The 56532-nt window shown below is 37.9% G+C and carries 67 protein-coding genes, 1 tRNA gene and 1 pseudogene (2 of these 69 cut by a window edge); 10 read left to right on the top strand and 59 right to left on the bottom strand.

Annotated elements, in window-relative coordinates; translation table 11 throughout:
• The 26 genes and pseudogenes from MHI40_RS21940 to MHI40_RS21815 form a co-directional block, all read right to left on the bottom strand.
• A protein-coding gene (locus MHI40_RS21940; RefSeq protein ID WP_340765553.1) for a hypothetical protein crosses the window boundary here: on the bottom strand, positions 1-435 show its 5' portion. 21 nt of this gene lie to the left of the window's left edge; only the first 435 of its 456 coding nucleotides appear in the window; it begins with the start codon at positions 433-435; the stop codon falls past the left edge of the window.
• Positions 436-463: 28 nt separating this feature from the next.
• Positions 464-928 carry a hypothetical protein gene (locus MHI40_RS21935; RefSeq protein ID WP_340765552.1) on the bottom strand — a complete coding sequence of 155 codons (465 nt, stop codon included), beginning with the start codon at positions 926-928 and terminating at the stop codon, positions 464-466.
• 129 nt (positions 929-1057) lie between these two features.
• The gene (locus MHI40_RS21930) at positions 1058-1375 is read right to left on the bottom strand and encodes a hypothetical protein (protein WP_340765550.1); all 318 of its coding nucleotides are present in this window, start codon (positions 1373-1375) and stop codon (positions 1058-1060) included.
• Between the two features lie 181 nt (positions 1376-1556).
• Positions 1557-2159: a hypothetical protein gene (locus MHI40_RS21925; protein ID WP_340765547.1), complete on the bottom strand. Its 603-nt coding sequence runs from the start codon at positions 2157-2159 to the stop codon at positions 1557-1559.
• A gap of 17 nt (positions 2160-2176) precedes the next feature.
• The gene (locus MHI40_RS21920; RefSeq protein ID WP_340765545.1) at positions 2177-2362 is read right to left on the bottom strand and encodes a hypothetical protein; all 186 of its coding nucleotides are present in this window, start codon (positions 2360-2362) and stop codon (positions 2177-2179) included.
• Positions 2363-2684: 322 nt separating this feature from the next.
• Entirely contained in the window at positions 2685-2813 is a 129-nt protein-coding gene (locus tag MHI40_RS21915; protein ID WP_340765543.1) for a hypothetical protein, read from the bottom strand.
• 57 nt (positions 2814-2870) lie between these two features.
• Positions 2871-3071, bottom strand: coding sequence for a hypothetical protein (locus tag MHI40_RS21910; RefSeq protein ID WP_340765541.1), 201 nt, complete (start codon positions 3069-3071; stop codon positions 2871-2873).
• Between the two features lie 61 nt (positions 3072-3132).
• Complete coding sequence (locus tag MHI40_RS21905) at positions 3133-3357, bottom strand: hypothetical protein (protein WP_340765539.1); 225 nt, start codon at positions 3355-3357, stop codon at positions 3133-3135.
• Between the two features lie 105 nt (positions 3358-3462).
• Positions 3463-4173 carry a VWA domain-containing protein gene (locus tag MHI40_RS21900; protein WP_340765537.1) on the bottom strand — a complete coding sequence of 237 codons (711 nt, stop codon included), beginning with the start codon at positions 4171-4173 and terminating at the stop codon, positions 3463-3465.
• A 134-nt stretch (positions 4174-4307) separates the two neighbouring features.
• Positions 4308-4595 carry a hypothetical protein gene (locus MHI40_RS21895; protein ID WP_340765534.1) on the bottom strand — a complete coding sequence of 96 codons (288 nt, stop codon included), beginning with the start codon at positions 4593-4595 and terminating at the stop codon, positions 4308-4310.
• Positions 4596-4597: 2 nt separating this feature from the next.
• Positions 4598-4996, bottom strand: a complete 399-nt coding sequence (locus tag MHI40_RS21890; RefSeq protein WP_340765532.1) for a hypothetical protein — start codon at positions 4994-4996, stop codon at positions 4598-4600.
• A 56-nt stretch (positions 4997-5052) separates the two neighbouring features.
• Entirely contained in the window at positions 5053-5310 is a 258-nt protein-coding gene (locus MHI40_RS21885) for a hypothetical protein (RefSeq protein ID WP_340765531.1), read from the bottom strand.
• Between the two features lie 15 nt (positions 5311-5325).
• Positions 5326-5607 carry a hypothetical protein gene (locus MHI40_RS21880; RefSeq protein WP_340765529.1) on the bottom strand — a complete coding sequence of 94 codons (282 nt, stop codon included), beginning with the start codon at positions 5605-5607 and terminating at the stop codon, positions 5326-5328.
• A gap of 216 nt (positions 5608-5823) precedes the next feature.
• Positions 5824-6390, bottom strand: coding sequence for an HD domain-containing protein (locus MHI40_RS21875; protein ID WP_340765526.1), 567 nt, complete (start codon positions 6388-6390; stop codon positions 5824-5826).
• Positions 6391-6434: 44 nt separating this feature from the next.
• Positions 6435-6734, bottom strand: coding sequence for a hypothetical protein (locus tag MHI40_RS21870; protein WP_340765524.1), 300 nt, complete (start codon positions 6732-6734; stop codon positions 6435-6437).
• A gap of 219 nt (positions 6735-6953) precedes the next feature.
• On the bottom strand, positions 6954-7277 hold the full coding sequence (locus MHI40_RS21865; protein WP_340765522.1) for a DUF7447 family protein: 324 nt from the start codon (positions 7275-7277) through the stop codon (positions 6954-6956).
• A 121-nt stretch (positions 7278-7398) separates the two neighbouring features.
• The gene (locus tag MHI40_RS21860) at positions 7399-7743 is read right to left on the bottom strand and encodes a hypothetical protein (RefSeq protein ID WP_340765520.1); all 345 of its coding nucleotides are present in this window, start codon (positions 7741-7743) and stop codon (positions 7399-7401) included.
• Between the two features lie 31 nt (positions 7744-7774).
• Complete coding sequence (locus tag MHI40_RS21855) at positions 7775-8206, bottom strand: hypothetical protein (RefSeq protein WP_340765518.1); 432 nt, start codon at positions 8204-8206, stop codon at positions 7775-7777.
• A gap of 25 nt (positions 8207-8231) precedes the next feature.
• Entirely contained in the window at positions 8232-8591 is a 360-nt protein-coding gene (locus MHI40_RS21850) for a hypothetical protein (RefSeq protein ID WP_340765517.1), read from the bottom strand.
• A 50-nt stretch (positions 8592-8641) separates the two neighbouring features.
• Positions 8642-9196: a guanylate kinase gene (locus MHI40_RS21845; protein WP_340765514.1), complete on the bottom strand. Its 555-nt coding sequence runs from the start codon at positions 9194-9196 to the stop codon at positions 8642-8644.
• 24 nt (positions 9197-9220) lie between these two features.
• Positions 9221-9352, bottom strand: a complete 132-nt coding sequence (locus MHI40_RS21840; protein ID WP_340765513.1) for a hypothetical protein — start codon at positions 9350-9352, stop codon at positions 9221-9223.
• Between the two features lie 104 nt (positions 9353-9456).
• Positions 9457-9810, bottom strand: a complete 354-nt coding sequence (locus MHI40_RS21835) for a hypothetical protein (RefSeq protein WP_340765511.1) — start codon at positions 9808-9810, stop codon at positions 9457-9459.
• 45 nt (positions 9811-9855) lie between these two features.
• The gene (locus MHI40_RS21830) at positions 9856-10155 is read right to left on the bottom strand and encodes a hypothetical protein (RefSeq protein ID WP_340765510.1); all 300 of its coding nucleotides are present in this window, start codon (positions 10153-10155) and stop codon (positions 9856-9858) included.
• Positions 10156-10370: 215 nt separating this feature from the next.
• A pseudogene (locus tag MHI40_RS21825) lies at positions 10371-10535 on the bottom strand (DNA-directed RNA polymerase subunit alpha C-terminal domain-containing protein); the annotation flags it as partial.
• Between the two features lie 74 nt (positions 10536-10609).
• Entirely contained in the window at positions 10610-10912 is a 303-nt protein-coding gene (locus tag MHI40_RS21820; RefSeq protein WP_340765509.1) for a hypothetical protein, read from the bottom strand.
• A gap of 178 nt (positions 10913-11090) precedes the next feature.
• Positions 11091-11173: transfer RNA gene (locus MHI40_RS21815), tRNA-Leu, on the bottom strand.
• Between the two features lie 1087 nt (positions 11174-12260).
• Here MHI40_RS21815 and MHI40_RS21810 point away from each other — a divergent pair.
• From MHI40_RS21810 to MHI40_RS21800, 3 genes are all read left to right on the top strand, one after another.
• The gene (locus MHI40_RS21810; RefSeq protein WP_340765508.1) at positions 12261-12482 is read left to right on the top strand and encodes a hypothetical protein; all 222 of its coding nucleotides are present in this window, start codon (positions 12261-12263) and stop codon (positions 12480-12482) included.
• A 76-nt stretch (positions 12483-12558) separates the two neighbouring features.
• The gene (locus MHI40_RS21805; protein WP_340765506.1) at positions 12559-12765 is read left to right on the top strand and encodes a hypothetical protein; all 207 of its coding nucleotides are present in this window, start codon (positions 12559-12561) and stop codon (positions 12763-12765) included.
• A gap of 226 nt (positions 12766-12991) precedes the next feature.
• A complete protein-coding gene (locus MHI40_RS21800) occupies positions 12992-15733 on the top strand; it encodes a hypothetical protein (RefSeq protein ID WP_340765503.1) in 2742 nt (913 codons plus the stop codon).
• A 71-nt stretch (positions 15734-15804) separates the two neighbouring features.
• On the opposite strand, the gene MHI40_RS21795 is transcribed toward MHI40_RS21800, so the two are convergent.
• From MHI40_RS21795 to MHI40_RS21760, 8 genes are all read right to left on the bottom strand, one after another.
• Positions 15805-16185: a hypothetical protein gene (locus MHI40_RS21795; protein WP_340765501.1), complete on the bottom strand. Its 381-nt coding sequence runs from the start codon at positions 16183-16185 to the stop codon at positions 15805-15807.
• Positions 16185-16532, bottom strand: coding sequence for a hypothetical protein (locus MHI40_RS21790; protein ID WP_340765499.1), 348 nt, complete (start codon positions 16530-16532; stop codon positions 16185-16187). Before MHI40_RS21790 ends, MHI40_RS21795 begins: the two co-directional genes overlap by 1 nt.
• Before the next feature lie 111 nt (positions 16533-16643).
• Positions 16644-17135, bottom strand: coding sequence for a hypothetical protein (locus MHI40_RS21785; protein WP_340765497.1), 492 nt, complete (start codon positions 17133-17135; stop codon positions 16644-16646).
• A gap of 96 nt (positions 17136-17231) precedes the next feature.
• A complete protein-coding gene (locus MHI40_RS21780) occupies positions 17232-17486 on the bottom strand; it encodes a hypothetical protein (protein ID WP_340765495.1) in 255 nt (84 codons plus the stop codon).
• Between the two features lie 18 nt (positions 17487-17504).
• Positions 17505-17915 (bottom strand): hypothetical protein, encoded by a 411-nt coding sequence (locus MHI40_RS21775; RefSeq protein WP_340765494.1) that lies wholly within the window; start codon positions 17913-17915, stop codon positions 17505-17507.
• Positions 17916-17917: 2 nt separating this feature from the next.
• A complete protein-coding gene (locus tag MHI40_RS21770; protein WP_340765493.1) occupies positions 17918-18175 on the bottom strand; it encodes a DUF7446 family protein in 258 nt (85 codons plus the stop codon).
• Positions 18176-18177: 2 nt separating this feature from the next.
• Positions 18178-18450, bottom strand: coding sequence for a DUF6440 family protein (locus tag MHI40_RS21765; RefSeq protein WP_340765491.1), 273 nt, complete (start codon positions 18448-18450; stop codon positions 18178-18180).
• A gap of 4 nt (positions 18451-18454) precedes the next feature.
• Positions 18455-18733, bottom strand: coding sequence for a DUF6440 family protein (locus MHI40_RS21760; protein ID WP_340765489.1), 279 nt, complete (start codon positions 18731-18733; stop codon positions 18455-18457).
• Between the two features lie 231 nt (positions 18734-18964).
• Between MHI40_RS21760 and MHI40_RS21755 the strand changes: the two genes are divergently transcribed.
• Together MHI40_RS21755 and MHI40_RS21750 are read left to right on the top strand one after the other, a co-directional pair.
• A complete protein-coding gene (locus tag MHI40_RS21755) occupies positions 18965-19534 on the top strand; it encodes a hypothetical protein (protein WP_340765487.1) in 570 nt (189 codons plus the stop codon).
• Between the two features lie 17 nt (positions 19535-19551).
• A complete protein-coding gene (locus MHI40_RS21750; RefSeq protein ID WP_340765485.1) occupies positions 19552-19791 on the top strand; it encodes a hypothetical protein in 240 nt (79 codons plus the stop codon).
• A 252-nt stretch (positions 19792-20043) separates the two neighbouring features.
• Here the strand turns inward: MHI40_RS21750 and MHI40_RS21745 are convergent, their stop codons facing one another.
• Positions 20044-22005 carry a M28 family metallopeptidase gene (locus tag MHI40_RS21745; RefSeq protein WP_340765482.1) on the bottom strand — a complete coding sequence of 654 codons (1962 nt, stop codon included), beginning with the start codon at positions 22003-22005 and terminating at the stop codon, positions 20044-20046.
• A 129-nt stretch (positions 22006-22134) separates the two neighbouring features.
• On the opposite strand from MHI40_RS21745, the gene MHI40_RS21740 reads away from it, so the two are divergent.
• On the top strand, positions 22135-22500 hold the full coding sequence (locus MHI40_RS21740; protein WP_340765481.1) for a hypothetical protein: 366 nt from the start codon (positions 22135-22137) through the stop codon (positions 22498-22500).
• A 293-nt stretch (positions 22501-22793) separates the two neighbouring features.
• Here MHI40_RS21740 and MHI40_RS21735 read toward each other — a convergent pair whose 3' ends face one another.
• The 8 genes from MHI40_RS21735 to MHI40_RS21700 form a co-directional block, all read right to left on the bottom strand.
• A complete protein-coding gene (locus MHI40_RS21735; RefSeq protein WP_340765480.1) occupies positions 22794-23528 on the bottom strand; it encodes a serine/threonine protein kinase in 735 nt (244 codons plus the stop codon).
• Positions 23529-23579: 51 nt separating this feature from the next.
• Positions 23580-24503 carry a hypothetical protein gene (locus MHI40_RS21730; protein WP_340765478.1) on the bottom strand — a complete coding sequence of 308 codons (924 nt, stop codon included), beginning with the start codon at positions 24501-24503 and terminating at the stop codon, positions 23580-23582.
• A gap of 331 nt (positions 24504-24834) precedes the next feature.
• Positions 24835-25809 carry a DHH family phosphoesterase gene (locus MHI40_RS21725; RefSeq protein WP_340765476.1) on the bottom strand — a complete coding sequence of 325 codons (975 nt, stop codon included), beginning with the start codon at positions 25807-25809 and terminating at the stop codon, positions 24835-24837.
• Positions 25809-26558: a metallophosphoesterase family protein gene (locus MHI40_RS21720; RefSeq protein WP_340765474.1), complete on the bottom strand. Its 750-nt coding sequence runs from the start codon at positions 26556-26558 to the stop codon at positions 25809-25811. The genes MHI40_RS21725 and MHI40_RS21720 overlap by 1 nt, the downstream gene beginning before the upstream one ends.
• Before the next feature lie 127 nt (positions 26559-26685).
• A complete protein-coding gene (locus MHI40_RS21715; RefSeq protein WP_340765472.1) occupies positions 26686-28287 on the bottom strand; it encodes an ATP-binding protein in 1602 nt (533 codons plus the stop codon).
• A gap of 157 nt (positions 28288-28444) precedes the next feature.
• Entirely contained in the window at positions 28445-31747 is a 3303-nt protein-coding gene (locus MHI40_RS21710; protein WP_340765471.1) for a leucine-rich repeat protein, read from the bottom strand.
• Between the two features lie 142 nt (positions 31748-31889).
• A complete protein-coding gene (gene recD2 / locus MHI40_RS21705) occupies positions 31890-34331 on the bottom strand; it encodes an SF1B family DNA helicase RecD2 (RefSeq protein WP_340765470.1) in 2442 nt (813 codons plus the stop codon).
• Positions 34332-34359: 28 nt separating this feature from the next.
• On the bottom strand, positions 34360-35271 hold the full coding sequence (locus MHI40_RS21700; protein WP_340765467.1) for a hypothetical protein: 912 nt from the start codon (positions 35269-35271) through the stop codon (positions 34360-34362).
• Positions 35272-35425: 154 nt separating this feature from the next.
• On the opposite strand from MHI40_RS21700, the gene MHI40_RS21695 reads away from it, so the two are divergent.
• Entirely contained in the window at positions 35426-36043 is a 618-nt protein-coding gene (locus MHI40_RS21695) for a hypothetical protein (RefSeq protein WP_340765466.1), read from the top strand.
• A gap of 69 nt (positions 36044-36112) precedes the next feature.
• Here MHI40_RS21695 and MHI40_RS21690 read toward each other — a convergent pair whose 3' ends face one another.
• Both MHI40_RS21690 and MHI40_RS21685 read right to left on the bottom strand, forming a co-directional pair.
• Complete coding sequence (locus MHI40_RS21690; protein ID WP_340765464.1) at positions 36113-37372, bottom strand: hypothetical protein; 1260 nt, start codon at positions 37370-37372, stop codon at positions 36113-36115.
• 430 nt (positions 37373-37802) lie between these two features.
• Positions 37803-37961, bottom strand: a complete 159-nt coding sequence (locus MHI40_RS21685; RefSeq protein WP_340765462.1) for a hypothetical protein — start codon at positions 37959-37961, stop codon at positions 37803-37805.
• Positions 37962-38067: 106 nt separating this feature from the next.
• On the opposite strand from MHI40_RS21685, the gene MHI40_RS21680 reads away from it, so the two are divergent.
• Entirely contained in the window at positions 38068-38919 is an 852-nt protein-coding gene (locus MHI40_RS21680; protein ID WP_340765461.1) for a helix-turn-helix transcriptional regulator, read from the top strand.
• A gap of 691 nt (positions 38920-39610) precedes the next feature.
• Positions 39611-40654, top strand: coding sequence for a hypothetical protein (locus tag MHI40_RS21675; protein ID WP_340765459.1), 1044 nt, complete (start codon positions 39611-39613; stop codon positions 40652-40654).
• Between the two features lie 270 nt (positions 40655-40924).
• Here the strand turns inward: MHI40_RS21675 and MHI40_RS21670 are convergent, their stop codons facing one another.
• Positions 40925-41506, bottom strand: a complete 582-nt coding sequence (locus MHI40_RS21670; RefSeq protein ID WP_340765457.1) for a hypothetical protein — start codon at positions 41504-41506, stop codon at positions 40925-40927.
• 136 nt (positions 41507-41642) lie between these two features.
• On the opposite strand from MHI40_RS21670, the gene MHI40_RS21665 reads away from it, so the two are divergent.
• A complete protein-coding gene (locus MHI40_RS21665; RefSeq protein WP_340765455.1) occupies positions 41643-42086 on the top strand; it encodes a hypothetical protein in 444 nt (147 codons plus the stop codon).
• Between the two features lie 42 nt (positions 42087-42128).
• Here MHI40_RS21665 and MHI40_RS21660 read toward each other — a convergent pair whose 3' ends face one another.
• The 13 genes from MHI40_RS21660 to MHI40_RS21600 form a co-directional block, all read right to left on the bottom strand.
• The gene (locus MHI40_RS21660) at positions 42129-42581 is read right to left on the bottom strand and encodes a hypothetical protein (protein ID WP_340765453.1); all 453 of its coding nucleotides are present in this window, start codon (positions 42579-42581) and stop codon (positions 42129-42131) included.
• Positions 42582-42647: 66 nt separating this feature from the next.
• Positions 42648-45521 carry a M23 family metallopeptidase gene (locus MHI40_RS21655; protein WP_340765451.1) on the bottom strand — a complete coding sequence of 958 codons (2874 nt, stop codon included), beginning with the start codon at positions 45519-45521 and terminating at the stop codon, positions 42648-42650.
• 73 nt (positions 45522-45594) lie between these two features.
• A complete protein-coding gene (locus MHI40_RS21650) occupies positions 45595-48360 on the bottom strand; it encodes a hypothetical protein (protein WP_340765449.1) in 2766 nt (921 codons plus the stop codon).
• Between the two features lie 21 nt (positions 48361-48381).
• Complete coding sequence (locus MHI40_RS21645) at positions 48382-50280, bottom strand: VirB4 family type IV secretion system protein (RefSeq protein WP_340765448.1); 1899 nt, start codon at positions 50278-50280, stop codon at positions 48382-48384.
• Positions 50273-51280, bottom strand: a complete 1008-nt coding sequence (locus tag MHI40_RS21640) for a hypothetical protein (RefSeq protein ID WP_340765445.1) — start codon at positions 51278-51280, stop codon at positions 50273-50275. Before MHI40_RS21640 ends, MHI40_RS21645 begins: the two co-directional genes overlap by 8 nt.
• On the bottom strand, positions 51281-51586 hold the full coding sequence (locus tag MHI40_RS21635) for a PrgI family mobile element protein (RefSeq protein ID WP_340765443.1): 306 nt from the start codon (positions 51584-51586) through the stop codon (positions 51281-51283).
• Positions 51587-51737: 151 nt separating this feature from the next.
• Entirely contained in the window at positions 51738-52154 is a 417-nt protein-coding gene (locus MHI40_RS21630) for a hypothetical protein (protein ID WP_340765441.1), read from the bottom strand.
• A gap of 143 nt (positions 52155-52297) precedes the next feature.
• Positions 52298-53248, bottom strand: coding sequence for a C40 family peptidase (locus tag MHI40_RS21625; RefSeq protein ID WP_340765440.1), 951 nt, complete (start codon positions 53246-53248; stop codon positions 52298-52300).
• A gap of 101 nt (positions 53249-53349) precedes the next feature.
• Positions 53350-54486 carry an ATP-dependent Clp protease ATP-binding subunit ClpX gene (clpX, locus tag MHI40_RS21620; protein WP_340765438.1) on the bottom strand — a complete coding sequence of 379 codons (1137 nt, stop codon included), beginning with the start codon at positions 54484-54486 and terminating at the stop codon, positions 53350-53352.
• A 14-nt stretch (positions 54487-54500) separates the two neighbouring features.
• Positions 54501-55097 (bottom strand): sigma-70 family RNA polymerase sigma factor, encoded by a 597-nt coding sequence (locus tag MHI40_RS21615; protein ID WP_340765436.1) that lies wholly within the window; start codon positions 55095-55097, stop codon positions 54501-54503.
• Between the two features lie 29 nt (positions 55098-55126).
• Positions 55127-55372 (bottom strand): hypothetical protein, encoded by a 246-nt coding sequence (locus MHI40_RS21610; RefSeq protein ID WP_340765434.1) that lies wholly within the window; start codon positions 55370-55372, stop codon positions 55127-55129.
• A 128-nt stretch (positions 55373-55500) separates the two neighbouring features.
• Positions 55501-55965, bottom strand: a complete 465-nt coding sequence (locus MHI40_RS21605) for an A24 family peptidase (protein WP_340765432.1) — start codon at positions 55963-55965, stop codon at positions 55501-55503.
• 14 nt (positions 55966-55979) lie between these two features.
• On the bottom strand, positions 55980-56532 hold the 3' portion of the coding sequence (locus MHI40_RS21600) for a hypothetical protein (RefSeq protein WP_340765430.1). Its footprint extends 56 nt past the window's final position; the window shows 553 of its 609 coding nt (coding positions 57-609); the start codon falls outside the window, past its right edge — the gene reads right to left on this strand; the stop codon is at positions 55980-55982.

The following is a 56532-nucleotide window of genomic DNA, read 5'->3' as shown; positions in this document are numbered from 1 at the left end:
TTTTGTTATAGCAATAGCTTCTTTTTCATTTTCATATGTTCTTTCCTGAACTATTTCATTTAAGTTATCCAAACTATGAAACATTTTATTTTGAAAACGAGCTTTCGCTTCCACCGTTAAGTTTTTTTTAGCAAACTGACTTAGGTTGACAACGCTCCCCCGGAAGGCATAGCAAGTGTCTAGTTCTTTCTGAACGAAAGAAAAATCCTCTTTTTGAAGAACGCCATTTTTCACTCCTATAACTATCAAACTTTGAAAATTCTCTAATTGAATGTCTAGGAAAGAACTCGCATAGTTAACATACTTAATCCACTCTGGACATATTTTCGCAATGGCTCTGGTGTTTCTATCCCTAAAATGTGTCAAGATTGCGAAAATCAAAATTAAAAGAAGTACAAATATAATAATTTCGATGATATTTGGCAAATCATTCATTGGTGCAGCCTCCCTATAACAATAGCAATTATATTAATTTCTCATATCGTTTTTTGTTATTTTTCTGATCGTTGATGCTGTATTTAATAATTCCATCTTCATCCCTCAGTTTCTTATCTACATTTAGATAGCCATAGTACACTAAAAATCCTAATGCACGACCACTTGTATTTGGGAAATTCTCTTTTAACTTCGCCATCAAATCCTCTTTATTAAGTTGTCCATGGTCGCCAAGCATTTTTAGAATAAAATCTTCTTCTTCGATTTGATTGTTTTCCATTCTGCTCCAAACAATATACGCTTTAGAAGTGAATGCTTTATTTCCGCATTTTTCACAGTATGGAATCCCAAAACCGAGTCCTCCTACATTGTACTTTTTGGTCTTATTGAACTCATTGCCACAACTGCAGACATAAATTTTTGGTTGCCTTTTGGTTAACTTTTTATGCTTTGTAAATATTTCTGGGAATTCTTGTTGAATCATTTCTAACATATAAACTCCTCCTCATTTAATTAAAATCGATGTGTACTATTGTTCCAATCATATCACTAAACAACACTACAGTCAACGGAATTATAGTTTTGTTGACTAATTTAATTTAATGCACAAAAAAATGACAGCCTAAGCTATCATCTCCACCACTTGAAACTGCAAATCGAACAGCATTTTAACTGCTTCTGTTGTCGCCTCTTCATCCATCGTGATATTTAGTTCTTCCAACTTTTGTATATCCCCATCATCTAGATCTCCATAAGCATCTGAATGAACACAAACGAAATATTCTTCCACATCATCCTCATTTTCCTCAACGTGTTCTTGCATATCAGGAAAGAATCCTATTTTCTCCATAATCATATGCTCAATTTTCTCTCTTACATCAGCTTGATGTGCTGTCATGACTACCTTTTTATTTTGAATTAGCGTTACATATTTCTCCACCGTAACTCCTCCTTTTGAAAATGCAGCAGTATTGCCGCTCCACATTTAATTGTTCCATATATTCTATGCAGATAAGTTGCAAACAATAAGAAAAGACACCCCTAAGGATGTCTAGTTTGCGGTGTTTCTTTTTCTAGTTGTTCTGGATCGTCGATGTAAAATCCCCACGGCGACTAAGCTTTCATTTCTTTGGATAAAAATGCCGAACAACAAATTTATCTATTTGAATTTGCATTTTTGTTGAAACAAGCCAATCCGATAGAATTCTCGCAAAGATAAAGTGTAGGAGTGGGACTATTAAGGCCTGTATGATGTGTATGAACGTGTATATTGCGATAAAAGAAAAACCGTAAATGAGTGCATTGTCTAGTCTATTCGGGTCATCATCCATGACATTTAGTAAGCTTGTAGCAAAAGAATGCAGCGACTCAAAAGGCAACAAAACAACGGAAATCGTATATCCCAAAAATACTTGAAGGAATATGAATGGATAAGCAAAGAGATTCAAATCATATGCAGGATGTTTAGATATATAGTGTCCTGCGTTTATTAAAAACCACGATAGAATAACGACAAGGACTAAATGTATCATCCATACCGATGTCCAGTAGTGCAAAAACCAATCAGATAAATAAGAAAAGATCAATGCAGGAATAGCAAGGGAACTTGGTATAAGAAACATGTATTTAAGATACAATACAAAAATACCACCGTCATAATCTTCTGGTTTAAAAGTTTTTCCCATCATATATCCTTCCGAAAATGACTTGTTGCTGAAATGCATATGGTTACAACTCCTATTTAGATTATTTTTACCAATCCAATGATTTCTATCGACCTCATATCTAAAAATTTAACCGATTTGATTTTTGTTAACTTTCCGACTGTATCACCCTCCAACTGGATTTCCATCCCTTGAGTAACGTCAAATGGAATGCTTCTAATCATTCGAAAAACTTTAGACTTACTAATTACTTTTTCAGTCATAACTCCACCCCTAAATACATTTGTTGGTTAACCGGAAACAAAAATACAAAAAAAAGCCGACTAAGTTTAAATACTCCATTAAAGAACCTCCATACCTATAACCTTGAATATGATAGGAACAATTATTAATACGAAAAGTATAAACATAGCGTTTTTTATAATCATTTTCTTTTTCCCTTCTGATACTGGCACATTATGAATATACATATTAATTGCAGTGACTAAAAGCATAATGAATATAATATATCCAAAAAGTATTTTTAAAGTCATGTAATCTATCCCTCAGTTTCTTCATTGCAGCACATTATGGTCGATCTGTGAATTAATCTTGTTTTATGTCTTCAACAAATTTGTCGCTTTTAGTTTGCTTTAAATCAGATTCAAATTGTTCTTTTGAAACATTGTCATAGTAACTATCAATTTCCTTTGATAGTTGATTTTCGTCCCACATTTTCTTTCCTCCTTCACTATATGTGTCTACTGCGACAGAATACGGTCGAACTACACATCAACTTTTTTGTAAATAAAAATCTTTTAAATGTTTAAACTGTTCAACAAGTTCTTTTATTTGAGGATTGTAAATACGTGTTGGTGTCTCATAATATTCACCCATATACAAGCCGAAAACTTCTTCACTATTCGAATGTAGTACTTCTTCGAGTTCTTGATTGCTGATTAAATCTTCTTTTGCTATATAATTATTAGCCATATTTACTCCTCCTTGTGATACAGTTTGTGTCTACTGAAACTTCGTAGAATTGTACTTAGTGTTAGTCAGCTAATGCTTTTCGTGCTATTTCTCCACCATCTTCTGCTAAACGAGTATTGGGATGTTCTTTCTTTGCATAAAGATACTTGGTGCCATCCGCATAAAAATGCAATGCTTTTTCATATCGTTTGACCTTTTCTTCCAATTCTTTTAAGTGTGAATTATTTTGATTTTGCATACCTGAAAGAATCATATTTTCGTATTCCTGTTTAATTGGTTTATCCATAATTTTCTCCTTTCAAAGGTCGTAAAGTTTGTCTCTCCAATTTTTTTTGGATTATATAAGTAATCCTAAAAAAGACGCCCGTCTGGACGTCTTTAAGTTTCTCAGTTAAGAGAGCAACCCTTTAGCCTTTATTTCTTGTAGCCAAGAAGGAAATTCCGTCAATAGCTTTTCATATAACTCTTCATCCGTTGTTTTTTTCAAGTTGGAAACTTTGAAGAAATCGGCGTTATCTACATATCGTCCTTCAAGATCATCCAACTTCTGCAAGAATTTTAATGGTTCATTTCCAATTCCAACGAATTGCCAAAAGATTGGCTGATTTGCACTTTCTCGGATTAGACGTTCTGTCTCTTTTTCGTCAGAATTGTCTCCGTCTGTAATAAAGAACACGAACGTCGGATGAGTTGGTTTGACAGCCTCTGTACTTTTCTTACCAAACAGACTGCCGAGTCTTCCTTTTTTCTCTGTACCGCTATACTTCGCAATGATTTCCTTCATGACAGGGGCATAATTCGTCCCGCCGTCGGCTGACATCTTCTTGTCTCTTACGAAGTTCGCATGATTCTCTTCTGTTGCTACCCCGATATACTTCGACCCTTGATTAAACTGGAAAACATCGATTTCTTTGTTAGCATCCATATTCATCCCGATACCCAGTAATCGCTCTACCAAATTTTGCACGGTCCCATCACTGTATAGACGATACATGGAACCAGAACGATCAATTGCGACTACGATCTCTGCTTTTACCTCTACCAGCTTCTTCTTTTCCAGTACGATTTTCGCTTTTTTTGTTAAGTCGATTAGATTCCCCATGTTTGACCACTCCCTATTCCCTCAATTTTTATAGTTGCGTTGATTTGTTTATCTTTCTTTATTATACACACACTATATACTATTGTCAACAGTATTCGTATAATGTATACTACAGACAAGAAATATGATTTTACTTATTCAGTACTTTTAGGTTCTTCTGTTAGGTACTTGTCAGGGATTCTTACGATCGGAATAAGAGCTAGTTGTTTAAAAAACAAACAAATCAATGCGAGTACTAAAGGCATTAAATCTATGATTATCAACAATATGTGCCAAACTCGTATATTTTTCTCTTCGTTTCCGAAATACGATTCTTTTATTCCCAGATAACCGAACATACAAACTCGTATGAGCGAGTAAAAGAAATAGACTAAAATGAAACTAAATACTAAATACGAATTGTCGCTTAACCATTCTTCCATATTCAGAATCTCTCCTTTTCTCTACTCTGAGTTTGATACACAACAGCATATAACCCATTTTTCAGGGGATGATTAGGCAATATGATTTTTGTCCAAAAGCCTTCTCTGATAATTCTCTTTGCGTTTCCTCTCTCATTAAACGGACTCTCAACTTTGGAGTTTACCAGGAAAAAAGTATGTCGTATCTCACTTGCACAATGAATAGCATCACTCATTTCTTCACTTTCTTCAAATCGTTCATCGCCCATTATCCCTCGAAAGACATCCTCCGTATCTGTTTTAGCTTTGAACCCATTTCCTAAAATAACTGTTATCTTGTCTTCTTGGTCTATAAAAGAAAGGACTTCCTCTTTAGTTAGTTTTAGGGTATTGTCATCATCAAAATTGAGTATATTATTCATGGATATATCCCCCATTATTTATAGTTTTTTAATCGAGTTAATAGAGTTAGCATTTATCACGGCAATTCAACATTGCAAATAGGAACTCCATTTTCTAATCTAGGCGTTATAGATACGGCAAGACCGTTCACAGTCCTTCCATAAGATTCTATATATTCACAGCCAGTTTCTGTATCAACAACGATGCTATAGTTGGAATTTCCGCCCTCTATAAAACTAATTTCATCCGCCTTAGTCTTTGGTGTAGCTGTGCTACAGGATACCAACAGAACAACTACAAGGAACACGAAAACTATACTACCTATCTTTTTCATTTAAGCACCCCTTTCTTATTCTTCTGATTCAAAGTCGAATCTTTCTTTCAACTTTAGGATTTCTTGTTCATGAAATTCTAATTGTTTTTTTGCATTATCTTTTTCCTCTTCTACTATATGTTCGTAGCAACTTTCACAGTAGATATTGTCATCGTATATGGCCCAAGAACTTCTAACTTCGTGACCGCAACCATCCATTTCGCAATGTTGATTTTGAAAATGTCTCTTATAGAATTTCAATTGTTCTTCGACGCTGAATCGCTCTACATTTTGTCTACGTATGTTCTTTATGCTCACTTAAAACCCGCTCCCCCCAAATCTTGATCAACAGTATCCATACTTTCATGTGCTTTCACCATTTATTTTTTTGCTAACAGAAGGTATTTTGTCCATACTGAATAACAAAAAGGCGTGCTTATCATGAACAGTGCATTGGCTGTCCTGCCCATAATTATCTGCTACACATTAATTATCTATCTTGTTTTTATAAAACAATGGCACGATTAATTATTTCTAGCTTTTCATTCGTTCCATATTGAAAAATAATTCAACAGCTGCTTCGTATTCATGAAAAAAGGAAGGTATTTCTTCTGGGAAAAGATTTACCTTCCCACTTTTTGCTACTCCAGCAAAGTACCAGTACTGTTGTTTCTTCCCTCTTTTGAAACATTTCCAAATTTCATCTCCTAGTTTCTCATAATTACGCATAAGTTCTAAAAGATTAGCGTATTTATCAGCTACAACAAGAGCTTTCTTATTTAATATCGCCCCTTTAAGCTGTTTAATGGTGTGTTCCTTTCGTTCTTCCCAAGTACCTTCTTTATCTTCGGTATTGAAGGCAACTAACTCGGCAATAACGTTACCAAATTCTCTTCGAATATCTTCTATTTTAATATCTGTATCTTCTACAATGTCATGAAGAAAACCAGAAACGACAACTTCTGCAGAAAAGCCTGCGTCTTGAAGGATTTTTGCAACATGTAATGGATGTACTATATAAGGAGCACCGGAAGTTTTTCTCGTTTGCCCATCATGTGCTTTAAAAGCAAATTCTTTTCCTTTTTGAATTAGTTCATTCATGATTTTCCTCCCTCTATTATTTCCATATTAATAATGCCCACTAATTAATCAGCGAGATACTCTTCTAGTTCTTCTTTTCCAATAAACCCTATCCGGTAATAAAGCATTGCCGTTTCCTTACACATTCGTTGAGGATTATCCCTGTTCATCAGAGTGGTTTTTCCATAATCGAACTGAGATTTGTGCATCAAGATAAAAGGCATTTTTCTACTTTTCATTAAGCTTTCTTCTGTTAATACTTCCTCATTATTTAATTCTGTTTTGCTAAAATCGGCATGCAGTTTGTATATCTTGTGATCATCTAATGTAATGAGTATTTTGTGCGTCTCAAATGGCATTTTCATGTTTCTATCTCCCTTAATATTTCTCAATTTACTTTGGATTTCTCTTTTAATGGTGAATCCGACCATGATTTCTTAAAATACCTCGCTCTAAGTACAAGAAGAACTCAACTTAAATCTTATCGATAAAAGAAACTTTACGAAACTATTTATATACTGTAGTATACATAAATATTTTAATGTAGTCAACATTGAAATAAAAAGACGTCCATCTGGACGTCTCTAGGCAGGCATGCTATCTTTTGTAATCGAATCCCTTATAACCATTTCTTTTCGTGCTCTTTTTGCATCACTTAGATAATGATACTGTTGAAAATTTCCAAGGGTCACTACTTCGCTAGTTGAGGTATCAAACCATCTTAATGTATATTTTCTAGTCTCATTATTAAAATTTGACCACTCTGAAGTAATAAAAATGTTTTTTGCATTCGGAGGAGCCTCAATTCTCGTGCCAAAAAAGTTAATTGCTCCTTTATCAAACCAACTTTGACCAGTTTCCTTGTTCTTTCTTTTCATTTCACTAATAGATAGTTTCAAGTCATTCACTTTCTCATTCTCCTTTTTGTATTTTATTGATATTCTATCGTATGCATTTTTAACTATCCTTATCATCAAGTAAGACGTGCATGACGCAAAAAAAAGACGCCCTATAGGACGTCTCTAAGACTTAAATTTGTTCAATATAGAGAAGAATTACTTCTTTCCACTCTATTTTTTCCATACGATTACTCAACATCAGTTCAAAATTTACTTCTTTCACTCCCGGTGCCTTACCAAATTCCTCATAATCCTGCTCTAGCAATTCGGACATGTATTCCTCAAGTTCCTCTTCATCTTTACTTCTAATGTAAATTCTTTCATCGGTCGAATAGTATTGTTCCAATGATACCTTTCCCAATTTTCCTTGATAAGAAGAATAATCTTCCCCAATTACATCCTCATATACCATCGGAATGACTTCCATTTGCGGATTTTCTTGCATGAGTCTAAAGAGCTCTTTTTGATTGTCCATATACAACTCTCCTTTTATATTATTCACCTATTTATTGCACGTATACAAGTATCTCTATATCTGTATCCTTGAAAATATCAAGGATTAGTTCTCTGGATACATCCCAATCTAAACGTTCTGAACCAGCACCAATCTGCGGCATAGCAATTTTTTGCAAACCCTTTTCGATGGCTATGTCTCTCATATGAGCAAGAGCATCGTTAAGCGTTGTATAAGTCGGCTTTGACCAGGAAAGCTTTTTGGTGATCAGATTCATCACCCTTCCCGACTGTACGCATGTACCCACTCGAAACGGCTTAATCCTAGCCTTTTCTGTTAAGTGAAACAGGTTAAAGTGTTTTTTTAACGCTTTCTCATTACCTTCTTCCATCCTCGCGTCCCCACTTATAGAATGAACGACTGTATAATCATCCTTAATCTCCATCAAATCTTGGATACCTGCTGTAATCTCTTCATATTTCATCTTCTATACCCCCTAATTATTCTTATTAAATATATGCACCTATATGATGTCCCGACAGTATTCCTCTCTCCTGTAAAAAGCCCATCCACTCTTCCACCTTTTCATTAATAGCTAATGCAATAGAATGAGTTGAATCTCTTTCTAGTATGCTTTGATAGTCATAAGGCTGCAGGAAATTCTCGTCTAAGACTTCAATTGCTAAATCTTTTGGGTTCTTTTTTGGGATAGTTACATTGAGAGTCACATTTTTATGAACTCCTCTGCAAAAATACCATGTCGGGTTCTGGTAATCAGTGAATCCTGCTGCTCTCATTTCTTTTTCTGGCAACAGGTGTGCCTGTATTGCTAAGTTGGTCCCGTTTTTACGCGTCTGTATCTTCTCCATCGAAAACACACTCCTCCTTTTTGGTACTGTTCGCTTCTGAACTATATGTGTCACGCGTGTTGCATGACACCTGCAATAGACAGAAGCTCTTCTTTTGATTTTTCTAAGTCTATATTTACAATAATGGCATCGGCCAAGTAGGCTTGGTCAAATTCTTTTCCTTTAATTGACTGTTGGATACGTGCTTGGATATTCGCCTCGCTCTCTCCCCGTCCTCTTAATCTTGTTTCTATTAATTCTGGTGGCATAGTGATATAAACACAAACAAGCATATCTCCATAGCGTTCCTTCAATTGCATCATGCCGTTCTTTTCCACAACAGCAAAGATTATTTCGGACTCCCTGAATCGCTTGTCTATTTCTTCGATAGATATGCCATATAAATTCAATCCGTTGGATGAAGGATATTCATTTTGTTCAGCAAGTGAAATTTCTTTGATTTCCTCTTTTGAACGAAAATAATAGTCCACTCCTTCTAATTCTCCCTCCCTTGGATTCCTACTTGTTACGGAAATCGCTTCAGGTACCCCTAAGGATTTAAGAAATTTTGCTAAAGTTGATTTCCCAACTCCAGATGGTCCATAAAGTACAATCATCTTTTTCATGTTCATTCTCCTTTTTAAATAGTTTTATTTGTATTTAGCGTTTTTTCGCGTGTAGGATCCTTTGCCCTTTAGATTTTTCTTTACTTTTGTGACAGGAGAAATAGTCCATTCTGTTCGTCCCCACCCTAACGTTCCAATTGTTTTTCTTTTTTTCATTTCAGACACCTCTTCACAGAAGCAATCGCTTCTCCTATTTGATTTTCATCTATATATAATACGCAGGAGCAGTCCTTATCATTCGAGCATAAAAAAAAGACCAACTAAGAGGCCTTTTTAATATGTGTTGCAAATAATCGATAAGCTTCATCGCTGTCCAGGATAGACTTGGCCAGAATTGCTAAAGCTTGTGTTCTTGGATCCACCGTTTGACTGATATCGGTTAACAGTGTTGTGACCTTGGGTTTTTGGTCTAACTGATTGCCAACAATGTCACGAACCGATTGACTAGCTAAATGTCGGAAAAAGGGTTCGTTTCCGATCAGTAAGTCATTAAAGATAACAATAAAGCGAGTTGCCATAGCCATATTCGCTATTCGTACAGAGCGGAGCTCCTCTCTTTCTTCTTTTTCTGTTACCTCTCTCATTCTTCCAATAATATTGATTGTTTTACTCATTGAATATTCTCCTTTTTTTATAGTTCATCTTGGAAACTAAAAATATTAACTCCCACACCCTTTTACTTCTCCGTTAATATCATAGTAAGGCGTTAGAAAAGCATTTTCAGATACCTTAGAAAGATATTGACATTTAGTAACCGTGTCTTCCAAAAGATCTGAATAGATATGTCCGAAAGAAGAAGGTATTTTTACTTGACCGATTATCTTAAACTGACTATCTTTTTCCCGTTCCTTTATTAATTCTTCTATTTTAGTATCATTGATATATTCTTTATATTCCCCTGTATATCCACAGCCAGAGATTAATAAGACTAGAAAGAATAAAATTACAAGCTTCTTCACAAGACAACACCTCCCATGAAAAATTACGATTTCTTCAGTACAATTTCCACAGATTCAAATGTCCAATCTCCCAATGCATTCGTATTTTGCTGGATAAATTCTTGTATCTTAGTCAAATTAACCACGCTACCTCTCTTTATGGCATCTTGTAGAACTTCTAAAACTAAAATGGATTCGTTTCTTTCTAGCATAATATCTTCACTCGTAGAAACCTGTTCCGCTAATTTAACCCTAATTTCTTCTACCGATTTTCTTCCAAGGTTCCGAATACGCATCATGTCATCTTCCGATAAGTTCTCGATTTCTTTCAGCGTATTTATTCCTGCTCGTTTCAAACAATTGTATGTGCGAACTGAAAATCGCAAATCCTCTAACGTCACTGTAGTCCCAAGGTTTTTCATTATAAAATCTCCTATTCTTTATATGTTTTTATCTGTATACAAGACAAGTTGGATCACCCTAATGCAAAGCTGCAGAATTTCGTTTCCACTACTTCTGTTTCCGTAAAACCTTTTTCTTCTGGGTTGTAGGCAAACCACTGTATCGTTTCTGTATGTGGGAAAACCCCTTCTTCAACGGATTCAATTACCACATATGGATACATAGATTCTTGAATATTTCCCCAGTTATTTTTGACAGATTCGAACGCTTCGTCTTTATCTGAGTAATAACCAAAGCTATGAGAATCTAATTGTTTTAACTCATTCATATTCGTTTGTTCTTTAATTAACATATTCATTCCAGTAATAAAATACATGGGGAACACTCCTCTTTGTCATGGACCTTTATTCGGTCCTGCTGTTTCGTTTCTTGTAAACAATATAACACCAATGTATACTGTAGTCAACAAAATATTGTCGAATAAAGCTTTACACTTTTATATAAATTCAATTAAAAAAGCCCACAAATTAATGTGAGCTTTACTACAGATTATATGCGGACAGAGGGAGTCGAACCCTCACGCCTTTTACAGCACTGGCTCCTCGGGCCAGCGTGTCTACCGTTCCACCACATCCGCTTTGTTCTAAAATGATTTAGAACGAAGAGAAAGCGAAGATTACCAATTCGAAAAAGGCATCTCTCTTCCTCGCTCGATCAAGTATACATGCGAAGATTCCACTTCGAACCTCCCCATAAAGCATCACTTTCAGCCACTGAGCATCCATTGCTCTCGAAGAGGAGCTACCTCTTTCTCCACAATGTCTGGATCTATCTCAGGAGGGACTGCTTACCCTCAAAACCCGCATCGCATGGTAGATTTGTATTTTTTCTGGGATTTCCTCCCTAGAAATATCTCATTCTGTTTGATGGCAGAATTATGCAGGTTTGCATCCGACTTCATTTATACGTGTGTTGCCACACTTCAACTGCCAACCGATTTAAACGTTCGGGCGTGGAATTACGTATTAACCACTCTACATCATCCCGTATCTCGGCATTGTCTCGGACCGCTTTTGACTTCTCTATGGCTTGGCACCGCCACACACGACTCGTGACTCACTGTCACTATATAAGGTTTGTTCCGCCATTACAGACGACTGTTTACATCCCTGCGTGTCACGCGTGCGTTACCGGTTGCGACACCAGTATTTCCGCCACATGTGCTACTTGATCCAACGAGGATCATCTTGCCTTATTGTATGGTTTTGGCAACTTATTATTCCGGTTAGTAGTCGAACGAATGTCGAATATAAGTCGGAGAGATAATGCAAACCCTGAGTTTAACGATCAGATTTCGAACAAAAGTCGAGAGATTGTCGAACAGATGTCGAGAGTAAAGTGTGGGACCACTCGCAAGTTGTCCCCACATTTCCCATGCTTTTTGGACGCATCCGCTGAGTCGGGCAATGATCGCTGCTTATTTGCCACGCGTCATCTTTTCTATGATTCATCATATACAAATAAAATCCTATTGATTCCTCGTTTTTTGTCGAATACTAAAATGGAGCTTGTCAACATCTGAATTTTAGTAGGCAACAAGATGCCCTACCGTTATTCGGCACATGGAATAATTCAATCCGTTTATTACTACTATATAGCAGAACAAAAATATCTGGTGAACCGTGAGTTTGTGTAAAAAGGATAACGCAATAGGAGGAAACGCTATGAATAAACCAAAATGGATAAAGTCCAAAATCTTAGGGCATGTATTTGTCTTAATTATTCTACTAAGAGGACTGATGATAGGAATAGAGTTAGCATTCGATAGCAACGATGTAGAAAATGGTGTGATATTAATCATTATGATGGTAATAGTTATGATGATTGAAATTTACCGCATGGAGAAAGCAATAAAAAAAGGAAAACACACTCACCCATCTGATTGAGGAAGACAATCTTGTCCTCTCTATGGGCAACGAACGCAACCTCCCTTTGTTCTGAATTCGGAAGGAGGAATGCAAAATGAAAGGCTTGCTTTATACTGTATTAATTAGTTTTGTTGTATTTTATGTTGGGGTGTTTATTTTTGACATCAAACAGATGAAAGAATTACTGGAACACCTAAATGGTGCGTTCGGTATGGTATCTGGTATTTGTGGTGTTCTTGCTTTTATAGAAGAACGTAACGATGACGATGATGAAGACGAAAACGACAATAATCCTATCTAATAGGAAACAAGAAAAGCCCGCCCATTATCGGCAGGCTTTTTTTTTCATTTTTTTAGTAGATTTTTCTCGATCCCCTTTCTCTCCCTTGGCTTATTCGAACTTGTAAAGCTTTCCAAACGGAATAAATAAGAATGCTTTCTACTATATTAGAGAGCTACCAGGATTTCTATGGATTTCTTTTAGAAACGCATTGGAGCCAATAAAAATCAAAGGGAGATTTAACATTATGATGAAACAAAAGAAAAAAGCATTAAAAATTGGAATTTCTACTGCTATCGCAGCATCCGCATTTGTTGCAGTTGCACCTACACCACTACAAGCAGATGCAGCTTCAAATATGGATACACTTTTAAAAAATGCGAACAATGCAAGTACAGTATTGAAATGGGCTATTTCAGTTGAAGGTTCGGCTGATTTCAAAACGAGACCTTATGATGAATACAACACAGCAAAGAAAGCGATTGAAGTTGCAGAGAAGGCAATGACCAAGTTGTCTAATTCTGAAAAGTTAAGTGCCCAATCGAAACTTGTAGATCCGAAAATTCAAGTAACGCGAGCACAGAACTATATCGATGCAATTACATCTAGCGAGAAAATTATGGAACTTACAAAAAATTTAAACACAGCCATTGCTTCTGGAAAATTAGCAGATGTTGAAACTAGTTACCATAAAGCTACCGCTGAGTTCCGCAAACAAAGTGTTTTACTAGATCGGGTGTATGGACAAACAACAAGAGATGGCATTCGAAATGCAGTGAAGCCTCAATTAGAAAAGACCGTAGATTCTGTGAAGTATGACGTCACGCTAAAAATGTATGCAGATAAAGCTGCAGGTCATATCAAAAAGAAAGAGTATTCATTAGCAGCAAAAGAAATTGAAAAAGCACAATACATCATGACTTTGAAGGGTGTTAAGTTCACTTTCCAAAAAGAAGTGCAAAAGTTATTCGAAGATGTATATGCATCCCTACCGATCATGATTAGCGAACTCAAAGCAGATGGCAAGGATACTTTAACACTGTCATTGAATAAGCCATTCGAAGGCAAAGACTTACCCGCTATCACAGCTGATGCATTCAAGATAAAAGACTTAGATGTTAAATCTGCTAAATTATCAGTAGATAAGAAAAGCATTGTGATTAAAACAGAAAACCAAAAGTCCAACTATGAGTACGCTTTGACATGGAATAAGACTACCTACAAATTCGTTACTCCTAAAGGGGAACAGAAGGCTACTATTTCATTTAACAAATCTGGCGTAACTTTCTTAGAATCTACAGATTCCAATTCCCTAACGGCAACCTTCAAGAATAAAGATGGAACGCCGTATGTAGGCGAAGTGTCAATCAATTTAACGAAAGACAAGAAAGGCAAATCGACAGCAGTGATTTCTTCTGTTAATGGCGAAGCGGTGAAGTCCCCTTCTTCAACTTGGAAAGGATTTGCGAACCAACAGGGCTCAGTTGTATTTACGTATGCTGCAGCGAAAACAACAGATGAAACAACTCGTTCCGCTACACATGTCGTTCCGGAATTTAAAACACTAGATGGTGACGGAGTGACAGAATATGGCCCAATGACTCATTTCATGCAAGCTCAGTATAAAAATGCGAAGAAAGATATAGTTATTCCAGACTTCCATTTAGATACCGCACGTGACTATGTGTTCGCAGATGATGTGAAATGGTCTTGGGATTCAAATGACTTATTCTTTATTCGTGGTTCAGAAGTGAACCAAGAAACATTTGAGAAATCGATATCCAAAGGAGATAAATTATCTGTTATCTATGAAGCAAATACCAAAAATGTATCTAGCTGGACATTGCAGACAGATGGAACTGTATCAGCAGAATTAACATTTACAAATCCTTCTTCTGATAGCGTGACACTAGATGTATCTCAGTTTAAATTAGAAGGGACTGGAGAGCCCGGCAATATGATTCGTCTTTATCGTAATGGTTCATTCCTCGCTTCTGTGACGGTAGATAAAAACGGCCATTGGTCAACATCAACCAATTTAGAGGGTAACAAGGTTAACACATTTACCGCTTATCAATATTTACCTGGCACAGACGGGGAAAATGGAAAAAACTCGGTAGGAAAAGCAGAAGTTAAACTATTAGTTGGTGCATTTGCTGCTGAATCTATTAAGTTGAATGATCCTAATTTAGATGGATTGTCTATCGGGGATAGCCTGCACTTCACTTTCCTAAATAACGACAAGGGATTCGGACACGCTTTTGAAGACGGTTCTGCTGGAACGGTAACTCTCAAGGATGGCCAAGGCAAACAAGCAACAATCTCCATCAAGGAAGAAAAAGATGGAAAATCAAGTGAGATAGTCAAAATAGTTGATTTTGTTTATCTAGAGGAAGGGTTCTCACATAAGTCTTCACCATTTAACATCATTGCAGTGGAAGGTATGCAAAACAGAGACAAATTAGAATTCTCAGTTGATAAGTCTTCCAAGACGATTGCAGGAACAGAAGCTCCAGTTCCAGTTCCGGATGTAAAACCTGAACTGGAACCAAATCCAGCACCAGATCCAGAATTAGAAACTACCCCTGAGCAAGCTCCCTCTCTAGAGAGGATTGCTCTAGCTCAAGGGTTAATTGATGCATTACCGATGCTAGTAACCGAAGAAACTTTTCCCGAAGCAGAAATGAAATTAGGGGAGGCAAAAGCAGAACTTAACAAATTGTCAGAACATGAAAAAGATAAAGTGACCCAAACAAAATTAGGTGCACTTGAAAAACAAATCTCAGAACTTCGTTCGGCAATGCTGTTCACTTCTGTACAAAAGATGATCGATGAACTACCTTTAGAAGTTAATGAGGAAACATTATCTAGTATACAAGAAAAACTAGACGCTATTGAAAAAGACGTAAGTAAACTGTCATCTCTACAACAAGCGAAATTAGATTTCACTAAATTCGATGACTTGCAAATCATGATTATGGATTTATAATCATAACAACCAAAAAAACCTCATCCATTAACGGTGAGGTTTTTCTAATTGAGCTTATTAACAAGGGCCGTTTAGCGAAGAATTGCCTTGATTTGAGAAAGCTTTTCAGCATTTTCATCACTAAGAACTTCATTATTCACTATGAAACTGGCGTTTTGATATCCGTTTTCTAGATATATAGCAAAGCGTCCCTTATCATTTTTCCCCGAAACTCTAATTCCTTCAATCTCGCCATCCGATATGCCTTTTTTTATAATCCTTTCTTCAAACAATTCATCCCACTTTTTGAGAATAAATGCCTTCATATAGTTTTGCAAATCCTCTCCACAACTAAACGGCAATACTACTTCAAATGTCTCTCCGTCTCGATCCATTAGATTGAACACTAATTCAGACTCCAGTTCTTTTGGTTTTTCTGGATCTCGTTTAAAAAGTACTTGTTGTTCGACCATTAAGCAACCTCTTTCTCAGTAATATTCTTTAATCTCCATTTTTCGCCATCGTGTACGACCATAGCCGCTCCACCTTCTATAAAAGCAGGAGCAGATTCCACCGAAATTTTTTCATTATATTGACGGTAGTTTATTTCAAAACGCACATCCAAATACTCTCTTGTTCTGGATGTAGGTGGTAACAATAAAATCATATACGTCTCTGTCACTTTACTTACGTTTAAGATCATCGCCACTCCTTCTATTTCAGTCAATGGTCTTTTATTATCATGGAGCATTCCATTTTGATAAATAATATAGAAGGTAAAACCAAATCCTGCTAGCAGACCAAGGAAGTACCACGCCATACTGCCCTCTCCTTTACCTTACTTCTATTTGACTACCGCAAAACGTTTCATTCCAACACCTGTAACCGATATACCCAAATAGATTATTCGCTTATCACGAATAGCTTTTACTCATTTATTGCTTTGTTTCGTTGTTGACTTTGTTGTTTTTTTCGTTGGCTTTACATGCTTCGGTTTTTCTTTGACTGATGTTGATGTATGCTTTTCTTTATTGATTTTTTTTGGTGTGCTTACTTTTACGCTCTTTTCTAGATTCACTTGTTTAGATTTGCTTGTTGCTTGTTGTTTTTTTGTATCAACTTGTTTATTGGTAGTAGTTGAAGTTTTAGACTGATTCGTATTCTTTTTAGCTGATTGTTTTACTTTGTTTGAAGGATCTACTGCGATAGGTTTTTTTTTCGTCTTAGACTCGTTGCCTTCAAATTCAATATCTCCTTCACAATCTCCGTCTAAGTCAATTTCCCAATCTGGGTCTTCATCATTGTCTAAGATTATTTCTCCCTTTTCACAATTCGTAGCTACAGCTTGCTTCGTTTCGACTGTTGGTTGTGTACATCCAGACAGTAATAATATAAAGGATATTAGCAACATTATTTTTTTCATGACTAGTTGTCCTCCTATAATTTTTTCCTCGGATTCTATTTCCCTTTGCATAGTACGTTGTACTCCATCTTCTTCCTCGTAGTGTTCCCTAGAGCATTAGTCTGGTCCAATCTCTACTAAGAAGTGAAGAAACTCTGCCTCATTACTCGTCATCTTCTTGAGCCAACGCTTTGTACAGACATCCTTATTCCCATCACTATCAAGCAAAACAATTGTTTTACCACTACAAAACACAAAGGTCTGGCTATAGGAACAACCTCTCCACCCCATCCAGTACGTTTTCCCTATTTCTAACTTTTGTTCAAATGACCCATACCTGTGGCGTTTATTTCTAATCATGAATTTCTTCATCTATTAATCAAACCTTTCTCAGTTGTCTTGAGAGACACTTAACTCTTCCTCAATTTTAAGCGTTTCTTTATACGTCTCCGCATACTTTTTGCTAACTGTTTTCATGTCTTTTTCGCTCAGGAAGACAGTTGCAAACACTTTGTCCCCATTCATCATTACTTTCCACTTAGAGTAAACTGTTGTTTCCGTATTTTTTACTCGAATAAAATCTGTATGAAGTCTTCGAGCAACCATTGTTCCTTCGACTGTTTCGATATAAACGTTATAATCTTTATCAAAACGAATCTCGTCCACTAATACGGCTTCTTCCTTTTGTTTCGCTTCTTCTTTTGCCTCTTTTTCTTTCAACTTCTCTTCTGAATTACAACCCGATATAAATGAGAGGGAAAATAGAATAAGGAGTCCTAAGCTCATCATTCTTTTCTTCATGTCTACGCATCTCCCTTTTGTATTGGCTCCCAAGTAAGTTTCCCGAGAGTACTGGAGTAAGAACATTCTGTTTGTCCTTCTTCAAGCGAACCATTCATATGTTGCATTACTGCTAACAAACATTCTTTTGTGCGGTCTTCACTCTTATCAACAAAAAAAGTTAATCCTTTCACTTCCTGCTTTTTATTTACCTTGCCAATAACAATCTGATTCCCCAAAGCTGTAGAAGCTATTTTGTAATTTTCCCATTTGATCGGCATACTTACTCCTCCTCATTTTCATCTATTACGCCACAGACCTGTTCACCATTAGGTAGCATAAGTGGGGTTATCCCGCTTTGCCCAGATGTTCCTGCGTAAATGATATATTGACATCCAGTCAATTTATCCGTGGTGATTTTCAGGCGTTCACCTAACACATCAAACCTGTTTTCTCCGTTATCTTTCAGCTTTATGGTAGCAGCACCGCCTGATTGATTAGCACAACCACCAAGAAGAGAAATTATCAAAAGTAAACTCAGCACTATTTTACCCATGTTGTTATTCAACCTCTTTTTCTTTTTTACTATTCGTTAAATCCTCGCAGTCAGCTGTTCCGTCAGCCTTCATTAAAACAGTTAAAGCAACTGTCGAGCCATAACCATTACCGGTTGATTCTCGAATATATTTGCAGCCTGTTTCATTATCTTTCACTATTCGAACCGTACCTTCCAAACCAGCAAATCGCACTTCGTAGTTATTTACTTCTATAACACGTTGCTCTTCATTACATCCGCTTAATAGGAAAATTATTGAACTAACTAGAAATACCTTTTTCATTAAACTTCTCCTTTCTTTCTGTTTTTTTACATTTAATATTTGCGTTTATTCTCCGTTAGATATAAACAAGGTTAGTTTTTTCTACGATACTCAAAATCTTTTTATATACTATAGTATACGTTATATTATATTTGTCGTCAATAAATAGTTGTTAGTCAACGTTCGTTTGCTTATAAGGAATACTCCTACTGGGATTCCATATAATGCAAAAACGATGACGGAGGCAACAACATGAAAAATTTTAAAGATGTCTATACGGAAGCTCTAGCTAAATCCAATCGACCACGCATCAAAATCGATGATGAGATGAGAAGCAAAGTTGATGCATATATCGGTGCTATTATCGAACGTAAGAAAGAAGAAAAAGAATATCAATTAGATGGTGGGAAACTCCGTAAACGCTATGAAACTGGGCTTTTTGGGGAATTAGCAGTAGAAAAACTTTTAGGTATGTCTTTCGTTGACCTAACTGCCGGAGCGACAGAAAACTACCGAAAATCAGATTTAAAAGATATCGGATATGCGATTGGCGTAAAAACAGTCGAACATGGGAAGTTCCCAATCATATATCGAAACAACTTCGGGCCAGAGATCATTGCTGTGCGAGATGGAGAGGAAATTGTCATTCTGGGCGTCGCTACTCGTTCGGTTCTGAACAATATGCAGAATGATGATTTGGTCCTGGACCCGAACATTAAAAAAGCTAAAACGGGCTTTTATGGACTTGTTGAAACTGTCAGCTTCAAAAATAAGAGCGAACTAGACTTGGTATCCGAGTGTATGGATCTGTTTGCAGCATGATAAAGGGAGAGATTAGGATGGGAGAAATCATTTATTTAGAAATATGGAAAATGCAGCAAGGTCTTCGCAAATTGGAAGAAGAGGTAGAGTTCTGCGTATCACAATACCACCAACACCTAGAGCAATCAGATGATGGTGAAAATCAGTTGCTCGTAGAAACAGCAAAGAAACGTTTAGAAAAGGCTATCCAGTATGCAGAGGAAGAGCGTAAGAAGATTGACTTAATAAAGAAAAAGATTAAAAAAAGCGGTCTTTAAATAGTTGCCGTCTTTTTAAAAGAAAAACACACTCTACTATAAATAGTGGAGTGTGTTTCTAGGATTTGGTTTGTCGACGCGATACCTCGCTTCTTTATTGTAAAATATTTTTAAATTATTTGCAATAGTTTGAACAAATAATGCTTTTTACGAGTTCCGTCGATACATATAAATATTCCAAACAATTGATAGACGGATTGTTCCACGCTTATCTTTTAAAGGAAGGTAGTGCCTATATCATTGAAATATTTACTAATTCATAGAACTAGCTGTACTGGATAGAATTTCTTTCAACTCAAAATCTTCGATAATTTTTTCTACATCAGCTTCAGTTAAGCTTGTTTTTACCCCCGTAGCAGTCTGTCCTTCAATTTCTGAAGTTATCTCTTCCCCTTTATTAATTGACATTGTATATGCTTGACCATTGATATTTTCTGTAAAAGCAAAGTTAAATAAATGTTTCTCACTTTCATCATAAGCTAAATAATACTTAGTATTATTCATTATTTCTTCCTTTACTATAGTTCCATCTAACTGTTCATATTCCTTTTTTTCAATATTGATTTGCAATAGTTGATTTTCCGTATTGTCCGTATAATATTTGAACGATATAGTGTCTAAATCAGATGGACTTATGGTTCTCTTATATACTTTATTAACTTCCAAACTACCCTTGTCTATTTCCTCTTTAAAAGTATTAAATACTTCAATTTTCTTCAAACTATAATCCTTCAGTCTCTCTTTATAAATGAAATTAGGATAATATTTCTTAAAAGCTCCTAAATCATCAAATAGATAATGCTGATGATCTAGAAATAGATTATTGTTTTCATATTCAAATATTTCGTATTCATCAAATTGCAACTTTTCTTTTTCTTCTTCGGTCGCTATTCTTGTTTCCATTCCTTCTTCACTATTCGGTTCATGATTATGCCCGTCGCCTTCTTCATGTTCATGCGTATCTTCATGCTCATGTTTATACATTTTATTATCAAAATCAATAATAAATTTAGTTATGGTATCTCTAACTTTAACTAAGTATGGAAAATTAATTTCTTCGATTGTATCCTCTGGTATATGAATTTTACTTAATACATCCTGACTAATAATACTAAGAGAATTCATATGATTATATAGAAAAGAAGAATGATCACTAGTTGCTGAACCTGTAGCATTCGTAATTGATGTTAAATCATTATCCTTCAGATGCTTACTGAAGTCATTAATTAAATCTTTTAATGGTTCTTCATCTCCAGTCAAGATTTCTAATGGGCCATCATAAATGGAATCAATATTAATATTGTATACATGCTCATATTCCTCTTTTATAAACTCAGTAAAAAAGTAACTTCCTTGAAGACCGGATTCTTCTCCATTAAAGGCTACAAAAATAATATCCTTCTCAAATTCTTTATCGCTTAGTTTTAACTTCTTGGCTATATCCAGTAATAAAACCGTCCCAGAGGCATTGTCTATTGCACCTCTATAGATTGTTTCTCCTAATGAACCAACATGATCAAAATGAGCAGATAAAACTACAGCTTCCTTTTGATTTTTCCCTGGTATCTTACCAACTACGTTAAATGCCTCGATGCTCTCTTCTTTAGCAATACTTTCTATTTCTAAAGTTGCTTTTTTTGATTTTTTGAGTTTTTTATATGTATCATCCGTTATCTGGACAATTGGGAACTTCAGATTGTCTACCAATAATGTTCTTCCTAATTCTTCAACAATTAATACGCCCTTTGCTTTCCCAAATACTTTTTGAAAGTCTTGACTGTCTTTCAGGACAATAAAAGAGTTTTCTAATTCTGGATCATTTAAGTCAAAAGTATAAGGAAGTTCTTTTTTGTACTCTGAAAATCCTGACCTTTCTAAGTAATCTATTCCTCTTTTAAATTCAATCGTCTCTCCCTCAACTGTATTCGCAATCATTCTAAAAATTATTTTTTCTGGATTATAAAATTTATGTGGATAGCTCATTAAATAGCTGCTGCTATTCATCATCGCCAAATCGATTTCTTTGAATTTGTCCTCTAAGTATTTTACGGTTAGATCATTTCCTTCTGTACCAGTAAGTCTCCCGTCCATCTTTTCTGAGGTTAAATATTCCATTCCCTCCTTCATTTCTTTATATTCATCAACTGACACCTCTTCTTCGCATCCGCTTATAAATATTAAAAGCAATAAGAACACAACTAATTTCTTTAACATTTCGTTCCTCCTAAAAGTTTTTATATTTTTATATTTACAAATATTCAAATTATTAGTATTATAAATCTGGGAGAGATGTTAGTCAATGGAAATTATTCAATAAATTTACATTAGAAAAGGGGAATAGAAATGAAGAGAAAATTATTCTTAACCGTTTTAATGGCTGTATTTTTACTACTCGTTCCAACTATTGGTTTTGCTCAAAGCAATGAAGGAGCACCTCTTGAAACTCTAACAAAGGATACTTCCTATGAAGATGTTGTGAGCCCAATGGTAATTCCTTGCGACTACTGGAGTAATGGTAATCATCAAATGCAATCAGGACAGACATATACTGACGAAGTATATTCTTCCACTCACAGCCATGTAATTAGTGGTGTAACATTCACAAACTGTAAGATTTACAATAAATACACTGTTTCAGAAAGATATTGTGCTTGCGGTTATAAAACTCAAAACAGAGTTAATGCTGGAACTGCACATTATTACTATTAATACTTAATTTCTCTAGTTTCATGTAGTAAGATTGGCATTATAGTATTTGTAATCGTAATTGGAATATGATATCTTTCCCAAAGACAAAGGAGAGTGACTTAAATAGTCGCTCTTTTTTGGTTGTCTTAATTAAGCGTATTCCTTAATTATAGGAATGTATTGAATTGCATTCTATAGGATGTTATGCAAGAAAATATCCCATTGAGTCTAAAAAAATACTATAAAAAAATGCTTTACCCCTATTGAAGTAAAGCATCCCTTTTGAAGTTCATAATATACAAATTAATTAAAGCCTACTCACTAAGGCTTCTACTAGACAGTTCCTCCACTATTTCTTTTATAAGTTTCTCAAACTGCTCACCGGAAACCCAGCTGTGTTGGCCAGCGTAAGTACCAGAAGATTGATTGTATTTTGAGTACTTAGCAAAAATAACAAAATCCCCACCGTTAGTCCTTCTTGTTACCACACTGGCATGTTTAGGAAGAGGTATTTCATCACCATTTATATTATGTCCTATATAACCTCTCTCATAAAAAGAGTAATCTTTATATACTCCAGGTGCTACTTCCAGCACATCCTCACCGGAATATTTCATATTTCTTTCTATTTCTGTTAGTGAGCTAAACGGCTTATCCTTTTCTATTTCTTGAGTTTCATAGACGCCACTGTCATGGAATGGTAATGCATTCAATCTGAAATACCACCACTCTGGATTTTCGCCAATCGGATGAAAAGTAAGTGACTCTAAATTTAATATTTCTCTCGATGTCCCAAAGGTTAATTCAATCAAACCGGATTCATTAGAATAAAGAGCACTTGACAGATCCGATCCTCCACCAGAAGGAACAAATGTATGATTAAGTGCCTTACTTTTCCCTATCGTATTCAATATTTGAATGATTTGGCTAGAATCTGTAATCCTTACCGTTTCATTTACCTTTATTGGAAACAGGTTGTTCGCCATCTGCTTCCAAAGAATTAATTGTTCCCGCTTTTCCTCATTGTAGACTTCTTCATAATTTGACATAAAATCTCCCCTTTTAATTTATTAGAAAAAGACGGTTTCCCGTCTCTTATCTTAAGCACTTGCAGTTGTATTCGCTGAAAATGTACTTTCTATAACCCATACGCCATTTTTTTTCACTAAAACGTGAGGCTTCTCAGCTATAAGTACATATGCCACATCGTTATAACTTGCTAACAACAGAATTTCATTACCGCTATACTCGTTTTGTATTGATTCAAGCACCTCTGCATTTACTCGTTTATATGTGTTGCTCTCTGCCACCACAATTAAGTAGTTCACATGCAATGCTTGATAAGCAGTTTCGTTTCCAACTAAAGCCAAACGGTCTAATACCTGTTTACTCATTTCATCTACATCAGTATCATTCATTTTTTCAGCAATGCGAATCTGTAATTCGTCAATAGAATCCTTTGTTGCCACTTCCTTTGCTGAAATCGCGAGTACTTTTTTCGCTGGGTCTCGATGTTTCGAGAAAAACGCTTTGCGAGTCGATTGTCCGTATGTGCGGTTGACAATTATCTCTAACTTCTTTAACTCTTTCTCTAATGCTTTATGAGCTTTTTGAGTGCCAGAAGTAGCTAGCCCTTTCTGTTGTTCTGTGGCAAGCGACAATTGTAAGTTATTCACCTTTACACTTGCTGTATGAGCATCAATAAACGTTAACGCTTGATTTTGGATGACGTCTACGTTTTTACGTCTATTTTCTAGTTCGCCTTTTAGAGCCTTGTCTTTCACTTTGTTTATTTCAGCTTTGGCAGTTGCATTAAATTTCTTAGTGTCGTTAAATACTTTCATATTTGGTTTTGCTAATTCTTTATTCAACTCATAAGAAACCTGCCATCTTAATGCCTTTGCTGATTTCTCCGCTGATACTAGTGACTGCTCTGCCTTTGTTATAGTTGCGGCTGACACACCCCCGACATTAAGTGAAAGAATAAGACTTGCAGACAACAAAATTAAACCTATTTTCTTCATCTTATAACCCCTACTTTCTTACCTTAATTATAACCACAGATACCCATTTTGTCAATTATTTTTTACATGATTATTCGACAAAGAATTTAGATTGTCAATTATTTTTGCTTTTTAGTAAAATATATTTTACATATGATTTCGACAAGTTTCTACACGGCGTCAAATATAATTTACTGAACATTTAAAATTGACAGAATTAAAAGGCTTTTCAAGGGTAAAGGAAGATGACATGTACCTACATCTGATTGAATTAAATTCTCCTCAACGTGTTTTGGGAGCTCCCCTTAACCTTCACCCTATCCATAAAAAAAAGAAGGGTTTCCCCCTTCTCTTAAGCTGCTAGAATCCTATTCAGGTAAGGACTCACATATTTTTCAATGGTTTCTTCTTTAAATTCACATCCAGCCGCATTGGGATGCCCACCACCACCATAAGTTTTTGCAATCGTCTGCACATCTCGTCCTCCATCTGACGAACGTAAGGATATGGTGCGTTTCTCCAAGTTGATTAACACAACGTAATCTAAATGAGCTCGCTTGTCTAGAATATAATGACCAACTTCCGAATGGTAATTTTCACAATGTACAATTCCAACCATTTCTCCGTCAATCTCAAATTCCCTAGTAATTTTCTCCCGTTTGCTCATTTCTAGCTCAATCTTCTTCTCCTCTAACTTTAATACTTGTTCGTATTCCTTCCCAAATGAGAACGTCCCGGTTTCCACTCGTTCCATTACAAACGCAATGTACTCCTTGATTCCAATCAGGTAGAATAACGTATTTAGTTTTTTAGCTTCAAGGTTTCCAGTTCTGCTCCAGTCCCATGTATCCCATGAACGGACTAGTTCCACACAAGTCTCAACTGCAGCTTCCGAATAGTCGGAAAGACAATTGCTTCTAGTTAGGAAATCTGCGTACAAGGATGTTCCACAAGCCAGAATGCTGTTTTGCTCTACCACAATCTCCGTCCAGGTAGGATTTTGAATGGGCATAGCTGATTTGTGATGATCAAACAGGATGATTTTATACCCTTCCTCTATCTTCTCTTCAATCAGACCAGCTACTTCTAAGCTAGGAGATAAATCCGTTAACACTAGCAAATCCTCTTTACCCATAACATCCATATACTCTTTCGTCGCTATGTCCACTGGACCTCCGTTAGCAACCACTTTAGTGCGAATGTTCGGAAAGGCTAGCTTCGTTAAAACTATTGGTGATACCCCGTCCAAATCGTTATGAGATACGTGATAAACTCGACTGAAGCCATTCATTAACTCTTGTATAAAAATTTCTTGTAATTTAAGCATTATTCAATTTCCCCCTTAGCATAATAGATGACCTGTTCACTACCAAACGGAACTGCGTAAGCAGCCCGTATGTCGCCTTTTTCATTCAAAGCAATACCATTCAGCTGTCCCCCGAATACGCACCCGCCGTCTATCCCTATCTTATCGCCCATGTAATTTACCCATACTTTATTGGAGCGATCATCATTCAGGTATTTGGTTGGTGTATGTCCAAACAGAATTCGTTTGTCGATTGTCCCTTCCGACTCGAAGAAAGCATTGCGTATCCATAGAAATGTACCTTCTCCTGCTTTACGCCAATCAGGTATGGTGAAGTCAATTCCAGCGTGTACAAACAGTACATGCTCTGTCTCGTAAAACAGACGCATCGATTTCATAAAGCGTATTTCTTTGCGATAATTACGCAAAATATATTCAGCACGCTGTTGTCTTGTATCTCGAGTCATGTCACGGTTCACATAGAAACTCTTAATCGTTTCTTCCTGTGATGTACTATAAAATATCCCTGCCATTTCTCCAGAGCCTAACCATGCAAGAAATTCTGCATCATGATTCCCTCGCATTACAATTACTTTTTCCCCGTATTTTTCCTCTAATTCCATAAGATATTGTATAACTCCTAGAGAATCAATTCCGCGATCAATCGCATCCCCTAGAAATATCAATGTTTCTTTTTTTGGATCCCATTGTCTCAGCAAGATTTTCAATTCTCGCAGACAACCATGAGGATCGGATACTACAAAATACATACCATTCCCTCCTAACTATTTGACACTGCATGTCTACAAGTTGATATGTTCTATCTATCCTATGCAAATTAGGGACCTATCATCATTCGAAGGAAGACGAACAAAAAGAGCCCCCATATAGAGGCTCTTAGTGTTTTTGGTGTAATTCTAGTGCTCGTTCTTTATAGTCTCCTGTTAAAAACTCTAAGTCGTTTGTATCTTTTAAAGCAAGATCCGTCATTTCTTGAATACGGCTATTTGAAGCTGGTAACATATACCCGATTGCTTCATCCATGACTGCTCTCGTCATTCCGCTTAAACCTCTTCGGTGAATCAGTTCATTAGCCTTTACTACGATGTTTTCAATCTCCGCAGGTGTAAAACCATCCATTCCCTCAGCAAGCTCTTCCAAGTCGGCCTCTATTAGCGTAGACGCAAATCCAGAAGCCTTAACATGATGTCTCAGCACGCTTATACGATCATTCGAGTCTGGGGCAAAGAATGGAATTTTTTTATCGAAACGACCTGCACGTTTAAGAGCTTCATCGATTTTGTTTGGATAATTAGTTGCTCCCACCCATAAAATCTTCCCTCGGTTCTCCGGTTTAGAAAGAAACGCAAGAAACATCCCGAATATATTTTGTCGTACTGGATTTGAGTCGTTATCTCCGCCTCTAGAAAGAACTTGGTCCATCTCATCGATGAATACTCCAACAGGAGCCATAGACAAGAAACAGTTGAACGCTTTTTCTAAATTTCTTTCGCTTGTTCCTACCCATTTATCAACGATCTTCGACATCTTGAACTCTACAAAGTTAATGCCTGCATCTCCCGCAAGGCATCTAGCGAAATAAGTTTTTCCTGTTCCTGGAGGTCCCATATATAGAAGTCCTTTTGGAACATAAGCAGTATTTCCATTCTTAAATGGTTCGATCACAGCTTCTTCATGATATTTCTTTATATGTTCCTGACCAGAAAACTGGGACAAGCCAAACCCTTCCGTATCAAAAAATTCAATAAGCTCTCCAAATTCTTTTCGGATGAGCTCTTCCTTCCGGTCAATGACCATATTACGAGTCATTTTCCCACTAGATTCTGCTAGAAGATGCAAGTCTTCCATTTGCATGCGAGAAAGACCTGCAGTTAAATTGGCCAATACCCCATCACTCAGTTCAGAATCGAACGGCTTCTTACTAGTTGCACGCAAGTAAGCTATCATGTCCATCCGTTCTTCTCTGTCCGGATAGTCCACCGGCACAATAATCGTCCGAGAATTAGCGTTTAAGAACATCTCATGAATGCCACTTTTCGTTTCAGACACAAGGAGCAGCATGTTGTTGGAGTTGATGAATGCTGTATCGTTCATTAATTGATGCAGACCAATTAATCGGTTCGATGTTTCTTTATCTACTTGCCCGCTCACGTTATGTCCTAGTACAAACTCTGGGTATTCTATCAGATAGATGATGCGACCCTCTTCTCTTACTGTTCGTAAGTCAATCAGCATTTCTTCCCAGTCATTTCTCCCGTGCGTTTGCTTTTCCAAAAAGGGTCCGTGAATGATAGTTGTTCCTGTTGCAATCGAGTAACTACACATCTGTATTGTATTTTCTTGATAGTGATTTACCAAGAAATTGCGTAGCGATACGCCAGGTGCAACGTAGTCATGAACTGTACCAGTCAACAAAAAGACGTTGGATACTCCTGATTTATAATTCTCATCGATGATGTTGCTCCATTTCGTCTCCATGTTGATCACATTCCCTTTCTGTACTACATCTTGTGTTTAATTATAGCACGGCACACTATATATGTCAATTATATTTTACAAATTACCAGTTTGGAAGAGAACCTCCTTATCCTTTCCAATAAAAAAACCACCCCTAAAGGAGTGGTTCATGTCTTGTTTAGTTCATTACAACATCGAGTCTTGCTTGCAGGTCGGCTTTCGCTTTCCCTTCTGACAAACCATCAATAGCAGCTTGGGCTTTCGTGTAGTACGTCGCACGTTGATATTTTTCTGATAGCTCTACCGCTTTATCTGCAGCAGTTATCAGTTTTTGCATTTCGATTTCTTCTTGCATGTTTGTGAAGAACGTTGCTAGTTTTTCGATGACTTCGTTGTGTGTTTCTTCGTATTGGCTTAAAGCTTTGATATTTGTCGAAGCTTTCGTCATATAGGCAGTTGTTTGGCGATCCTTCGCCACTCCAACTGCTGTATAGGCTTCTTGAAGGACTTTCTTGATTGTTGCATCTGTAACGGCATCGATTTCGACTTTCAAGTCATAGGCAAACTGCATCGATTCGGTTACTTCGATCGCATCTAAGCGGTCCACTAGTGCTTGCTTCGCTTCGCCGTCTTTTAGTCCGTTCACAAGAGAACGAGCTTCTTCGATGACAACTAGGTCACTTGCTGTTTCTGCTTTCGCAACAGAGTCTGTCGCTGTTTTTAGCTTAGTTGCTTCGATTTGTTCACTTGCTCCACTGAAAATGACATTCAGTCTTTCTTCAAGAGCGGTTTTCACTTCGCTTGTAGGAAGTTTATCCACAGCTTCCTGTGCACGTGTTAGATACGGGTCACGCTTGTAGCGTTCTGCGTAAGAAACTTGTGTCTCCGCAGCTTTTAGAAGAGCTGGGTCCACCTCTGGTGCTTCTGGTGCTACAGGAGCAGCATCTTGTATCGCTTTCAAACGTGCTTCTAAAGCTGTTTTGTCTGTTCCATCTATTAGTTTTGATACGAGGTCCTTCGCACTTGTTAGGTACGGATCTCGTTTATGTTGTTCAGCTAGAACGACATGCGTTGTCGCTTCTTCTAGGAGTGCTGTTTCAGCTTCAGTTGCTAGTGTATCTTGGATGACGTTCATACGGTTAGTAAGCTCTGTTTTCTTTGGAGACTCATTTAGCTTGTTGATGCTATCCATAGCGTCCGTGATGTACGGGTCACGCTTCGTCAGCTCCGCCGATTTCACTTTGTTTTCAGCATCCAAATTTAGCTTGAGTTGCTCGATACGTTCCGTGAGTTCCGTTTTAAGCGGACCCTCTCGTAACGCTTGAACGGCTTTTTCTGCAAGAGAGATGTTGTAATTGGTCTGTCTGTTCTCTGCTTGAGCTACTGCATTAGTTGCTTTTTGGTTGGCCTCGATTCTCGAAATGCGGTCGTTTAGCTCTGTTTTCGTGGAGCTATCTGGCAATTTCGCAACTAGTTCTTTTGCAGTGGTGATTTGCTCTTTTGTTGACTGGTCATTCAGCATGCCTACTGCGTCTTGAGCTTCTTGAAGGAGTTCTGCACCTTCTGGCGACACTGCGATAGAATCGAGTCGCTCTGTGAGAGTTGTTTTCTCCGAACCGTTAGGCAATGCTTCTACTAAAGGTCGAGCAGCGTCTATATCTGCTTGTAGCTTAGTGCCTTCTGCTTTCGTTACAGATGCGGTTGCTTTGGCGATTTGTTCTGCCAACGCTTTGGCATCATCGATACCTTTTTGAACAGCATCTAAGCGTTCTATTAGGCTTGCTTTCTCTGAACCATCTGATAGACCGTTCACAAGAGAACGAGAAGCATCCACGTCTTCTTGAAGTTTGGATTGTTCTGCTTTTTCAACAGACGCTACAGCTTCTACTAGAGTGTTGTCGATTTCTGGTTCCTTCGCAGCCTCTACTTCTTGCTGCGTATTGTCTTTTAGCTCCGATTCTGGCAGTTGCGATATTAATTCATCCATTCCCGCTAGTTCGCCACTTGCAATCTTTTCCCAAATGACCTCCAGTAAGCCAATGATGTCCAGTACATCCTGTGCATAATGAGCTACTTCTGTTCGGTGAGACTCGTTTGCTAAAGTTAAAGAATCGGCTAAAATGACATTTAACGCATCTTTCATGGCTAACACATCTGCTCGTGTACCTTCACCAGTGAGCAAGTACGCTTTCATGTCGATAAGTTCCGCCATCATTTCTTCATGAGAGGTTTTGGATGCGTCGATTACTGTTTGAACTGCGTTCAGTCGTTCTGTCAAGGCTGTTTTATTGGCACTTTCAGGCAAAGCGTTCACTAGGGAACGAGAAGCATCTATATCTGCTTGCGACTTAGAACCTTCCGCTTTTTCAACAGATGCGGTTGCTGTTAAGATTTGTAGTTCAGAGTCTACTCCGTTGAATGTATGACTATAGTTATTTGCATACACTTCGGATGTTGAACCAATTGCAGCATTGATTGTTACGTCTTTTGGATTAAAAACAGTACTTTTTGTAGGATTATACTGCAAGACATTTGATCCATAATTTACATTTTGGCTTTTGACTATTATTTTATTTATTTTATTATATCCAAATGCAGATTCCTTAATACTAACCACGTTATTTGGTATCACCACACTTGTTAGTTGGTTATCATGAAACGCCTGCTTTCCAATACTATTCACGCTTTCACCTATAATCACTTCTGTTAGTTGGTTGCTAACAAATGCAGTGTCTTCAATAGTGGTCACGCTATCTGGTATCACTATGTTTGTTATTTGATTGCGAGCAAAAGCACCGTTTCCAATAGTTATAAGACCCTTACCTAAAATAACCTCTGTTAGTTGGTTGCCAACAAAAGCACCACCTTCAATACTAGTCACGCTATCCGGTATAACTATGTTTGTTATTTGATTGAGAGCAAAAGCACTTTTCCCGATAATAGTCACGCTATCTGATAAAAATATGTTTTTTAGTTGATTGTTTGCGAATGCATTTAACCCAATTTTAGTCACACTGTCTGGTATAACTACGCTTGTTAGGTTGTTATATTCAAATGCGATATCCTCGATATTTGTTACACTATCTGGTATCACTACACTTGTTAGGTTGTGATGACGAAAAGAATTATACCCAATATTTGTAACGGGTTTTCCATCAATTAATTTTGGAATCACAACATCTTTACTGGAACCTAAATATTTGACAATCGTTACACTAGAACCATTTACTGTATAGCTGAAATCACTCGCAGGATTCTCTTTCATATTATCTCCTGTACTTGCCGCCTCTAGAACATTCGAGACTTGTTGCTGGCTAGCAGCCTCGGCCACCTGCACAACCGAAAAGTCCGAAATGGCCCCCGTCGTACCCACTGCCCCTGCAAATCCAGACAATAGTAAGGATGCCGCTAGTGTAGATTTCAATAAAGACTTAGATAATACATGTCGTGCTTTATATTGCTTGTTTTTCATTTCGTTCATTTGATATTCCTCCTAAGATTATTTTATTTAACCCTCTATCATATGCAAATAGTACTATTAGATTCGACTAAAAACTAACCACTAGGCTCTCTGTAGAACGACAAAAAACCACCCCCGAAGGAGTGGTTTCTCTCAAGATGTCCTATATAGATGCCTGCAGTTGTGCTGCGAGAGTCGTTCTTCTCTTTTTGCTCGTGAAATTTCGTGCTGCCCGGTCAAAAGCTTCTTCGTTCCCGATTGCTAGGACGAGATCCTTCGCTCTAGTGTATCCAGTGTAGAGAATGCTGTTTTGCAACATTGGATAATGATCATTGGTGAGTCCGAGTATAACAAATGGCCACTGAGAACCTTGAGATTTATGAATAGTCATCGCATACGCATGGTCTAACTCTCGAAGGTCCCCTTCATAGAACACCAATCCTTCCTGGAAACGAACAGTTGTCACGAAAGCATGTCCGATAGCAGTTGATTTCTTTTCTATTTTTTCGATGAACCCGATTTCTCCGTTCATAACTCCCTTGAGACGAAGCTTTTCGAGGCGACCGCTCTTATTTTCGAACCATTCCATTCCATAGTTATTCTTCATCTGAATAACCTTATCACCTTCTTGAAAATAAAGAGATACAGAATCTGCATTTTCTCGGTCCACAATACGATTTAGTATTCGCTCTCCTTCTTTATGAGGATTTAATGCTTGTTGAAGCATGAAATTAATTACATATGTCCCTGATTCTCCACGCTTCATCGGCAACAAAACCTGCATATCGTCGAGGGAGTAAGTCCCTACCATGCGAAGAACAGATTCGACAATTCCTTTCTGGAACGTTTCTTTTGTGTTTCGACGCACAAAATGAGCATCCGCAGAAGATTCTCTTTCAATCGTTTCTCCTCTAATAATTCGGTTTGCATTACGAATAATAGCAGAGTCTAAAGCTTGTCTCTTCACGACATCTAGTGTGACGTGATCCAACACACCAGAAGCGATTAAATCTAGCAGGACTGCTCCTGGCCCTACGGACTCTAATTGCTTTCCATCTCCCATGAAAATTACCTTGGCACCGTTAGGGATTGCGTCTAGTAAGGAAGCAATTAAATGAATGTCAATCATGGATGTTTCATCAATCACATAGCACGTTGCGGACAATGGATTGTTAGAATGATGTTCGAACTTGCCATCAGAATACCCTAATGCTCGGTGGATAGTCTGGGCTGGTCGCCCTGTCGACTGACTAGCAACCTTTGCAGCACGGCCAGTAGGTGCAAGAATCATATATTCAAAAGGTAGACGAGTTCTTCTAAATTTCTCTTCGATTACTTTCAAGATAATATTCAAGGTAAATGTCTTTCCGCAACCCGCCGAACCATCGAGCAAGTGCATTCCGCCTTGTTCGGAAGTAAACCGTTCCACCGCTTCCATTTGTTTATTTTCTAGTGACACTTTCTCCCGCAGAAGCATCTCTCTTGCCACAGGCTCTAGGATTTGTGAAAACGGCACACGTTCTCTTTTTAGAGCTCCAACTGCTATAGCACTTTTAACTTCTGCATCATAGGTTTCTGGAAGGTAAATACGACTTTCTTCTACAACAATCTTATTTGCGATTTTTAAAATCTCTATAGATTCATCAATCAGCTTATCCGAAACACGAACAATGGGAAATCTTCTTGCATGTTTTTCTAACGTTTCTCTCGCCACTTTATATCGCTTACTTCTATAAGAAATGAGTAAGCTTGGTCCTTCTTGACGCTTAAGTATATCCTTGACTTCTTGATAAGTTAACGTCAATTCTAATAACTTTTTGAGTTCTTCTTTTAATTGAGTGTCACTCGTATAACAATGTCCGCTCCATTCAAATCGCTCAAGAACAAACAATATTCCTCCTTCTATTCGCTCGGGAGCATCACCTGGAAAATCCATAGTGGCAGCCACTTTGTCACATGCTTTAAAACTATATCCTTTGAGGTGTATTTGTAACCAGTAGGGATTCTGCTCAATGGATTCTGCTGCTGATTCGCCAAACCTTTTAAACAAATATTCAGCATCTCGCATAGAAAGCCCAAGACCCATGAGCCTCATTAACGAATGGTAATCGTCTTGTAGGACCACGAGCTGTTCTTGCCACGCCTTCACACTTTTCGCACCAATCCCTCGTACTTCCTCAGCTATTCGTTCCGGCTCTTTCATAAGAATGTTAATTACATCCATCCCGTACGTTTCATACAAAAGATTCGCTCGTATATTCAACCCATGGAGCGTCTGGAGGAAGGCAACGATTCCTTCTTTTGTCGATGGTCGCTCTGGATAAACGGCATCCGCTTTTAGTTGCAACTCCTCTTTGTATTCGTAAACCTTCCCTCTTATCTGATACGTTTGCCCAACCTTTAATTGATACGGAAACTCTCCTGACACTTTCGTACGCATGTCATCCAATTCGATGCTATATACACCAAATCGATTGATGTTGTCGTAATAAAATTCGTCTCTTACTATACCAGTTATGGTCAGACGCTCTCCGATTTCTTTTCCGGCCAAGTATCCCTCATTTAGGTCATTTAAGTCATTAAATACATTAAACATACCAGTCATCGTTCCACCTCCTCCTCTTTTCTTGTTTTTATTTTTTTTCTGTCTCTTTTTCTATTGCTTCTTCATCGTATGTTTGACTTTCCACTAATCCTGCTTCTGATAGATAGATCAGCACATCCGGTGCGTCATACTTTAAGCCGTTCTCTTTCAATAGTTGAACGTATCCCTTGAGTGTTTCTTGAATAGATAAGTCTTCTTTCATCGTTTTTTCATAATGAGACATTGCGTACCCTGACACTTTATCCCCTTCTAGAAGAGCATTGCTGTTTTGTCCAAAGTAGAGCGTCGCATAGAAAGATCTGCTTATATGGAGAGATTCCTCCATTTGTGTACCTTTGTGTTTCTCGAGTAATCGGTCAAGCTTCTTAATGCGTTCTGCGACGATATCTAAGTCAAGGACATTGGATTCTGCATTAAAATAGTGCTTTGTCTGTTCTTCACCAGTAAATAGCATAAATTCATACATACTGACATCCATCCCGGATTTGTATTCTTCTGCTACTCCAACAAAATCAGGGCTAAACATAGTCAAGCTTTCTGTTCGGAAGAGAACGAGAGAGTGTTCACTAGCTTCTTTCAATAGAGCCGATAGTCCATCGCTAGCATCTTCTACACCGGTTTTCCATTCGTTCGATAGACTAACAATGCCTAGCTTATTTAGTTCATCCACGTAAGGTTTTACCTTTTCATTTAACTCCATAGCTTTTTCATTTAAGCCGTACAAATAAGCATCTACACCATGCATGACACCCGTTTTGCTCATTTGTGTAATTTTTGCATCTAATTTTTCTTTCGTTTCTACTGGATTAGTAGCTGTCTCTGCCATTTCTGTCAGATATTTTTCTTCTGTATCGGCATCCCATTTTTCTGTTTTTTTCTCACATGCTGTCAAAAGCAATCCGACTGTCAGAACTACTGCCACCCTTTGTTTCCATTTCATATAAATCCCTCCTATTTGTTCGTTGAAGTATTCTATTCAAAAAAGGACATTGCTACTACGCATTGCCATATGAACCTGGTAGAACAATAGGAATAAATACGTTTGTCATCGCATATGATGTAGCAGATTCAAAAACGAAAGGGGAATTTTCATTATGAAAATCAAGAATAAAAAAGGTGTAACAATCGAGGAGTTCGCAAATCAATTAGTTTCTATTAAGCAACAAACGAATGAGGATATCGTCGGACTATTTAATGTTCTACCTGATTTCACAGTGCTTGTAGAGATAGACAATTCAACAACTCCAATGGAAATTGCAGATGAAATTCGCTCAGAGATCGAAGATTACTTTGGTGTAACGGAAGAAGATCATGAGGTTGTTGCAGATTTTCTAAACGAAGAAATAGCGAGTGACACATCTGGTCAAAACCCGTTCCAGAAAGTATTAATGGAAGCTGCTCTCGGTAAAATTCCTTTTGGTGGGGCTGTTCACTTCTTCCAAGAAGCAGAACTGGAAGCTGAAATGGAGCAACAAAAATTAGACGAGGAGCCAGAAGAAGAATACACACCTGAGCCCGTTCTACTTGGTGCAGGTATTTCTGTCAATGGACTCTCTCCTAAAGATGACTTAATCGTTCAGCAAGCATTCCAGCAAATTGTAATGAAGGCTGCTCGAGGACAAATCAGTCATAATGACTGCCTTTTCTTAATGCAAGAAGAAGTTAAGAAATATCCTGGTGCAACAATGATCGTGAACACGCAATACGTATAAAACGAAAGGACGCTTCGGCGTCTTTTTTTTTGCACATAAAAAAAGACCCTCGATTAGAAGGTCTCCGTCTTACTTTCGAATAGCTCGCTTTGGCAATGCATGAAATTCGTTCGAACTTAATTGATATTTCTCAACCTCATGTTTTTTAGGACGCCGATATTCCAGACCAAAATCCTGAATCCATGTCATCCACTCTCTCTCTACCACTCGCTTGACTTCCTTCGCTGTAAAACCCACCACTGTTATATCTATTAGGGATTGTTTCCGAACGGGTCCATTTTTCATCAATTGTCCAAAAATACCTCTTAATGTAGGTGCTAGGTGTCTTGTTTTCTTCGTATTATCTACTAATTGTGGAAAAGCTTTATTTGCTGATTCTTCTCCCATCACAGCACGAATTTTTTCTTTCGTCGATTTTCCATATGATAATTTCTGTAGATTTAACTTGCGAAGGTTAGATTCTATTAGTTCCAACGTTTCCTTATAAGAAGGAATGGAAAAGTAGGAAAGATGGAACCCATAACCTAGTTTCGATTGTCTGTGTAGTGTTAAATTGCGTAAATTATCAGGTACATCATCTATAGGAACCTTACGAATAATTCCAAGAGAAGCTAGAGTGTTTATCTTTTTAGTGAAAGTGGTCCTTCCCTCTCCAGCACGTTCTGCTAAGTATCTATGAGAGGCGAAAAACACCGGATTTCCTTCATGTGACCAATGGCTCTTAACCAAAAACGACTCTCCCGATTGAATGAGTTCTTCCAAAACGTGTATTAGTGGCTTCATCACCTTATGATTACGCAGTCCGCTCTTCTGCCAACATTTCATTAACTCTCGGTAATGTTGGTGACCAGATGCTGGCCATTGTTCCTTTACTACATCTGGGGATAGGTGCTTACTGATAAGGTCACAGGCCTCGATATTGCTTAATCCAAATCCAAGTTCAACTAGATCCGTTATGTCCAGTGACACAGTATGGTACATTTTATCTTTTGAACGTTTTGCTCGAGTAAAATAACGAGAGTGTCCTTGTTCATCAATATAAACCCAAGCAAAATGTTGGGGAAATAAGAGACAGGGAAAATATTCTCCTTCTGGCAGATTTGGTCGAAAACATTTATGTACAGGAATTTCTGCAATTATAGAATAAAGAGTTTTTCCTTTTGCGGCAGATAAATCCATTTCTTTTATCGCTGTCAAGTCGAGCATATTAGCCCAACCATTATTTTTAAGGAGGGATGCACGCTTCTCTTTTCGATTAATTCTTCGTATACGTTCCTTTTTTTCATCCAGTTCCCGTTCAATAGCTACGAAGTCTTGCGTTGCATACATGTCAAAACTCCTCCTTTTTACTTGCCTATACTTGTATACTACAGTATACACTTAATATAATTAGTTGTCAATGTAATCCCGAATAAAAATAGAACACCGCAGTACACATGAAAGTGTCTGCGGTAGTTTTTAAGAAAAAAAGAGGGACTTATTAACCTTATTGATTAAAAGAACACTCTTTCTCTTTGTACGCCACTGGGATGTCTTTTTAGTAATTATTCGTCTCTGATTTTTAGCCGCCCAAAAAGCCCTGCTTCTTGGTTTGTTATGCGACTATAAAATCAGACCACTTGAAAGTTTATACATCCGGTTGCGTTTGTTTTATTCTATGCTTTCCAAAATATTTCATTCCAAATTATAGACGAATGACTGCATAAATAAAAAAAAGATTGACTCTGGCGTGCAGGAGTCAACCCTTTTCTTAAATCTATTAATGCTTCCCATCAATCGTTTCATCTGAGTTTTGTACATACTCTGTAGTCGATTGTTTCTCTAAGTTTGTATCCTTACCGCTTGATACATTAGTAAATAGTCCAATAGACATTAAAAATGCTACGATTATTTTACCGAATCTATTTTTATTATTCATTATAACTTCCCCCCTTACTATCTCTCTATCAATTAATATAATATAATAGGATTAGTAAAGATATAGGATGTTATGCAAGAATGTGTAAATTAAGGGGGTAATATTAATGGAAGGTTTCGGTAAAAAAGTAGCTTATTTCAGGAAAACAAAAGGAATATCCATAAAGAAGCTAGCAGAAGGTTTATGTGACGAATCTACTATTTATAGACTAGAACAAGGAAAACAATTACCAAGACTAGAAATTGTTAATGATATCTGTCTGAAATTAGAGATTCCATTTAAAGCATTATTCCCGTTTAATGAAGAGGTTGAGGAACTAAAAAAAAGATGCAGGGAATTTACATATGCGGAGGATTTTATCTCATTAGAACTTGTTTTAGAAGAGTCTAAGCAAATATTACAAGAATTAAACTCTCCTTATTCCAAACTAGAATTCGGAAAATTTATTGGGTGGCATCGAGCAATTCTTTTACATAAAAAAGAAAACAGAATAGATGAAGCGTTATCCGTTTTGAATAGCCTCGTTAATTTAAAGAAATATGGTTCAGAACTAGATACTAGCATCGTTAATTCTATTGGGTTAATTTACTTAGCAAAAAAGAAATACCATGAGGCCATACATATTTACGAAATTCTTTATGCAAAAATTATAAACCGACCTATCATAGAAGATTCTACCCTTCTTCCTAGAATTGGATACAACTATTCAAACTCTTTGTTTAAAATCGGGAATTATGAAAAAGCCTTAATCGTAGCTAAAGAAGTCCTGTCTAACATTGAAACACATCATTTGATGTATTTATTAGGTGAAACCTATCATCTTATTGGTGTCCTTTCTAAAAAAAACGGAAATCTTATTGATGCTGAAGAAGCCTTCAATAAGGCCTTGTTAGTTTTTATTCTTACTGCAAACGATACGAATGCCAATAGGACCAAGGAAGACCTCAAAAATCTATAAAATTAGCTATGTATAAAGGTAATTTAGATTGTGTTTTTGCTCTTCTTTCATTGTTTCACACTCCTCATGCTCAAAAAAATCAACACTATATTATACAAGCAAAACACACTGCCAATGCTTCATTTATGGCAGTGTGTTTATACATTAGCTTTATTTCATTTTGGATTTGTAATAAAAGTGTTTCATCAGCACACTTGTGTATACTTTTTACATTTTATATAGCCAATAGCAAACTTTCTACGTTCTTATTAACAACAATATTAGTTTCCTGCATTCACTAGTACACTTATTAATTCAGTTAATGTTTTTAAATAACTTACCAAAAAGAAACTATTTATCGCTAAAACTATTAATGAAATAGTAATTATTGATTTCATTATTTTTTCCAAAAAAATCACCTCATTTCTTCAATAATATATCATATTATTCAGAAATATATATATTAATAACAAATTCTTGCATAACATCCTATTTCTTATCAAAAGATTCTTCAGTACTATTGAAATTAGATATACAGTTAAAGGAGGACACGAATGGATAATTTAAGTATTACTTTTTATGGCACTTGATTGTCAGTCTCGTGAATCCCCTACGAAACTGGGACTGATGCCTAGTAAAACAACAGCATTTCAATATTTTTTCACTAATTCACTAGTTTCAAACAAAAAATCATAAAGGAGAGATGGTTAATTTGAGTAAATTTAATTTTTTTTCAAAAAGAAAGTTTGCTAGTTCTTTAATGGGTGTGGGTGTATTAATTGCAGGTTTAACAATAGGTAGCCCAGATGCGTTTGCTAAAGACGTGAAGATTAATAAGTGGGAAGAATACAAGGATACATCCACTAAAAACATTATTGAGGATAATATTAAATCGGTTCAGCCCGGATCTTCTAAAGAAACGTATTTGTGGTTGCACAACAATGGTGAACCAATTGATACAAATATCATTTCAGGCGATACAGATTTTTATCTTGAGGCAATTTCAAAAGACGTAGTAAACGGACAAGAAGTGATTGATTATTATTTTAATCAGGTTGAAAATGAAGAACGTACATTAGATGATATTAAGGAAACAGTCCTTGAACGCAAAGCAGAAAACAAAAATGAGCTTTCTGTTAAAATGGGATCTTCTGAAAAAACAAATCTTAAAAATGACAATACTGTTTCTATTGCAGCGGTACAGCCTGTAGCAAATCCTGTTATCAGAAATTTTAACTGGTCTTTCAATAGTTCTGCTCACTATTTAACAACTAGTGTGGAAATGAGCAGAAAATCTAGTACTGCATCTATTAACGGTGTGGCTGGATCAGTATGGGATGTTGTGACAAATACTCAATACGAACGTACGAGTGGTCTACGCTATTTAAATGATCTATATACTAGATTAGCTGTACCATATACTTATCAAACTCTTTTAGATTGGGGACCATCTACTACAAGCAGTAGTACTGTTGCGGTTTCTCTATCTGGTGCTGGAGTACCTGGGATTAGTTATAGTTTTAATACTGGGGTTCGCTATAACACAGTAGACCTGTCTTCTAAGAGTTCTAAATATGGACGTTGGAATTTTACTAGAGCTTTATATCCAATCTATTCAAACAAGTTAACTGCTCGTCCTGCAATTAGATCTTCAAACACAAGCGGTAATTTCGCACTTGAATTAAGTCATTCCCTTGAGTTCGATAACGTAACAAATAATACCGGAGTTATAACAATTACAACTCCAGATAGATAATTAACAAAAGCTCAAATCCACAAGGGTTTGAGTTTTTTTTTACTGTTGCTTTATTTTTCGTTCAGTTCCAAACAGAGTAACTACACACAAAAAAAACTGCCAACCGGCAGCTTTCCCATCCGTCCTGAGATATGATGAATCCCTAGAATTCAGTCACATGAACTAACCATAACTATTAACATTCGTTGTTCACAAGGAATGTTCTTAGTATAAGATAGCTATAAGGACGTCTATAAACCATCATATGCTTTAACCAATTTATCTATTCAGTTATCGTATACGAATAGTAATGCTTCTCATTTTTACACCTAGTCGTTCTGCTACATCCTCTTGGAGTTCAATCATAAACACATCTCCGCTTGTCACTTTCTCTTTCGCAAAGGTAATGACATGCTCCGTTTCCGTCTGACTAATTGTCTCCATTTCCATCTCTTGACCATTCATAACTACACTATGATTCAAGGCTTGAAAAATCTTTCCTTTTATACTCTCTTCCAATGGAAGGACAGAGAATGGGGCACGCTTTTCTGATACTGTTACGAGAAGTTCTTCAGCAGTTATTTCAAGCTCTCCACTTTCAGGGAATTTTACACCGTTTACGTCGATTTCATAGCTCCATTCTTGCTCAATCAGTTTTGCTTTCTCTTCCTCTGTCAATTTCTCAGTTAGCTCTCGTACGTAATCGCGATAATATTTGGCCTCTTCTTTAAACTGAGAAGCTTCAACCATCTTTTCTAGCTCCTTTTTGTCAATTTGAACCATTTCTTTTGTTTTCGTTTCTTCTTTATCCGAGCAACCCATCAGAACGAGTGTTGCCGCTAGTAATATTCCACTTATTTTTAATAGTTTCATCGGTAATCCTCCTTTCTATAATCTATTCATTTTACATGGATTCATTCATTTAAATCGTCGTACGACGCCGTAGAAAACTATTTACAGCATAGACTCTATTCGGAAGCATAAGATAGAAAAAAATGAGGTGTTGTATATGGTAAAAGACAAAAAAAAATGGCTACTTCCTTTGTTAATTCCTTTGGTAATTCTACTCATAGGTATAGCCTACTTCTACGCATGGCCTGAAGGTAATGAAAAAAATCTAGATAATTATTCCGTCGTTCCACTACCGGCAGAGGAGAACTTAGACGCCTTTGCATATAATGTGAGCAATGTCGAATTGGATAAAAAGCACGCTATTATCACCATTGAGGCGGACAGTCTGATGATATATGGTGTCGAATTTATCAAGCCTTTCGAGCGATATGTTAAAGAAGAAAACAAATCCGTACAATCTGTCACTTTGCTAATATATGAGACAAAAGATGGTGTCAGAGTAATAGATGACCCTATATATATATATGAGGAAGAAACGCTTCGTATGTTAAAGACGGATTTAGAATCGCACGTAGTAGACGAATCGGTATCTTATGAATAGACACACGAAAAAAGAGGTTCCCACTCGGGGACCTCTTCTTTGTTAACTTTTCAGCCATGCGTTTCCGAAATCCATTAGTTCTGGTCCGGATAGAACAGCTGCGTAAACTAGTATGGCAATGACCATTACGATGACGCCTTTTGCAGCACCACTCGATTTACCCATTGCACCCGCCCCCGTCAGGAATGCACCGAAGATAAAGAGAATAATAGCGAATGGTTGACCGAACGTTTGCATAAGCCCAACGACATCAAATCCTTTTCTCTCTACAAAATCCTTCGCTTGTTCAATTTGAACATTGGGTACGTTCACCGTTGGGACACCGCCATTTACATTCTCGTCCGATGTCACCGTTAAGCCTGTCAATGGGTCGGCATTGTTTTCGCCTAACCCTTTACTGGAGTAACTTGCTGCATCCGCGAATGCAGGAGCACTCATCCAAAGGAATACTGTCACCAGCAGGAATGCTGTTACAAATCCATTTATTTTTGACATATCTCTCTTCACCTCCTTCTGGTCTTTTGCTCTATCTTATGCAGATAGGCTCTCATTCATAAGAGCTTATTTGCATGCTGCTTGTGACTTTCCTGCTCCTACTACGATGAAATAAGGATCTACGTATTGACCACCCACGTTAAATTCAAAATGCATGTGAGGTGCTGTCGAAGACCCTGTCGTTCCTGTTAGTCCAATAGCCTGTCCTTGTTTGACTTGCTGACCAACTTGGACTAATCGCTGACTTAAATGGGCATATACGGCTGAGTTGCCGTCCGTAAAACGGACAGTGACATATTCTCCCCAACCAGTACCCATATTTCTGGACACTTCTACCACACCATCGGAAATGGCGTATTGTGGTGTTCCTGTAGGCACTCCTACATCTACCCCTCTGTGCAGTTTCATGACCTTTTCGATGGGGTGGAGACGCATTCCGTAACAGCTAGTCACAATTGGGTTCGGAATAGCTAAAGGCGTGATGTACCCGCTCGCATTCGGCACTAGATTAGTAAAGCTCTCGTAACTTCCGCCCGCTACAGGTGCTGCTGTAGCTGGATTAAATCCTTCTTCCCAGAATTGTTTAGAGTCTGCATCTCCTGTTTCTGAGAATAGTATTTTTTTGTCGAAGGTAGAGGCTTGTTTCATAACGTCGACAACTTCCCATTTATTCATAGAATGTTCAAATACTCTTCTTGGCTCATCTTCTTTGTATTCTTTTCCGATGATTGCTGCGATGATTTTTTTGATAGAATCAAATAATCCACCACTTTCTTTTTCAGGCTCTTTTTCAGGCTCTTTTTCAGGTTCGGACCCTTCCACTGGAGTTTCTGGCGTATTTGGTGCAAAACCTTCTAATTTGTCCCCTGCATAATAACGCATCACGTTTTCGATATAGCAAATATCGCCCCATCGACTTCCCCCAGATTTTTCAAGGTTTGGAGCACACCAATAACTAGCACTCTTTGAACCCGAATAACCCGCTGCTGTTGCTAGTGACATTCGTGCTTCTTCTCTGTATTGCATCCATGCATTACCACTATCCATCCATGCTTCTGGATAATTCTTTTTCATAAATCCACTAACATCAAAATTGTACGACTGGAGTGCTTTTAACGGATTGTTATCATGTGCTTGCATTTTACTAGCAAAATACATGACCCCCCACTTAATCGATTTCTCCGGGTCGTTCCGTTCATTACCACCTATATAGAAGGTTTCCGATTGACCACTATTATTTTTTGCTGTCACTGCTCTCGGATCATTTCCTAAATTGACAATTTGCATAAGACCATCTTTGATATGGGCTTTCCCTCCTGATTCTTGTGCGATAAGGGCAACAATTAAATTAGGGTCTACACCAAACTGCCCAGCATATTTTTCAATGATGTCGTAGTACTGCATGGAACGGGTATAATTGGCATTATTCGTGTGGGTACCTGTTTCGATATTGCCAAGGTCCATTGTGATTCCGCCCATTCGTTCTTCAAAATCGAATTTTTCCATTACGGACTTTGGAACCCATGAACGGTAAAAGAACCCGTAATCCATCAAATAATCTGTGCCGTGGTCTTCTTTTACGAAACGTTCTGGCATTGGCATTGGCTTATCTTCCATAATTTCTCCCTCTCGGAATCGATAGAGGTCGACAGTCTTCACGAATACTTCATATTCTTCTGCTACTTCTTTTTTTGGATCACTTGGATCTTGAATCATTCGTGTGCGAGTTTCATAGACATCATGTGTTTTATAGAAAATGCGGTTCGCATCGCTCGATGGATCTGTGTCTGTTGCGTCTCGAAGTGGTCCCACCGGCTCTTTAAAATTCTCATATGCGAGTTCGATATCCATGTTGAATGTTGTTGCATGCTCAATTAACCAGATTGTAATTGGATACCCTTTCATCATGTAGACATACTCTATACTAATGGGTTTTTGTTTCACGCAATCGCACCCTTTGTCATAGTAGTCTTCTTTTGTCCAAACTCCCTCTACCGTTCGAATAATTTTATCTGTTCGATATTCAAAGATCGTTGCTAATCCCCAGTCATGAACAGATTTCTCTGTCTTCTCAGTGAATTCGTTCTTCTCTTCATCAAACACACGAGATTCTGCTTCTAATTGTGGATCAGCTAGTTTCTTTTGCTTCACAGAAACACCCTTATCCGAAGTTGCTATATAGGGATCTTCTGGAGAACCTACTCCACGAGCTGGCTTTACCTTATCTTTACGTTCTTGCATTTCACCGTTTTCTAACTCCTCATAATAAACGGGCTTTAAAAACTGTTCTGGATAGCGGAATGCCTGTCTATGCAAATCTTCATCAAGAGAAAAAAGGAAGTTTGCGTTCATAGTGTATGTTTTCTCCTGTTTGTAGTAATCTTCCACAGAACCATCTGCCTTCGTAAGACCGTAAGGCACATCCCCTTTTATTCCGGGATTTTTATCTGTTAGCTTGTAAGGCATAACTGGCTTGATAAAGTTCCATGAAGGATCGTCTTCTTCATCAATTATTTGCCAGTACCCAAACCGCTCTTGATTACGATAAAAGTCGATGATCGCTGTGTTCTGTCCAGATACTTCTTTTACCGAATTGCCGTATTTGTCATCGACTTGCATTTCATTTTGATGTACATCTTTCTCGCTGTATTCCTGGTCTTTCCCTCTCATTTCGAACATTACATACCATGCTGATATGACGATAAATACAACAATTAAAAAGCCAATAAGTACTGGGGCTAAAAGTTTTAGGGTTGCTGCAAATCCTTGTGCCATAGCAAATGCTAACTTTTTCGCTGCCATTCCAGCCACTTTTTTCCCGATTCCTTTTGATGCCTTCCGAACAACAGCTTTCCCAGCCTGTTTCGCACCGCTCCCTGCTTTTCCTGCCATATCTTTCGCGAGGCCATCGCCTTGCGTTTGTTTGTCTTCATTACTCATGCTGTTCATCACCCCTTTTTGCCTTATATGCAATTAGAGGGCATTCGACAACCAAAAAAAGAGACCACGAGGTCTAAACCCTCGGGATCTCTTCGTTATTGGTAGTACTCTCTGGCTCTGTAGAAGAAGTCGCTTTTGGACCTGCGAAATATGCGGGTGGAGCAGCTTGTTGATCTGCTCTTCTTGTTTGTTCAAAGCGGACTCTACCATTTTCGTTAGATGAATTAAGTGATTGGAAGCCCATACGGTCTGTAGCTTTCTTACCATATAAAACTTCATAGTTTCCTTGTGCATTCACGCGAGCATTGGAAACACCTTGATGATACAGATTTAATCTTTCGCTGTTGTCTTCCGAACTATATGCGTCTACGTAGCTTTGAGCCTGAGAAGCATAAGGAGAGGAAGGCGTATACTCCATCCACTGGCTACCCGCGTCTGAACGTGCACTGACAATTCCTACGTCGGACAATTGATCTCCATCAAAAGCTGCTTCTTCAGTTCCGTCTGCTCCAATATAAGAAGAATCATAACGAACAGGTTGTTCCATTGTCATCCCTACAAACTCGTTACTTGCATCGATTTGTCCGCCTGATGATTGGGTTCCTGTTCCTTCTCCTGAAGATCCTTTCTTATTTGAACCTTTCTTGCCATTCTCTGGCTTTTCACTTCCGCTATGGAAACGATTGAAAGCAGCAGGTCCTTGTTCTCCACCTAATGCCATACCATATCCAGCAGAACCCGCTAATTTAGTAGCTACATATCCAGCACCAGCAGCCGTAACTAATGCAGATTTTAATCCGCTGTTATTAGAACCTGATGAATTCGCACTAGTTTGGGCTTCAGATTTTGTCATGCCGTCAGAACCTCCAACATATGGACCTTCTTCTGATAATGAACCTCCACCTAATCCACGTTCTTCAGTACTTCCTGCACCGCCTGAAGCACCTGCTGTCATAGAGGAATTATTCATATTTGCACGACTACCTGATGAAAATTCACTTCCTGAAGGATTTGACGAACCTCCCCCTGACGACTCCCCACTACCGGATTCACTGGATGAAGATTTACCTCCATCATTCGACTCTTTCCTATTGTTATGCTCTTTTCGCTTGTTTGTACCCGCTTTAATTGCAGATGCTCCAAGTGCAACAGCTCCTGCAGCTCCAGAAACACCCATCTTACTTGCAAGGTCTCCCCCGTTACCAAATACTAAACTACGGAAGAAGTTTGTGAGCGTGATGAGGGCAAATAAGGTTACTGCTGTTTCTACACCTCGACTCATTACTGATGTTTGCAACAAGAAAGCCAGAATGAAAGCATGGAACGACTGCATAAATACATGTCCTGTGAACTCACGAACTGCATTTCCGAAGATCATTTTCCATTTGCCACCCATTGCAATAGCGACCATAAACAATGGTGCCATCATCATCATTATTGCTATGATGATACCCCTGATAATATAAGTGAAATTAAGCCAAAGTTCTACAAAGAAATAGAAGAACTGTAAAATAACTCCGCCCAAGAATCCTGAATAGTTGTTCACTTCACTAAGTGTATTTCCATGCGTTTTTAATGCACCAAACAGATCTACTATCCGATAATTCATCATCAGGATAAAATCCATAAGAGGCATGAGAAATACGAGAGCAATAGAGGTAACAATCAAGTCTTGAATACCTTCCATCATCGAAACTCGCATCGCCGGGTTCACAATAGACAAGTTACGTTGTATCAACATTTTCGCAAAAGCGAACATAATAATAGAATATGCTACAGCTAGGAACACGTAATAATATTTCGACATGTTATCTTCCCATGCAGATGGCATTACCCCATGATGCCAGTAGCCAGAGTTACGTATACCCTCGTTGTAAACTAGATCATTCATAGGATAGAGTCCAAGTACGTCACGTAAGCCTCGAAGTGTATTCTCTGTCATCTCCACTACTGATTCTTCTAGCTTGCCAACTCGACGTATCTCATTGACATTCGTAGTTGTATGACCATTTACATCAAAGGAATACCATGCTTGGTAAGCAATATTCGACCAGTTCAGATATTTAGTATCGTCTGAATACTCATAACCGCGTTTCAGAGATTTAGCAAATTTGTACGTGCTTGAATCTGCATTATATCCCTTGATCATTTGGAAAGGAAATTCGAATTTTTGAGTTCCTTTGGAAATAGTGATCCAGTCGGCATCGCCAAGACCATCTTTTGCTAAGCCTTGATTCTTAATTCTCCCTTTCGAAACTTTCCATTCATTATTCGGACCTACACTTTTCCCTCCTTGAACAGCAGCGATTAACTTATTCGTACGCTCCCTTAATTCTTCAAGAGATTTCGTTGGTTCACCTGCATAAACAGTGGCAAGTGCACCATTCAATCCACCTACAAGCGTGTCACTAATTAGTTTAGCACGCTCATAGTCTGTTGCGGTTGCATGATTTGTTGCTTTCCAAAGTTCCTTGTTTGCTGCAAGGTGCCCGCCATCTTGTTTGGAAGGGAACGAGAAAATCATCGGAGGGTTACCATTTAACTGAAGGCTGGAAAACTCTTTCTTTTCAATCTTCGTTGGCACATCGCTAAGAGTACCTCCAGTGCTACTCAGGTCCGTAAAATCACCTAATGCATACTCTGTATGTTTCGACTCTCCAGACATTTTCGACACTTTATCATGCAGAATGAACGAGCTATACTCAAAACTTCCGTTATCAACCAAGACATTCATAAAGTAAGCGTCATGTGCTTCTGCTATGTTACTTGGTCTAAACATGCTGACAAGTACAACCAATATCATCAGCAACGCTGGCCATTTGCGTTTTGTTTTATTCAATTGGGTAACCCCCTCTCTTTTTTATACTTGTGTCGCATAGGCACTCGTTATCAAGTTTTTCTCATATTCAAAGGCATAAGCAAAACCAACCGAGCTTTCCTCTCTCATTTTTAATAAAAACTGACCTTTATTGGCTGTAAGCAAGAAATTCTTTTCTCCGTCCGATAACTTAAAGGTTGTTTGCAATGCATCGATATCGGTAGAATCTTGCTGTAGGAATATGTTCACTGACGCATTTGTTAAAACTGCTTTACCTTGTGGATTATCTGCGAACTCAATAAAGTTTTGGGATGCGACAAGTAATCCACCGTTACGTTTACGAATACGACGTGCGGCATTTTCTAGAAATTGAGATGTATACTCATTTCCTGGCATGTTTTTATTTACTAACATCCACGCCTCATCACAGATAACACGTTTTTTTATTTTTGGATCCTTCTTCACGAATTTCTCCCATGTCCAACTCATCGACACATACATACCGATAGGACGGAGAACGTTTTCTTCTAAAGCAGATATGTCGAATACAACTACAGGAGAACTCTTCAATTTTTTCAAGTCTTCAGATGTTTGTGTGTCAAACATGTCGTATACTCCACCCTTTTTGAACATTTTAAGTCCGTTCGCAAGAGTTTTGATATCGTGATTCTGCTCAGTTTTGGCATATTCCTCTAAGAGGATATGGAAATCTGAAAAAGTAGGCATATCTTTCTTTTGTCCAGCAAACGTGAATTCTCCTGTTTTCTCATCAAATTTCGGCTCAGTCACATACAAGCTAGACGGGCTATCCGTGAAACCAGCGTTCGTATAAACCTCTGCTATAATGTAGGAAACAATCGATAACTGCTCTTGCGTCATAGAACCTGCCATAACACCAATAAGGTTCAATACATCAGCTATTTTCGCTTTAAGATTGACGACTTTACGTCCATCTTCTTCTTCCTCTTCTTCAAGATCAAATGGATTTAGTTTTGTCTTAGAATCTGGAGCAATCTTTACATAAGAACCTTTTAGAGCGTATGCTAATGGCTTATATTCTCCCTCTGGATCGATTATGACCGAGCGAATTCCCTTGATCGCTGAACGGAGAGTAAGAAGATTTACCAAAAATGTCTTACCAGAACCTGCTTTACCAAAAACAGTTAGATTTGAATTTCCTAATAGGTCTCTGTCATAGAAATCAAGATACATCGGCGTTCTTGTCGACATGTTTACTCCGCTAAATACTCCAGTTGGATGTGAAATTTCCGAGTTGTAAAATGGGAAACACGCAGTAAGGGCTCCTGTACTAAAGTTTCGGAACTTGTCCGGAACATAACTGTTTGCATAGGGCAGGGCAGACTTGTAACCATCGTCCTGACGAAGATATACAGGCATGTGATGGATTTTACGACCTCTAAGGCGATTGTCGAGTTTTTTCGTTTCTTTATCCAACGATTCTACTGAATCTGTATATAGATTCGTAGCAATCTGAACATGGAATAAATTCTCGTAGTTTTGCTCGATACGTTCACGCTGTGCATAGAGCTGTCTAACAATATTTTGAAGGCGTGTAACGTTTCGTATTGAACCTTTTTCCGTCTCCGTAGATAGCTGTGCCTCGAACTGTGTGATCTTATGTGTCAATTCATCCAAAGCTGAACGGTCATCAGATGGTTGAATGTGGATTTGTGTATCCATATCTCCGTCGTAGCTATACAACTCGTCTAACCAACCAACGGATACGTTCGAAGGAAAACCATGCATGATAAAACTTCTAGCATACTTGTCTCCCACTTTCATATAATCCTCGAAACTTCTATCAAAAGAAGGAGGGGCAAACATATCTTTAATATCTTTTGAACCCCGTGCAAGAACGTTCTCTGCATTCTTTTTAGGAGTTACTTCGACTGTTTTTGATTTCTCTTTTCGTTTAAACATGTAAGCCACTCTCCTTTTCGTGTTGTTTTTTGAAGTTCGTCTCGAAGTTATCAAAATCTCCTTGTGCTACTTCATGGTCATCTTTTTGTTTATGGTAGCTACCCAGTCGATCGCGTAGTGAATCAATTGTTTCCAATGCTTCTTGTAATCGAGCGAGTTCTGGTTCGCTTAAATTTTCATTGTATAAGTCTGTCTGTATACTGTTTTGAGCTCTGTATAGAATCCAGTCCATACGCTCTTCGTCTTTCATTTTGTCTAAACGGTTTTCTCCTTCGGTCATGAGAGATAAATAATGACCTTCCATGATATTGTCGACATGCAGATAATTTTCTCTGTTATAGGTAGAGTAGATAAGCTCAGCTACATCACGAGTACGCATGATTCGTGTTTTTACTCCCATTGCAGAAAGTCCGTCAGCGACCATGTTTACACGGGTACTAACTTCTTTTAAGACATAATCAAATTTCTCATCATCATCTAATTCACCCATATTCATGGCTTCGTCAAAAGGGATAATAATATATTTCTTCTTTTGTTTGTTATTTTGGATTTTTTCGTTCAAATGCTCCATGTCACTTAAATACTGATTTGTATATTCCGCAAGTTGTGGAAAGACTTCGAGCGTTTCCATCGCATCTTTCTCTGTTGCTTTTAACATTTTCGAATTATCAATGATTCTCGTTTGCAAGAAGATGGAAGTAGGAAAAGATAGAGAGTTGATAAATGCCTGAAAGGAAGATTCAACTGCATCTTTTTCTTTATTCGTTCGCAAATGATAATTTAAAGAAGAACACTCGATATACGCACGGTAACGATGATTCGGCATTGCAACCATTCCCTCTTTGATGTCTTCAAAAGGAATAAAGTCCTGTGCAGTTGTTGCTTCTTCCATGTTTAAGTTGTCTTGATTTCTAGGGTCGGTCTTCTTTATTTGTTTATAAGCAAAGAACCCCATGCCCCCAATAATTAGAAGAAATCCTATGATTAAAATAGCTACCATTTACAACACGTCCTTTCGTCTGTTTGGTAATTTATGCACTTTCCGTTTGAATTTCTGTTTAAAAGTGATGTATTGAAACAATGTCAGCTCGTTTTTTTTATAAAGAGCAAACGGTAGACCGCTAGTAGCTCCAATCAATCCGAAAACTAACGCAGCTTTTCCGCCAATAAGATCGAATAGCAAGGTGAAAATTATCGCCCCTATTCCAAGTCCCCCTAACACCCAAAAAAATTGATTAATATTAAGGATTCCTCCAATTATTTTTTCTTTTTCCGACATATCTGGTGGCATTGTGTAATTATTCATATTTTCACGAACAAGGCTAATATGGTCCGTAGCATGTTCATTCCTCACCTCTCCATTTTGTATATTTGCTGACTGTCAGGACCTTGACTTAGTCAACTATGTATAAAGAGCCGACAACCAATGGGTTGCCGACTCCGATTGCCTCGAAGGGCTAGTTGATGGAGCGATAGAACAAACCAACGATTAACGATACTGCTCCGAGCCCGGCCGCGGCGATACCTGACCATAGCACGCCTGTTAAGGCTGCACTTCGTGCGTTAGGATTGCCTGCAGATGCTCCCAGTTTCAAGAACTGAAGGATGAACACCACAACCATCGTTACTGCAGCGATACCAGAGATCCCTACGATGAAGTTTCGGTATTTCGAAATCAGCGTGTTCCATGCAGAACCAGTACTTTCACTGAAACCTGCACCAGTAACCGTCATCTTGCCATCCGTTATAGTTACTCCTGGAATTTCACCATTGCCAGCAGCATCAGCTAAATGAGGCATACCTACTGCCATCAAGCCGAACATCACAGCCGCAGCAGTTACATATCCGAAGTTTCTTTGTGCGTTTTTTGTCATTTTGTATCACCTCCTATATGAAGTCACGGTCAACCCGCGACCATGCTGTTATCTTATATGCAGTTAGTCACCCGCTTAACACTATCGTTCGACCGTACAACGCCAAAAAAGTATGCAACAAAAAAAAGAAGGCGAATGCCTTCTTATAGAATCCTTTTTGCGAATAGAAACCTTTCCTTCCAATAGGGCTTATCTATTGGGGCAATGTGTACTTTTTTTCCAGCTGCATGAATCATCTTTCCATCACCAATATAGATGGCTACATGAGAAGCTCCAGGTTTATATGTTTCAAAGAACAACAGATCTCCAGGTACATATTCCGTTACTGTCTTGCCCAAAACAGATTGTGTTAGGGCAGTTCTCGGTAGTTCTATGCCCAATTTTTTAAACATTTCTGTCGTATATCCCGAACAATCAAAACCTACTTCCCCATTACCACCCCAAATATAAGGTTTCCCTAGCTCTTTGCTAGCATAATAATAGAGTTCATCAAACTGACTTGGAGCTTTGAATGACACATTTTCCTCCGAAATTAGATGAAGCTTGTCTTTTATATTAGCTTCGTATTCTTTTCCGTTAAATCCTGACAACTCCAGTTCTGTTCCGAACGGGAAGGCGTCTCCAATCGAATATGCTTTTGTAGAGATGGGGACTTCTGTTGTCACTTCAAACACGTTTTCACTTGAGATCCATCCGCTTTGACCAGATAATGTTTGAATCTCTACTAACCCGCCCTCAGCTTCTTTCATTACCTTTTCCAAACCAGTGGTCGTAAGCAAGGGCAATGATAGCAACCCACCTTCTGAATGAATAACAACCTCAGGCTCCACTTTCTTATCCACTAACTTCGTCTGATGTGTCTGCATGAAGGAGTCGAGCGGAACGGCATATTCTTGGCCGTTGACTGTAACCGTTGGGTCAGCTAATAATTCATTATTCCAAGTAAACGATTCTCCTTTTTTGATTGTTGTTTCTAGTGGAGCAGTTGGAATTGTTGTATCTTTCAAGAACACTCCTTGATCTGCGAATGCAACTTGCCCAAAAGCTAAACTAGCGATTAAAGTTAAGGTTATTGTTTTTGTTTTCATTTTCATTCTTTTTTACCTCTTTCTAATCTATTATTTGTCCTTTTTTACTTTACGCCTCGAGTTTTCAGAGAAAAGCCCCCTAATCATTGGGATAAGGGGGCGAGGGTTTAGTTTGCTGTTTGCATTTCTTCTTCTACTAACATATCAAGTGTGACGAGAAGACTTTTCTCCTCGCTCTTCCCTGGTATTTCATACATCATTTCGAGCATTTTACTCTCTATGATACTTTTCAAACCACGAGCACCCGTTTTCTTTTGAAGAGCTTGCTCAGCAATATAATCAATTGCATTATCTTCAAATATAAGGGCAATGCCGTCCATTTCGAATAAGGCTTGATACTGTTTAACCACAGCATTTTTAGGTTTTGTCATGATATCGCGAAGATCTTCCTTCAGCAATGGGTTCAATTTAGCAATAATCGGGATACGCCCCATGAATTCTGGAATAAGCCCATATTTGATGAATTCCTCATGTCCGGGACTTTTCTTTTTCATAGTTGTTTTGTTTTCTCTTAAGAACCCGACCACCTTGTCCTCCTTATTACCTTTGCTGTCAATCATGTCAACGAAAGCCCCACCGAATATAAACAAAATGTTTTTGGTGTTAAGCGTGACTGTTTTTGGTTGAAGTTGCGAACCAATGGACAATTTGACATCACGGTCCTCCATCATTTTCAACAAAGCTTCTTGAACAGAACGACCGCCTGGATCTTTTCGGTCACCGTTAGACGCTAATTTATCTACCTCATCTATATAGATAATTCCTCGCTCTGCTTTTTTTATATCTCCATCCGCACGTTCTAGTAATAACTGGAGAACGGACTCGACATCTTCTCCTATATAACCCGCCTTTGTTAAGGTAGTTGCATCCGCAGTTACAAAAGGCACATCTAACAAGGTAGCAAGGGTCTGAATCAAATAAGTTTTCCCGGAACCAGACGGGCCCCAAATGAGCACATTCGACTTCGTAATTTCCACGAGTTCAGTCGCTTCTCTTCCTAATCGTTTGTAATGATTGTATGCAGCAACAGCTAGTGTTCGTTTTGCTTCTTCTTGTCCTATCACATAGCGGTCTAGTTCTGCTTTCATATCGGTAGGAACTAATAAACCAGTACGACTAATTTTCTTTCTTTCTCTTAAAATTTCATGAGCTCTTTCTGCACAGGTTTTGCAAATAGAAACCTTGTCCGCAGTGAGTTGTTTGTTTTTCGGTCCTTCTGGCATTTGACAAAATGAACAGTTCATTCGATTTCCTCCCTTTAAACGTTTTCGTGGATATGATACTGAGACTTCATTATTTTTCTGATCTTATCAATGATGTTTTTCTCAATCTTCGAAACATTAGCTTGGCTCATCTCGATAATCTCTGCTATCTCACGTTGGGTCTTGATAATGCCTCTATCTAAACCGAAACGGTATGTCAAAATGTATCGCTCTTTTTCAGGTAAATCGTTGATGATGGCGTGTAGCACATCTGCGTATTGGCCTAGTACTACTTGTTCCTCTAATGACTTTTCTCCGTCATATTGTGGTTCAAGCGTATCTTCTATCAAGAGGTCTTTCCCAAATTCATCTTTAGACAATGCATAGTTCATAGAAACTCCGTTGACGATATGCTTCTTTTCATTGCGTAAGAAGAACAAAATTTCATTATTCATAACATTGATTGCGTACGTAGAGAACTTAACGCCTCTGTCTTTGTCGAAACGATCAATAGCTTTCGCATATCCTAAGAAAGCTACGCTTTGTAATTCATCTAGCGAGATGCCAGATGTTAAGAATCTGTTGGCTACGTAGTACACTAATCTTTTGTGTTCAATTGCATACTCGTCTTTTTCTATCTCTGTTAACATCATCTTTGGTTTTCCCCCTGATATTTCGGTTTTTATAGTTTCAATAGCTCTATGAGCTCATTTTTAGCTGTTCTGATCTCGTTCAGTAATTCTTGAATGCTTGTTGCCTCGCTTGTCATCATTTTATGATCAAGCACTCCGACGATTGCTCTGTCTAGAGTCCCGTAATATCCTATTACTTTTGCTTTCTTTTCGGATTCTCGATATTTTTTCACGACAAAGCTTTTATCAATCGTCTCTAAGAAAAGTCGTTCATTCTGATCTAAACAAATTTTCATTTTGCATACCTCCTCGCTTATTTTCCTTATGTGTTTCCTGTAGGCGACTTGTGTACTACAGTAAATATATCATCATTACTGTTGACTAACAAGCCTTTTGTTGTCGAACGCCCGTCAATCCGTTGGTATCATTGTAGTATCGTGAAGTTTAATGAACTCATGAAGAGAAAGGCTCCAAGAAAAAACGGCCCCATAGGCAACAATTGAAGCTGTTTTCCAAATAATCTCATCACTAGCACATACACAATAAATGTCGTTGCTGTCATCAAGAAGAAGGGGAAAATTCCGGGGACTCCCATATACAAGCCGATGACTCCAGCTGCTTTGATGTCTCCACCCATCTTTTGGTTTTTCACCATTGCCGGTATAAGCATGAGGACGAATCCGAGGATTGCCCCAATAATATTCATCCATGAAAATCCATGAATGGGGATAGTTATGAACCATAGAATGAAAAAGGTTACATTCAACCAGTTGTAGATCTTTCGATATTTGATATCTGTATAAGCGGCAATAAGCAAAAATGCCATAAACAGAATTGGAATATAGGGAGAATCGAATATCTCCCCCATCCAATTGCTGATGTTCTCCATCTTCTAGTCCCTCCTTAGCCTTCTGAAAACTCTCTATTATAGATAATTCTAGTTACGCTTCGAATGGAAAGTTCTACTTCCCCGTCTTCGTTTTCTCCGATGTAGCTGATCATAAAGTTCTCACTCGAACGAGATTCGTAGTACCATTTGTTCAAGTTTGCAATTTTGTCAAAAAGTCCATGAGCATCGACCGTGACAATCATCACCGAGTCAATCTCAACTTGTGGACGTGGCAAAGTGGATGTACCTAAACCATGAGTATCCTCATAAGAAGAAACGGTCAGTTTGGCATCGTCCGTGTCCCGAATAAAAGTGATATGAGCGGTGTCGTCTTCGACTATCTTCTTATATAGATGTTTTGTACCTTCTTTACTCACTAAATCATTAATATCCGGCTTGTAATTACCAGTCCGGTAATACCTCTCCCATTTCTCTATTTCTTCTTCTTTAACATTTTTCGACAAAGCCGTTACACCCGCAGTATCCATAACAGAGTTGATCTCTTGCAAAGCGAATGAACGTTGCATGATTTCTACAAGTCCTGTGAATACCACGACTGCTACGAGC

The organism is Psychrobacillus sp. FSL H8-0510, from assembly GCF_038008345.1.
Classification (GTDB): Bacteria; Bacillota; Bacilli; order Bacillales_A; family Planococcaceae; genus Psychrobacillus; species Psychrobacillus psychrotolerans.
This window is presented reverse-complemented; position numbering and strand designations above follow the sequence as displayed.

What these genes read in the sequence shown, in the direction of transcription:
- MHI40_RS21935 (WP_340765552.1), bottom strand. Translation starts at nt 928, where the DNA reads ATGTTAGAAATGATTCAACAAGAATTCCCAGAAATATTTACAAAGCAT.
- MHI40_RS21925 (WP_340765547.1), bottom strand. Translation starts at nt 2,159, where the DNA reads ATGCATTTCAGCAACAAGTCATTTTCGGAAGGATATATGATGGGAAAA.
- MHI40_RS21920 (WP_340765545.1), bottom strand. Translation starts at nt 2,362, where the DNA reads ATGACTGAAAAAGTAATTAGTAAGTCTAAAGTTTTTCGAATGATTAGA.
- MHI40_RS21915 (WP_340765543.1), bottom strand. Translation starts at nt 2,813, where the DNA reads ATGTGGGACGAAAATCAACTATCAAAGGAAATTGATAGTTACTATGAC.
- MHI40_RS21910 (WP_340765541.1), bottom strand. Translation starts at nt 3,071, where the DNA reads ATGGCTAATAATTATATAGCAAAAGAAGATTTAATCAGCAATCAAGAA.
- MHI40_RS21905 (WP_340765539.1), bottom strand. Translation starts at nt 3,357, where the DNA reads ATGGATAAACCAATTAAACAGGAATACGAAAATATGATTCTTTCAGGT.
- MHI40_RS21900 (WP_340765537.1), bottom strand. Translation starts at nt 4,173, where the DNA reads ATGGGGAATCTAATCGACTTAACAAAAAAAGCGAAAATCGTACTGGAA.
- MHI40_RS21895 (WP_340765534.1), bottom strand. Translation starts at nt 4,595, where the DNA reads ATGGAAGAATGGTTAAGCGACAATTCGTATTTAGTATTTAGTTTCATT.
- MHI40_RS21890 (WP_340765532.1), bottom strand. Translation starts at nt 4,996, where the DNA reads ATGAATAATATACTCAATTTTGATGATGACAATACCCTAAAACTAACT.
- MHI40_RS21885 (WP_340765531.1), bottom strand. Translation starts at nt 5,310, where the DNA reads ATGAAAAAGATAGGTAGTATAGTTTTCGTGTTCCTTGTAGTTGTTCTG.
- MHI40_RS21875 (WP_340765526.1), bottom strand. Translation starts at nt 6,390, where the DNA reads ATGAATGAACTAATTCAAAAAGGAAAAGAATTTGCTTTTAAAGCACAT.
- MHI40_RS21870 (WP_340765524.1), bottom strand. Translation starts at nt 6,734, where the DNA reads ATGAAAATGCCATTTGAGACGCACAAAATACTCATTACATTAGATGAT.
- MHI40_RS21860 (WP_340765520.1), bottom strand. Translation starts at nt 7,743, where the DNA reads ATGGACAATCAAAAAGAGCTCTTTAGACTCATGCAAGAAAATCCGCAA.
- MHI40_RS21855 (WP_340765518.1), bottom strand. Translation starts at nt 8,206, where the DNA reads ATGAAATATGAAGAGATTACAGCAGGTATCCAAGATTTGATGGAGATT.
- MHI40_RS21850 (WP_340765517.1), bottom strand. Translation starts at nt 8,591, where the DNA reads ATGGAGAAGATACAGACGCGTAAAAACGGGACCAACTTAGCAATACAG.
- MHI40_RS21845 (WP_340765514.1), bottom strand. Translation starts at nt 9,196, where the DNA reads ATGAAAAAGATGATTGTACTTTATGGACCATCTGGAGTTGGGAAATCA.
- MHI40_RS21840 (WP_340765513.1), bottom strand. Translation starts at nt 9,352, where the DNA reads ATGAAAAAAAGAAAAACAATTGGAACGTTAGGGTGGGGACGAACAGAA.
- MHI40_RS21835 (WP_340765511.1), bottom strand. Translation starts at nt 9,810, where the DNA reads ATGAGTAAAACAATCAATATTATTGGAAGAATGAGAGAGGTAACAGAA.
- MHI40_RS21820 (WP_340765509.1), bottom strand. Translation starts at nt 10,912, where the DNA reads ATGTATTTTATTACTGGAATGAATATGTTAATTAAAGAACAAACGAAT.
- MHI40_RS21810 (WP_340765508.1), top strand. Translation starts at nt 12,261, where the DNA reads ATGAATAAACCAAAATGGATAAAGTCCAAAATCTTAGGGCATGTATTT.
- MHI40_RS21805 (WP_340765506.1), top strand. Translation starts at nt 12,559, where the DNA reads ATGAAAGGCTTGCTTTATACTGTATTAATTAGTTTTGTTGTATTTTAT.
- MHI40_RS21800 (WP_340765503.1), top strand. Translation starts at nt 12,992, where the DNA reads ATGATGAAACAAAAGAAAAAAGCATTAAAAATTGGAATTTCTACTGCT.
- MHI40_RS21795 (WP_340765501.1), bottom strand. Translation starts at nt 16,185, where the DNA reads ATGGTCGAACAACAAGTACTTTTTAAACGAGATCCAGAAAAACCAAAA.
- MHI40_RS21790 (WP_340765499.1), bottom strand. Translation starts at nt 16,532, where the DNA reads ATGGCGTGGTACTTCCTTGGTCTGCTAGCAGGATTTGGTTTTACCTTC.
- MHI40_RS21785 (WP_340765497.1), bottom strand. Translation starts at nt 17,135, where the DNA reads ATGAAAAAAATAATGTTGCTAATATCCTTTATATTATTACTGTCTGGA.
- MHI40_RS21780 (WP_340765495.1), bottom strand. Translation starts at nt 17,486, where the DNA reads ATGAAGAAATTCATGATTAGAAATAAACGCCACAGGTATGGGTCATTT.
- MHI40_RS21775 (WP_340765494.1), bottom strand. Translation starts at nt 17,915, where the DNA reads ATGAAGAAAAGAATGATGAGCTTAGGACTCCTTATTCTATTTTCCCTC.
- MHI40_RS21770 (WP_340765493.1), bottom strand. Translation starts at nt 18,175, where the DNA reads ATGCCGATCAAATGGGAAAATTACAAAATAGCTTCTACAGCTTTGGGG.
- MHI40_RS21765 (WP_340765491.1), bottom strand. Translation starts at nt 18,450, where the DNA reads ATGGGTAAAATAGTGCTGAGTTTACTTTTGATAATTTCTCTTCTTGGT.
- MHI40_RS21760 (WP_340765489.1), bottom strand. Translation starts at nt 18,733, where the DNA reads ATGAAAAAGGTATTTCTAGTTAGTTCAATAATTTTCCTATTAAGCGGA.
- MHI40_RS21755 (WP_340765487.1), top strand. Translation starts at nt 18,965, where the DNA reads ATGAAAAATTTTAAAGATGTCTATACGGAAGCTCTAGCTAAATCCAAT.
- MHI40_RS21750 (WP_340765485.1), top strand. Translation starts at nt 19,552, where the DNA reads ATGGGAGAAATCATTTATTTAGAAATATGGAAAATGCAGCAAGGTCTT.
- MHI40_RS21745 (WP_340765482.1), bottom strand. Translation starts at nt 22,005, where the DNA reads ATGTTAAAGAAATTAGTTGTGTTCTTATTGCTTTTAATATTTATAAGC.
- MHI40_RS21740 (WP_340765481.1), top strand. Translation starts at nt 22,135, where the DNA reads ATGAAGAGAAAATTATTCTTAACCGTTTTAATGGCTGTATTTTTACTA.
- MHI40_RS21735 (WP_340765480.1), bottom strand. Translation starts at nt 23,528, where the DNA reads ATGTCAAATTATGAAGAAGTCTACAATGAGGAAAAGCGGGAACAATTA.
- MHI40_RS21730 (WP_340765478.1), bottom strand. Translation starts at nt 24,503, where the DNA reads ATGAAGAAAATAGGTTTAATTTTGTTGTCTGCAAGTCTTATTCTTTCA.
- MHI40_RS21725 (WP_340765476.1), bottom strand. Translation starts at nt 25,809, where the DNA reads ATGCTTAAATTACAAGAAATTTTTATACAAGAGTTAATGAATGGCTTC.
- MHI40_RS21720 (WP_340765474.1), bottom strand. Translation starts at nt 26,558, where the DNA reads ATGTATTTTGTAGTATCCGATCCTCATGGTTGTCTGCGAGAATTGAAA.
- MHI40_RS21715 (WP_340765472.1), bottom strand. Translation starts at nt 28,287, where the DNA reads ATGGAGACGAAATGGAGCAACATCATCGATGAGAATTATAAATCAGGA.
- MHI40_RS21710 (WP_340765471.1), bottom strand. Translation starts at nt 31,747, where the DNA reads ATGAACGAAATGAAAAACAAGCAATATAAAGCACGACATGTATTATCT.
- recD2 (WP_340765470.1), bottom strand. Translation starts at nt 34,331, where the DNA reads ATGACTGGTATGTTTAATGTATTTAATGACTTAAATGACCTAAATGAG.
- MHI40_RS21700 (WP_340765467.1), bottom strand. Translation starts at nt 35,271, where the DNA reads ATGAAATGGAAACAAAGGGTGGCAGTAGTTCTGACAGTCGGATTGCTT.
- MHI40_RS21695 (WP_340765466.1), top strand. Translation starts at nt 35,426, where the DNA reads ATGAAAATCAAGAATAAAAAAGGTGTAACAATCGAGGAGTTCGCAAAT.
- MHI40_RS21690 (WP_340765464.1), bottom strand. Translation starts at nt 37,372, where the DNA reads ATGTATGCAACGCAAGACTTCGTAGCTATTGAACGGGAACTGGATGAA.
- MHI40_RS21685 (WP_340765462.1), bottom strand. Translation starts at nt 37,961, where the DNA reads ATGAATAATAAAAATAGATTCGGTAAAATAATCGTAGCATTTTTAATG.
- MHI40_RS21680 (WP_340765461.1), top strand. Translation starts at nt 38,068, where the DNA reads ATGGAAGGTTTCGGTAAAAAAGTAGCTTATTTCAGGAAAACAAAAGGA.
- MHI40_RS21670 (WP_340765457.1), bottom strand. Translation starts at nt 41,506, where the DNA reads ATGAAACTATTAAAAATAAGTGGAATATTACTAGCGGCAACACTCGTT.
- MHI40_RS21665 (WP_340765455.1), top strand. Translation starts at nt 41,643, where the DNA reads ATGGTAAAAGACAAAAAAAAATGGCTACTTCCTTTGTTAATTCCTTTG.
- MHI40_RS21660 (WP_340765453.1), bottom strand. Translation starts at nt 42,581, where the DNA reads ATGTCAAAAATAAATGGATTTGTAACAGCATTCCTGCTGGTGACAGTA.
- MHI40_RS21655 (WP_340765451.1), bottom strand. Translation starts at nt 45,521, where the DNA reads ATGAGTAATGAAGACAAACAAACGCAAGGCGATGGCCTCGCGAAAGAT.
- MHI40_RS21645 (WP_340765448.1), bottom strand. Translation starts at nt 50,280, where the DNA reads ATGTTTAAACGAAAAGAGAAATCAAAAACAGTCGAAGTAACTCCTAAA.
- MHI40_RS21640 (WP_340765445.1), bottom strand. Translation starts at nt 51,280, where the DNA reads ATGGTAGCTATTTTAATCATAGGATTTCTTCTAATTATTGGGGGCATG.
- MHI40_RS21635 (WP_340765443.1), bottom strand. Translation starts at nt 51,586, where the DNA reads ATGAATAATTACACAATGCCACCAGATATGTCGGAAAAAGAAAAAATA.
- MHI40_RS21630 (WP_340765441.1), bottom strand. Translation starts at nt 52,154, where the DNA reads ATGACAAAAAACGCACAAAGAAACTTCGGATATGTAACTGCTGCGGCT.
- MHI40_RS21625 (WP_340765440.1), bottom strand. Translation starts at nt 53,248, where the DNA reads ATGAAAATGAAAACAAAAACAATAACCTTAACTTTAATCGCTAGTTTA.
- clpX (WP_340765438.1), bottom strand. Translation starts at nt 54,486, where the DNA reads ATGAACTGTTCATTTTGTCAAATGCCAGAAGGACCGAAAAACAAACAA.
- MHI40_RS21615 (WP_340765436.1), bottom strand. Translation starts at nt 55,097, where the DNA reads ATGATGTTAACAGAGATAGAAAAAGACGAGTATGCAATTGAACACAAA.
- MHI40_RS21610 (WP_340765434.1), bottom strand. Translation starts at nt 55,372, where the DNA reads ATGAAAATTTGTTTAGATCAGAATGAACGACTTTTCTTAGAGACGATT.
- MHI40_RS21605 (WP_340765432.1), bottom strand. Translation starts at nt 55,965, where the DNA reads ATGGAGAACATCAGCAATTGGATGGGGGAGATATTCGATTCTCCCTAT.